We start from the raw sequence: 56,470 nt of genomic DNA on the forward strand, positions 1-56,470 counted from the left end.
GTGTGGGTGTGGGGGAGGCCGCCAGCGGTGGCAGTTCCCCCGGCGGGGTGGGGTTGATTTCTTCAGCGGTCGCGAACGGTGCGACCAGTGTCATCGCCAAGGCAGCGACTGCGACCCCCAACAGCTTCTTACGCATTTCGAGCTTCCTCCCAGGCAAACATCGTTGCCAATCGTAAACGGCGCCGCGGTCATTTCCTAACCCCGGGCGGCCAGGGCCTTCATCGACTAATACGCGGTGGCCGGCCAGAAGGTTGCAGAGCCGGCGGAGGGATTTTCCGCCCGAGCGTCAGAGCACCATCGCCGCGACCCAGCCGGCGGCCAGGAGGGGCAGGTTGAAGTGCAGGAAGGTGGGGATGACGGTGTCGCGGATGTGGTCGTGCTGGCCGTCGGCGTTGAGGCCGGCCGTGGGGCCCAGCGTCGAGTCCGACGCGGGCGAGCCGGCGTCGCCGAGGGCACCTGCGGTGCCGATGATCGAGACGGTCGCCAGCGGTGAGAAGCCCAACGCCAGGCAGAGCGGCACATAGATGGCGGCGATGATGGGCAGCGTCGAGAACGAGCTGCCGATGCCCATGGTCACGAGCAGGCCGACGAACAGCATGGCGAACGCGGCCATGCCGCGGTTGTCGCCGAAGAGCTCCGAGGTGCCCTCGACGAGCGGGCCGATCTCGCCCGTGGCCTGCATGACGGCCGCGAAGCCCTGCGCCGAGATCATGATGAAACCGATGAGCGCCATCATCTTCATGCCGCCGGTGAACACGTGCTCGGCGTCGGTGAACTTCACGGCGCCGGTGACCACGAAGATGCAGAGACCCACCAGCGCCCCAACGAGCAGCGAGTCCGCGGCCGAGTCGATCAGCGTCAGCCAGGTCTGGATGGCGAAGCATGCGACGATCGCCACCAGCGCGATGAAGACCTTCTTCCTGTCGATCACCTTCGGCGCCTCCACGTCCACGACGGCGGTCGTGTCGTAGGCCCGCGGCCTGCGGTAGGTGACGCCGACGGCGAGGGCCAGGCCGATGACCATGCCGAGCGCCGGGATCCACATGGCCTGCATGACCGGCACGTCGCTCACGTCGAGCCCGGACTTGTTGATGTTGCCGTAGAGGATGTCGTACAGGAAGATCTTGCCGAAGCCGATGGGCAGGAACATGTAGGTGGTGACCAGACCGAACGTCAGCACGCACGCCATGGCGCGGCGGTCGAGCCGCAGCCGGTTCATGACCACCAGGAGCGGGGGGATCAGCAGCGGGATGAACGCGATGTGCACGGGGATCAGGTTCTGGCTCATGATCGCCATCGCCAGCACGCCGGTGAGCATGCCCCACTTTGCCCAGGCAACCACCTTCTGCGAGGTGGACATGTCGGCGCTGTCGAGCTTGGCGATGAACCAGTTCGCGAGCAGCTGCGGCAGGCCGGAGTGCGCCACGGCCATGGCGAACGCGCCCAGCAGCGCGTAGCTCAGCGCGATCTTCGCGCCCCCGGCGAGGCCGTCCTGGAAGGCCACCATCGTCGCTTCGAGGCCCAGCCCGGCGGTCAGGCCGCCGACGAGGGCGCCGAGGAACAGCGCCAAGACCACATGGACGCGCAGTACCGACAGGATCAGCATCACGAGGACGGACAGCACGACGGCGTTCATGGGCAGCCTTCGGGGGCTAGGTGACAGGGGGCCGGGGAGAATCTTAAGTGCCAGGTGCCTCCGGCGCCGCACCGGGTCAGGCGTCGAGTTCCGCCAGCGCTGCCAGCAACTGCTGCGACGGCGCGAGGTGGCCCACCTTGTCGCCGTGGCCCAGCACGGGCTCGGGGTCGAGCGCTTCGAGGGCCGCCGTCGTGTGGCCGAGCGCCTTCAGGACCGCGACCGCCACGGGCACGGTGCCGCGGTGGCGACCGTCGGTGATCTTGATGGCGATTCCCGTGCCGTCGGGCAGGCCGAGCGCCAGGGTGCCCTCTGCGCCGGCCTTGCAGATGAGGCCGGGGACCTCACGGTGGTAGACGACCTCGTCGCGCCGGGTGCCCGACGCGAACTCGGGGTGGGCGCGGAAAGCGTCTGCCAGCCGCCGCTCGGGGCCATCCGTCGCGCCGGCGAGCTTCCCGAAGGCGCGCGCCAGCCCGGTGAGGCTGGTGGGGAAGGCGGGGGCGCCGCAACCGTCGACGACGGGGTCGCCCACCGGCGCACCGGTCTGGACCGCCAACTCCTCGCGGATGGCCACCTGGAGGGGATGGTCCGGGTTCCGGTACGTGTCGGTGGGCCAGCCGGCGCGCACGCAGGTGCGCAACATGGCCGAGTGTTTCCCGGAGCAGTTGTGGGCGATCGCCTCCGCGCCCCTGCCCTGTGCGAGCCAGGCGTCGAGGGGGACGCGGGAGGGGAAGGCGAGCGTGGTCTGCAGGTGCGCGGGGGAGAGGCCGGCGCCCTCGAGGACGCGGTGGGCGCCGTCGACATGGATGGGCTCGCCGTCATGCGAGGCGCCCGCGAGCGCGAGCTCGGAGCCTTCGACGTCGAGCCCGTGGCGCAGCATGGCCACGGCTTGGATGGGTTTGACCGCTGAGCGGGCGAGGAACGGGGTGGAGGCGTCCCCCAGCGCGAGGCGCACGCCGTCGGGGCCGGTGATGGCGACCGCCCCGTGGTGGATCGCTTCGAGGTAAGGGCCGCGCCACACCTCGGCGAGCGCGGGATCGAGACTGCTGACCATCCCGCCACCCTGCCACCGCCGCCGGAAAGACCCCAAATCCAGATTCGGGGCACCGGACCGCCCCACATCTGGATTCGGGGGGAAAACCGCCGAAGTGAAGCGCCGGTCAGGATGGGGTAGAGTGATCCAAGGTTCCTCGCGCGGCGGTAACTCGCCCAACTCCCCCAGGGTCGGAAGGCAGCAAGGGTAAGTGAGCTCTTCCGGGTGCGCGAGGGGCCCTTTTTCTTTGCCCGGTGAATGTCCGGAGGCTGCAATAGGGTGGGAATCGTGGACGACGAGTACATCGAAGAAGACGAGTACGCCCCCATCGCTGATGAGGGTCCCGGCTCCGAGCCCATGGACGGGCCCAGCCTGTTCGACGATGAGCCGGCGCCCGGTGCCATCCCTGAGCAGACGGGCCCCAGCCTCTTCGCGGAGGTGGAGCCGGACGTGGAGCCTGAGCTGCCGGCCGTGACGCACGTGCCGCCGTCGAAGCTCGACCACAGCCCGCGCATCGAGGCTCCCGCGGCACCGCTGGCGCTCTACCGCCGCTACCGTCCGGATTCGTTCGCTGACGTGATCGGCCAGGAGCACGTCACCGTCCCCCTGCAACGCGCCCTGAAGAACAACCGCGTCAACCACGCCTACCTGTTCTCCGGCCCCCGAGGCTGCGGCAAGACCACCTCGGCGCGCATCCTGGCGCGCTGCCTCAACTGCGTGGAGGGCCCCACGGACACCCCGTGCGGGATCTGCCAGTCCTGCGTGGACCTCGCCCGCGGTGGCCCCGGGTCCATCGACGTGATCGAGATCGACGCGGCCTCGCACGGTGGCGTCGACGACGCACGTGACCTGCGCGAGCGCGCCTACTTCGCGCCTGTGGCCAGCCGCTACAAGATCTACATCGTCGACGAGGCCCACATGGTCACGACGGCGGGCTTCAACGCGCTGCTCAAGCTCGTGGAGGAGCCGCCGCCGCACGCCAAGTTCATCTTCGCCACGACGGAGCCGGAGAAGGTCATCGGCACCATCCGCTCCCGCACGCACCACTACCCGTTCCGGCTGGTGCCGCCGAAGGTGCTGAGTGACTACCTGGCCAGCATCTGTGACGCCGAGGGCGTGGCGGTGGACCGCACCGCGCTCCCGCTCGTGGTGCGCGCAGGCGCTGGTTCGGTGCGCGATTCGCTGTCGGTGCTGGACCAGTTGCTCGGCGGGGCCAACGATGAGGGCGTCAGCTACTCGCAGGCCGCCGCGCTCCTGGGCTACACGCCGGATGCGCTGCTCGACGACATCATGGACGCCTTCGCCGCCGGCGATTCCGCAGGTGTCTTCCACACCATCGACAAGGTCATCGAGGTGGGCCAGGACCCCCGGCGCTTCGCCGAAGACCTGCTGCGCCGGCTCCGTGACCTGGTGATCCTGGCCGCCGTGCCGGAAGCCGCCACCAACGGCCTGCTCGAAGTGGCGGCAGATCAGGCGCAGCGCCTCGCCACGCAGGTGGCGGGGATGGGCTCGGGCGAGCTGACGCGCGCCGCAGAAGTGATCGCCACCGGCCTCACGGAAATGCGCGGCACGACGGCGCCCCGGCTCCACTTGGAGTTGATGTGCGCCCGCGTCCTCCTACCGGGTGCGGACGCCGACGAGCGCGGCCTGCACGCCCGGATGGACAGGCTCGAGCGCCGCGTCGGCATGATGGGCAGCGGCGAGGCAGCCCCCGTCGAAGACTGGCAGGACACCGGTGCGGCCCGCCCGCGGCAGCCCGAGCGGCCGCGCGCGGCTGAGCACGAGCGCCAGCGTCCGGCGCCCGCACCCGCCGAGGAGGCGGCGGTCTCTGAACAGCAGGGGCCCACGCCCGAGCAGCCCGCCCAACGTCCCGCTCCAGCTCAACGTCCCGTGGCCGAGCAGCCCGCCGCGGCCCAGCAGCGCCCGGCCCCCGAGCAGCGACCGGCTCCTGAGCAGCGGCCCGCCCCGCAGCCGGAGGCCGCCCCGGAGCCTGCCGTGCAGCAGCGGCGCCCCGCTTCCCAGGGACAACTCACCGCTGCCGAGCTGCGGCGGGTCTGGCCCAACGTGCTCGACGAGGTCAAGCGCCGCCGTCGTTTCACGTTCATGCTGCTCAGCAACCACGCCCAGGTGGTCGACATCACCGACGGTGCCCTCGTGCTCGGCTTCGATGCGCCCGGCCCCCGGGAGAACTTCGGTTCCGGCGGTAGCGCCGATGTGCTGGCGGACGCGCTCATCGAGGTGATCGGCGTCGAGCTGCGCATCCAGTCGGTGCTGGCCAGCGGCGAGCAGGACGCCCGCCCGGCGCAGCGGCCCCAGGGCGCACCCGTCGCCCCGGTGGAGCCTGATCCGCACCCGGAGCCGCAGGAGCGCGACCGCATGGAGCCGCCCCCGCCGTCGGAGCAGGTGTCGGCGGACGACGCGGTGCTCGACGCGGGCCACAACGCTGAGGAACTGCTCAGCACAGCGTTCGGCGCCGAGGTCATCTCGGTGCGGGATGCCGACGACGACTGATCCCGGCCATCCGGCAGGGCTTCTATGCTTGTAACCGACCCCCACTCAGGAGTGACACATGTTTGGTGACTTTGACATCAACGCGCTGATGCAGCAGGCGCAGAAGCTGCAGACAGACCTGCAGGCGGCGCAGGAGGAACTGGGCAACCAGTCGTTCACCGGCACCGCCGGCGGCGGGCTCGTCAGCGTCACCCTGAGCGGCAAGGGCGACATGCAGGAGGTCGAGATCCAGCCGGCCGCGGTGGATCCCGACGACATCGAGACGCTGCAGGCCCTCATCGTGGCCGCGTTCCGCTCCGCCAGGGCAGAGGTGGACGCAGCCACGGCCGCCACGCTTCCCGAACTCCCCACCATGCCCGGCATGCCGGGCTTCGGGGGCTGAGTGTACGAAGGCGCAATCCAGGAACTGATCGATGAGCTGAGCCGGCTGCCGGGCATCGGTCCGCGCAGCGCGCAGCGCATCGCGTTCCACCTCCTCGATGCACCTGAGGAGGACGTCTACGCGCTTGCCGACACGCTCCGCAGGGTCAAGCAGCTCGCCCGCTTCTGCGAGGTGTGTTTCAACGTTTCGCAGGAGGAACGCTGCCGCATCTGCCGCGATCCCCGGCGCGACCGCTCGCAGTTGTGCGTCGTGGAGGAATCCAAGGACGTGGTGGCCATCGAGCGCACCAACGAGTTCCGGGGGCTCTACCACGTGCTGGGCGGATCCATCTCGCCCATCGAGGGCCGCGGCCCGGCAGACCTCCACACCCGCGAGTTGTTCCAGCGCCTCGCCGACGGCGAGGTGCAGGAGGTCATCCTCGCCACGGATCCCGACACCCAGGGTGAGGCCACCGCGTCGTACCTGAGCCGCATGCTCAATGATTTCGGTGTCCGCGTGACCAGGCCGGCGTCCGGCCTGCCCGTCGGCGGAGACCTGGAATACGCGGACCAGGCAACGCTGAGCAGGGCGTTCGAGGGCCGCCGCATCCTCATCGAACGGCACGCACCAGCCGGGTGACGAAGGCTATGGACCTGCCCCACCCGTCGGCTTAGGCTGCTCAGTGAGCCACCGGGCTCACGATGAGAAGGGCCAACGATGACCGACACCACTCTCAAGGGCGCGCCCATCTGGGTCGAGCTCTACGCGCAGGACCTCCCCAAGGCGCAGACCTTCTACGGCAGCCTGTTCGGCTGGCGGTTCGACAACTCCGGCGAGGAGTACGGCAATTACCACATGATCATGCGCGGTGACGAGGTCGTCGGCGGCGCCATGGTGCAGCAGCCCGACATGGGCATCCCCACCTGGTGCGTCTACCTCCGCTCAGACGACATCCGCGCCATGACGGAGCGGGCCAGGCAGGCGGGCGGCGAGATCCACGTCGAGCCCATGGAGATCCCCGGGCAGGGCACGATGGCGTTCCTCAGCGACTCCACCGGGGCCGCCCTCGGCGCCTGGCAGAGCGACACCGTCGCCATCCAGGCGAAGGACAAGCCGGGCGCCCCCGTCTGGTTCGAACTCATGACCGGCAACTACGACGAGGCCCTGACGTTCTACCGCGACGTCTTCCAGTGGGACGTGCAGCCCGTGGGTGACCAGGGGATGGAGTGGCGGTACTCCACCAACGGGCAGGGCGACGACGCGGTGGCCGGCCTGTGCGACGCCTCGGAGTTCATCCCCTCCAAGGTGCCCGTGTCCTATTGGCGCGTCTATTTCTCGGTGGCGGATACCGACGAGGCGATCGGCAGGATCCAGGAACTGGGCGGGCGGCTCGTCGACGGGCCGATGGAGTCTCCCAACGGGCGGGTGGCCACCGTGGAGGACGATCAGGGCGTCCAGTTCCAGATCGTCGACTGAGCGCGGCCTTCAGCGGAACGTGAGTTCGCGGTCCGTCGAGGAGGCGCGACGGCGGGCCCGGGCCAGCCGCCGGCGTAGGCCGCCGTCGGCCAGGTAGGCGGCGACGGCGCGTTGCAGCAACAGCGGGGGAGCGGCGCCCGTCGCGTCGGCCGCGCCGACGATCTCGGCATGCCACGACGGCGGGGCCAGCAGGTAGCCGGTGCCCACTCCCCGCCCGATGACCGCCGCGAACGTGCCCAAGTGGGCCACGACGGTGGGGTCCAGGCTCCACAGCGTGGGCAGCGGCGGGCCCAGGTGGCGGCGTTCGGAGTCGAAGTCGTCCTCCACCAACACCACGCCCTCGTCGCGCGCCCAGGTGATCATGGCCTGCCGGTGGCGTGCGGACAGCGCGCCGCCGTCGGGGTACTGGTGATTGGGTGTGACGATGGCCAGGTCGATGGGGGAGCGGCGGTGGGCGCGGCTCAGTGCCTCCAGGTGCGGGCCCGCCGCGCCGACGGGCAGCGCCGCGGTGTCCACGTCCGAATGTTCCAGCAGCCGCCGCAGACCCGGGAAGCCGGGGGATTCGACGGCGACCCTCGGGCGCCTGCCCGCCCGTCGCGCCGCCACGGCGAGCAGCAACGACAGCCCGGAGCGCGCACCGGAGGTCACCGTGATGCGGTCCGCCTCCACCACCACCCCGCGCATGTGGCGCAGGTGTTCGGCCACCGCCTCGGCCAGCGCGGGGACCGGCTCGTCCGTCACTGCCCGCCGCCAAGCGCTGCGCCAGGCCGCGTCGTCGGGCCAGGCCCCGCCGTTGGAGGCCGTGAGCAAGTGGATGGGGTCACGGTTGATCGCGGCCCGTTTTCCCGCGTGTCGGGGCGACGACCCCATCCACTTGCTCGCGGTGGGGGCCGAAACCGAGCGCAGGTCCGGGTTGACGACGGTGCCGGAACGGTCGCGGGCCACGAGGTATTCCTCGGCGACGAGTTGATCGTAGGCAGCCGCGACGGTGCCGCGCGAGACGCCCAGGGCGACGGCGGCCGCGCGCGTCGACGGCACAGTCTCGCCCGGGAGCAGGGAGCCAAGGGCGACGAAGTCGCGGATTCCGGCCGCCACCTGCACGGGCAGGGGCGCGGCGCCTGGGGAGCGGTCCAGCGCAAGTTCGCGGAACGCGTCGATGTGCATGCCCGCAGCCTACCGACTGGCCCATCGTTTCCTTGGTCACCACGCACTCCACCGGTCCAGGCTGCCCCGCTGTGGACGGTGGCTGCCCGCGGCCGGCCGATGGTCCCGGTCGTCCACAACTGTTCACCCATCGGTCACCTGGACGACCGGATTCTGCCCATCTGGTCCGATGGGATAGCTGTGCCCGATCGCCTACCACCCAAGGGGTTTCGAATGAAGCGTCTACTTCCCATGCTCGGCCACACCCGCGGCAACCGCTCGCCCATCACCTGCGAACTGAAGTGCGGCAACGCCTGTTCGCACCCAGAGCCGAACACCACTGGGAACGAGTCGTTCCGCGACATCGTCTCGGCCGTGTTCTCCCGCCGTGCCGCACTGGGCGGCGCCGCAGGCATCACCGGCGCCCTCGTCGTGTCGCACGTCACCGCCGGTACCGCCGCCGCGGACAACGGCGTGCTTCCGCAGGGCGGCGGGAAGCTCCCCTTCGAGGCCATCGCCCCGGTGCCGCGCTCTGTGGACACCGTCACTGTGCCCCGCGGCTACCGCTGGGACCCGATCATCCGGTGGGGCGACCCGATCTTCGCCGACGCCCCGGATTTCGACATCGAGAACCAGACCGGCGTCGCGCAGGCCCAGCAGTTCGGCTACAACTGCGACTACCTCAACGTCATCTCTGACGGCGGCAACGACCGTTCGGGCTACCTCGTGTGCAACCACGAGTACACCAACGAAGGCATCATGTTCTCCGACGCCTTCCGCCTCGGAAACGCCAAGGAGGTCGTCGATATCGCCCTGGCCGCCCACGGATTCTCGGTGGTCGACCTGCAGCGCGACAAGCAGGGTCAGCCCTGGACGTACGTGCGAGCCGGCCGTCGCAACCGGCGCATCACCGGCTTCACGCCGTTCTCGGTCTCCGGCCCCGCCGCCGGCTCAGACTTGCTGAAGACCGCCGACGACCCCACCGGCACCCTCGTCGAGGGCACCCTCAACAACTGCGCCGGCGGCACGACCCCGTGGGGCACCGTCCTCTCCGGCGAGGAGAACTTCAACCAGTACTTCCGCGGCAACGGCTCGGCCGAGCACGCGCGCTACGGCATCGGCTCGGGCGCCACCGGCCGCGGCTGGGAGACGGTCTACCCCCGCTTCGACCTCCGCAACGAGGAGTACGCGAACGAGGGCAACCGCTTCGGCTGGATCGTCGAGATCGACCCGGAGGATCCCACCTCCACCCCGGTCAAGCACACCGCGCTGGGCCGCCTCAAGCACGAGGCCGGCACCTGCGTCATCGCGCCGTCGGGCCAGGCCGTCGTCTACTCCGGCGACGACGAGCGCCACGACTACGTCTACAAGTTCGTGTCGTCGCGCACCTTCGTCGAGGGCGACAAGCAACACAACATGCGCCTGCTCGAGGATGGCACGCTCTACGTGGCGCGCTACCACGGCAACTCGCCCGAGGCGGAGATCACCGGCGACGGCGACCTCCCGGCCGACGGCGCCTTCGACGGCTACGGCGAGTGGGTCCCGCTGGTACGCGGCTCCGAGTCGCTGGTGCCCGGTATGACCACGGAGCAGGTGCTCGTCTTCACCCGCCTCGCCGCGGACCGCGTCGGCGCCACCAAGATGGACCGGCCCGAGGACCTGGAGACCAACCCTGTTTCCGGCAAGGTCTACCTGGCGCTCACCAACAACTCGCGCCGCACCGCCGTCGACGAGGCCAACCCGCTGACCGCGAACCGCGACGGCCACATCGTCGAGATGGTCGAGGACGCCAACGACCACGCTGCCGAGAAGTTCAGCTGGAACATCCTGATGCTCTGCGGTGACCCCCGCACCTCGACCCGCACCTACTTCTCGGGCTACCCGGCCGACAAGGTGTCGCCGATCTCGTGCCCCGACAACATCGCCTTCGACTCCCTGGGCAACCTCTGGATCTCCACCGACGGTCAGCCCGGCACGTTGGGCCTCTGCGATGCCCTGCACAAGGTCACCGTCGACGGCCCGAACCGCGGCCGCGTCGAGCAGTTCCTCGCCGTGCCGTCGGCCTCCGAGACCTGCGGCCCGGTCATCCATGACCGCGACGACTCGGTCTTCGTCGCCGTGCAGCATCCGGGTGAGGACGGCAGTTGGGGCGCACACACCTCGCTGTGGCCGGACCAGCTCTCGGCCGGCGGCCCCGTCCAGGTGGGCGACAAGGTGGCGGCACCCCGCCCCTCCGTCGTCCAGGTGACCCGCACCTCGGGCAACCGTTCCGCCAAGATCAAGTAACACCCACCTGAGGGGGGCGGGCCGCTCCGGCGGCCCGCCCCTTTCGCATCCCGCTAGCGTGGGGCACGTGATCCCAGCTCCGTTCCGCGCACTGGTCGCCGGTCGCCCGGCCGACGTGCTCGGTGCGCGCCCCGTCGACGGCGACACCTGGCTGGCCCGGCTCCCCAAGCTCATCGACGAGCACCTGGCCCGCTGGGACCTCACGCCCGACGGCGACCCGTGGCACGGCGAGAACGCGCTGGTGCTGCCGGTGTTCCACGACGGGCAGCCCGCCGTCGTTAAGGTGGGCTGGCCACACCACGAGGCGGATCTCGAGCACCTGGCCCTGCGGCTCTGGGCCGGCCAGGGTGCCGTCCGGCTCATCGCTGCCAACCCGGCGGCCGACGCGCTCCTGCTGGAACGCCTCGACGCCTCCCGCCCGCTCACCTCAGCCTCCGTCCTGGAATCCTGCGAGACCATCGGCGGCCTGTTCTGCAGCCTCGACCGCGAGGGTTCGCCGCAGTTCCCGAGGATCGCGGACAAGGCCAGACGGTGGCGCGGCCAGCTGGCCGAGGCCGACCGCGCCGTTCCCCGACGCCTCGCGGAGCAGGCACTCAGCACGCTCGACGACCTCCTCGCCGCCCCCGTCCCCGGCCGGCTGGTGGACGAGGACCTCCACGACGCCAACGTGCTCGCGCCGCTGGGCCCGGCACGCGGCGACTGGCTCGCGATCGACCCCAAACCCGTCGTCGGGGAGTGGGCCTATGCCGTGGCCCCGGTGGTGTGGAACCGCCCCGAGGCGGCGGCCCGCGCGCATAACCTGCGGGCCCATGTGCGGCTGCGCGCCGACGTGGTGGCCGATGCCGCGGGGCTCGACCTCGACCGCGCCTACGCCTGGACCTTCGTCCGGTTGGTGCTCAACGCCGTCTGGGCGGCCGGATACGCGCCGGCCTCCGACGACTTCCGCGGCCGGATGATCACCCTGGCCAAAGCCTTCGCCGATCCGCCCGACTGACCCCCCGGTTTGTCCGGGGCAGGCTGTAGGTTTCTGGGGTGCCTACTCCAGTGATCTCCGCCCGTGGGCTGACGAAGCGCTACGGCAGCTTCACGGCCGTCGACGGCATAGACTTCGACATCGCGCCCGGCGAGTCGTTCGGGTTCCTCGGCCCCAACGGCGCCGGCAAGTCCACCACCATGCGCATGATCGCGGCCACGTCCACCCGCTCCGACGGCGAACTCAGCGTGCTGGGCCTCGACACCAACCGGCACGGGCCGGAGATCCGCGCTCAGTTGGGCATCGTGCCCCAAGGTGACCTCCTCGACGAGGAACTGCGCGTCATCGACAACCTCTACGTCTACGGCCGCTATTTCGGGCTGCCCCGCGCCTACGTCAGGGCACGGGCGGAGGAACTCCTCGACTTCGCGCAGCTCCGCGAGAAGCGCACCGCAAGGGTCGACGGGCTCTCCGGCGGCATGAAGCGCCGCCTCACCATCGCCCGCGGACTGATCAACAACCCCAAGGTGATGCTGCTCGACGAGCCCACCACCGGCCTGGATCCGCAGGCCCGCCACGTGCTGTGGGACCGCCTCTTCCGGCTGAAGGAGGAGGGCGTCACGCTGGTGGTGACCACGCACTTCATGGACGAGGCGGAGCAGTTGTGTGACCGGCTCGTCGTGATCGACAAGGGCAGGATCGTCGCCGAGGGTTCGCCACAGCAGCTCATCAGGCAGTACTCCACCCGCGAGGTGCTGGAGGTCCGCTTCGGTTCGGCGCGCAACCAGGCGGCCGCGGGGCAACTCGACGGGATCGGCGAGCGGCAGGAACTCCTGCCGGACAGGGTGCTGATCTACGCCGACAACGGAGAACACGCGCTGCAGTCCGTCGTCGAGCGGGGGCTGGAGCCCGTCACCTCGCTGGTGCGCAGGTCGTCGCTGGAGGACGTGTTCCTCCGCCTCACAGGCAGGAGCCTGATCGAATGAGCCTCACCACGGACAAGCCTGTGATCGACACCCGGCTCACGGCAGACCACCGCGTCGTCGCCCGCATGGGTTGGTGGGCGGTGGTGGAGCAGTGGGTGATGCACATGCGCGCCTACCTGGCCACGCTGCTGCTGACCGGGATCGGGTCACCGTTCATCTACCTCCTGGGCCTCGGCGCCGGGCTGGGGGTCCTCGTCGACGACGGCAAGGGCATCGAGGGCGTGCCGTACCTCACGTTCGTCGCGCCGGCGCTGGTGCTGGCCAGCGCGATGCAGGTGGCCTCGCAGGAGAACACCTTCGGCGTGTTCGGCGGCTTCAAGTGGAACAACCTGTTCAACGCCATGCGGTTGACCCCCATCACGCCTGGCCAGATGGCAGGCGGCTTCCAGGCTGCGGTCATGGTGCGTGTCCTGCCGATGATCGGGTTCTACCTGGTGGCGCTGCTGGTGTTCGGCATCGGCCGCTGGTGGGGCGTGCTGCTGCTGTTGCCCATCGGGCTGCTGCTCGCCGTGGCGGTGGGCTTCAGCGTGATGGCGTGGGTCTCCACGCAGAAGGACGAACGCGGCCAGTTGAGCTTCATCGAGCGGTTCATCATCGTGCCGCTCACCCTGTTCTCCGGCACCTACTTCCCGCTGGAGACGCTGCCCGGCTACCTGCAACCCATCGGCTGGGTGTCGCCGCTGTGGCACGCCGTCGAACTGGGCCGCACCGCCCTCTACGGCGCGCCCCTGACGCTGGGCATGGGCCTGATGCACGTCGGGTTCCTGACCGTCATGGCCGTCATCGGCGGGCTGCTGTCCGTGCGCCACTTCCGCAGGAGGTTGGACCAGTGAGCACAGATTCCCTCGCCCGGCAGACGCGCGTGCCGAAGGCGCTGCGCGGCATCTACCGCGGCAACACCCGCTCCGTGGTCGCCCGCGGCATGAAGGTGATCGCCCGCAACAACTACCTCGTCGTCCTGTCCGGCTTCTTCGAGCCGGTCTTCTACCTGCTGTCCATGGGCCTGGGCCTCGGCGCCCTGATCGGTGGCGTGGAGTTCTACGGCCGCGAGGTGCCCTACGCGGCCTACATCGCGCCGTCACTGATGGCGGTGTCGGCCATGAACGGCGCGCTGTACGACTCCACCACCAACGTGTTCTTCCGGATGCGCTACGGCAAGTTGTACGAGCAGATGCTGTCCACGTCGCTGGGCCCCATGGACGTGGCGCTCGGTGAGATCTTCATGGCGCTGTTCCGCGGGCTGCTCTACGCCAGCGGCTTCATGGTGGTCACCACGCTGCTCGGCCTCAACCTCTCGTGGACGGCGCTGCTGGCCATCCCCGCGGCGCTGGTCGTGGCCTGCGGTTTCGCCTCCGTGGGTCTCGCGGCGACGAGCTACATGACGTCGTTCCAGCACCTGGATCTGGTGTTCTTCGTGATGCTGCCGATGTTCCTGCTCTCGGCCACGTTCTTCCCCATCACGGTCTACCCGGAGGCGGTGCAGTGGGTGATCATGGCCCTGCCGCTCTGGCACGGGGTGGACATGATCCGCCAGTTGACGACGGGCCTGATCCAGCCCTCGATGTGGGCTCACCTCGGCTACTTCGCGGTGATGATCCTCATCGGGGTCACCGTCGCCACCAAGAGGCTCAGGGCCCTTTTCCTCCGCTGACGTCAGGGCCTCCCGGGCAGCAACTGATCGATGCGTTCGACGATGTAGGTGGGGCGGTTGTGTTCCGGCTGGGCCAGCACGTCGTCGACGGTCGACTCGCCGGTGAGCACCAGAGCCGAGGGCATGCCGCAGTCGATCGCCATCTGGATGTCCGTCATCAACCTGTCGCCGATCATCAGGGACCGGCTCAGGTCGACCTCGTCGTCGCCCAGCGCCGCCTCCACCATCAGCGCCGACGGCTTGCCCAGTGACACCTGGCACTTCACCCCCGTACACGCCTCGATGGCGGCGGTGATGGCCGCACAGTCCGGCTCGCCGCGACCCCCCGGGAACGGGCAGAACCGGTCCGGGTTGGTCTGGATGAGGATGGCCCGCTTGTGGAACCAGATGGCGTCGAAGGCGATCTGCAGCTTGCGGTAGTCGAAGCGGCGGTCGTAGGACGCCACCACGATGTCGACCTCTGCCGGGTCCTCCGTGAGGCGGAACCCGGCCTCCCGCAGCGCGCGCTGCAGCGGTTCCTCGCCGATCACGAACAGCGCCGCGCCTGGGTGGTGGTCGAGCAGCCACCGGGTGGTGGTCACCACGGTGTTGGCGATGTCCTCCAGCGGGGTGGGGAGGCCCAGCCGCTCCAGCTTCGCCTGGTACTGCTGCGGGTCCTTCGTGGGGTTGTTGGACAGGAACTTCACCACCCGTCCCGCCTCCCGCAGCTCCTCGATCACCCGTTTCGCGCCCGGCAGCAGGTCGTCGCCCAGGTAGATGGTGCCGTCGAGGTCGAAGACGTAGGCGTCGTACCACCCGGTGGGGGAGCTGAGCGTCATGGCGGGGTCCTTCTGATCGGTGTGCCTCCACAGTGCCAGCCCGGCGCTGTCCCACGCACCGGAATCACCCGGCCGTCTGCACGACGATGGGAGAAGCCCGTCCTCACCTCGCAATGACGACCCGGCCACAGTAGCGTCAGGGGCATCGACAAGCTCACGCATCGAGGCGTGGCAGCGGCAAAGGAGCAACATGGCGACGATCGCGGTTCTCGGCGCAGGCATCATGGCCAGCGCACTGGCCACCCCGCTGGCTGACAACGGCCACACGATGCGGTTGGTGGGCACGCATCTCGACCGTGAGATCATCGACTCCATCAAGAGCACCGGGGTGCATCCCAACCTCGGGCTCCCCCTTCCCGAGGGCACCACCGCCCACCAGTTCGAGGAGGCCGCCGACGCGTTCGACGGCGTCGACCTCGTGCTGAGCGGGGTCAACTCGTTCGGCGTCCACTGGGCGGGGCAGCAGCTCGCGATGCTGCTGCGGCCCGGCATGCACGTCATCGCGCTGGCCAAGGGCATGGAGGCCGACGACGAGGGCAACCTCACCATCCTGCCGCGGGTGCTGGCCGGCGAGCTACCCGAGGAACTGCGCAGCCAGGTGACCTTCTCAGCGATCGCCGGGCCGTCGATCGCCGGCGAGGTGGCCGTGCGCCGCCACACCTCCGTCGTGTTCACCGGCGACCGGCAGGAGGTCCTTGACATGTGGCGCGGCCTCTTCGCCACCGACGTCTACCACGTGTGGACCAACACCGACTTCGTCGGCGTCGAGGTCTGCGCCGCCACCAAGAACTGCTACGCGTTCGGCGCCGGCTTCATGAGCGGCATCCTCGACGCGATGGGCGACACTGCGGGAGAGCGCTACGTCAACTTCAACTACGGGGCGGCCCTGTTCGGCCAGGCCTCGATCGAGATGATCCAGTTCATGGACCTCCTCGGCGGCAGCCCCACCACGCCACTGGGCCTGCCCGGTATCGGCGACTGTTTCGTCACGTCGATGGGCGGCCGCAACGTGAAGTGCGGCCGGCTCGTCGGCAGCGGCCTCACCTTCAGCCAGGCGCGCGACCAGATGCCCGGCGTCACGCTTGAGGGCGCAGCGGCCATCGCCGTCATCGGGAAGGCCCTGGTGAAGCTCACGGACCGTGGGATCGTCGCGCCCGAGAAGTTCCCGCTGCTGCGGCACCTCTACGAGGTCGTCGGGCTGGACCGCCAGGTCAACGTCCCCTGGGATTCCTTCTTCGGCTCCAACGGCTCCGGCAACTGACCGCCCGGAACTGGGAAAGACAGGCACATCACCCGACAGGCCCGCGTTGTGCTCGCCTTTCGTCAACGGTGTGCCGCGCGTTGCCATAGCGTGGTTGGAGCATCGGTCAGTACACGACCACCTCGTAGAACGAGAGAAGGAACGAACATGGCATACGCCACCCGAGTCATCGAGGTCGCCAAGGACGCTCCTGCGTTCCCCGGCGAGAACACCCGGCGGGTCGACGCGACCCCCGCCCTCGCCCTCGGCGTCGAGGTGGTGTTCGGCCGTGACGAGTGAGACCCTCCGCGCGGCGCTGAACCGGGCCACCGACACGGTGGGCGCGGCCGTCGAGCGCGGGGCGCTCGCCCAGAGTGGTCGGCTCGTCGCCGCCCACCTCGGGGCCGGTCCGTTCCTCATCGTGGCTGACGAGAACACGTGGGCCGTGGCGGGGGAAGGGCTGACCGCCTCCCTGCGTGGGGCCGGGTGCGAGGTGGCTGAGCCGCTGGTCTTCCCCGGCCAACCGGCGCTGTACGCGTCCTACGACAACTGTCGGGAGATCCAGCGTGCGCTGACGTCCCAGGATGCGGCCACTGGTTCCCCGGGAACGCCGGGGACGCACCTGCCCATCGCGCTGGGCTCCGGCACGATCAACGACCTGGTCAAGCTGGCGGCGTTCGAACTCGGCCGCGACTACGCCGTCGTCGGCACCGCCGCCTCCATGGACGGCTACACCGGCGCAGGAGCCCCCATGACGGAGAACGGCGTCAAAGCCACCCGCAACTGCAAGGCCCCAGTCGTGGTCATCATGGACCTCGACGTGGTGGCCGCCGCGCCGCCCGCCATGACCGCCTCCGGCTACGGCGACCTCGTCGCCAAGATCCCCGGGGGCGCCGACTGGATCCTGGCGCACCACACCGGAGTGGAGCCCATCGACCGGGCCGTGTGGGACATGGTCCAGTCGGGCGTGGCGACGGCGTTGTCGCGCCCGGCGGAGTTGGCGGCCGGCAACGTCGAGGCCTTCTCCGGCCTGGTCGAGGGGCTCTGCCTCTCCGGCCTGGCCATGCAGGCCTACGACGGCACCCGACCCGCCTCCGGCGCCGAGCACTACTTCGCCCACCTGTGGGAGATCGAGGGGCTGGGCGCCCACCGCAATCCGCCACTGTCGCACGGCTTCAAGGTGGCCGTCGGTTCGCTGGCCATGTGCGCCTTCTACGAGGCCCTGCTGGCCCGCGACCTCACCGCGATCGACCTGCCCGCAGCGGCCGCCGCCCGCGCCCCGTGGAGCGAGATCGAGGCTGACATCCGCAGCCGCTTCACCGGTGCGCTGGCGGACCACGCCGCCCGCGAGACCCGTGCCAAGTACGCGGCCGGCGACGAACTCGTCGCACGCCTGCAGCCCCTGCTCGACCGATGGCCCGCCGTCGTGGACGAGTTGCGCGCCCAACTGGTCACCACCGCGGAACTCAGCACCATGCTGCGTGAGGCGGGTGCCCCGTCCCGGCCTGAGGACATCGGCGTGACGCGCGACGACGTGCGCACCATGTTCCCCAAGGCCATGTTCTACCGCTCCCGCTACACCGCCCTGGACGTGGCCTGGGAGCTCGGCATCTTCGACGACCTGGTCGCCGACGTCTTCGATTCCATCTGGAGTAAGTGACCGCTGGCGGTCCTCTCCGCCTCCTCCCCGGAGGCCCCCGCCGCTGTATTCGCGCTGGCCGACGAGGAGACCCGCGGCCTGGTCGCCTGACCGGACCCCTCCAGGGACGAGCGTATGGTGGAAGAAAGGCACCTGTGAAAGCGAGTTTGCGCCCATGACGGCACCGGCATACACGAAATCCGCAGCCGATGTAGCTGCCGAGATCCCGGTTGATCCACGCAACGGGCTGACTTCGCAGGAGGCCGCCGAACGCCTCGAAGAGTTCGGGCCCAACGAGTTGCGCGGCGCCCCAGAGGAGCCGGCCTGGCGGCGCTTCCTGCGTCAGTTCGCAGACCCGCTGGTCTACCTGTTGCTCGTCGCGATCGTCATCTCGATCTTCGCCTGGGTCGCTGAAGGGGCTTCCGGGTTGCCCATCGATGCGCTCGTCATCGCAATCATCGTGGTGGCCAACGCGGTGCTCGGCTTCGTGCAGGAGAACAAGGCCGAGAACGCCGTCGCTGCCCTGTCGGACATGACGGCCACGCACTCCACCGTGCTGCGCGACGGCAGACTCACCGATGTCCCCTCCGCGGGCATCGTCCCCGGCGACATCCTGGTGCTTTCGGAGGGCGACGCGGTGGGCGCCGACGGCAGGCTCCTCACGGCGTCGTCGCTCAAGGTGCAGGAGGCCTCGCTGACCGGCGAGTCCGAGCCCGTCGAGAAGGACGCCGGAACGCTGTCAGGAGAGGCCGCGCTGGGGGACCGCCTCAACATGGTCTTCAAGGGCACCGCCGTGTCCCGTGGCGTCGGCCGCGCCGTCGTCACCGGCACCGGAATGGACACCGAGATGGGCCGCATCGCCACGCTGCTCGACGAGACGCAGCGCGATCCGTCGCCGCTGCAACAGGAGATCGCCAAGATCTCCAAGATGCTGGGCCTGCTGGTCGTCGTGATCGCCATCGTGGTGATGGGGGCAGTGGCGCTCGTCAACGGCGTGCGCAGCCTCGACGAGGCCGTGGACATCCTCTTGATGGGAGTCTCCCTCGCCGTCGCCGCAGTGCCGGAGGGCCTGCCCGCCATCCTGTCGCTGGTGCTGGCCATCGGCGTGCAGACGATGGCGTGGCGCAACGCGGTGATGAAGGACCTCCACTCCGTCGAGACGCTCGGCTCCGTGTCGGTCATCTGCTCGGACAAGACCGGCACGCTCACGCGCAACGAGATGACGCTGCGCGAGATCGTCACCGCCTCGGGCAGGGTCAAGCTCAGCGGCACCGGCTACGCCCCTGAGGGCGGGGTCGAGATCGACGGCGGCGACGACGCCGCCGCGGAGGCCCGCCGGCTCCTGGCCTCGGGCGTGCTGGCCAACAATGCGCAGCTGACCCAGGACGACGACGGCACCTGGAGCATCCAGGGCGATCCCACGGAGGCCGCGTTCGTCGTGGCCCAGCACAAACTCGAGGGCGTCACCGAGCGCGTCGGCTGGTACGAACGCGACGCCGAGGCCCCCTTCGATTCCGAGCGCAAACTCATGTCCGTGCTGGGGCACCGCGAGGACCAGCAGCGGCTGTTCGCCAAGGGTGCCCCCGACGTCCTCCTCGAGCGCTGTGTCCAGGAACAGGTGGGACGCACCCAACGGCCGCTCACGGACGAGCGGCGCGAGGAACTCGGCCAGGCCGTCGTCGGTCTGTCCCAGCAGGGCTACCGGACGCTCGGTGTCGCCTGGCGGGAGGCGGACGACGCGGACCCGGAGGGCTTCGACGAGACCGCGGAGCACGACCTGGTGTGGGTGGGCGTCGTCGGCATCATCGACCCTCCCCGCGACGAGGCAGCCCAGGCCATCGCCGAGGCGCACCGCGCCGGCATCAAGACCGTCATGATCACCGGCGACCACCCCGTCACGGCCGCCAGGATCGCCCAGGACCTGGGCATCACGGACAACGGTTCAGGCGCGCCCAGGGCGGTCACCGGCCGCGACCTCGAGGGCCTCTCCGACGACGAACTCACCGAACTGGTGCGCCGCACCTCCGTCTACGCCCGGGTGTCGCCGGAGCACAAGCTGCGCATCGTCGACGCGCTGCAGGCGGACCGCCAGATCGTGTCGATGACCGGCGACGGCGTCAACGACGCCCCCGCCCTGAAGTCCGCCGACATCGGCATCGCGATGGGCATCACCGGCACCGAGGTGACCAAGGAGGCCGGGGAGATGATCCTCGGCGACGACAACTACGCCACCATCGTGGCGGCGGTCCGCCAGGGCCGGGTCATCTTCGACAACATCAAGAAGTTCATCCGCTACCTGCTCAGCTCCAACATGGGCGAGGTCGCCACGGTGTTCCTCGGCGTGGTGCTGGGCTCGTTCATCGGCCTGGCGGATCCCGGCAACCCCGGCGCCACCGTCGTGCCGCTGCTGGCCACCCAGATCCTGTGGATCAACCTCGTGACAGATTCCGGGCCGGCGCTGGCCATGGGGGTGGACCCGGAGATCGACGACGTGATGAACCGCAAACCCCGCGCCTACGACGACCGGATCATCGACGGGCATATGTGGGCACGCATCATCGGCACCGGCCTGGTGATGGGCATCATCAGCCTGGTCATCTACGACCTGAGCCTGCCCGGCGGCTTCCTCAGCGGGCTCGAGCACCTCGTCGGGACGGATCAGCAGCTGGAAGTCGCCCGCACCACCGTGTTCACCGCGCTGGTGATGATGCAGCTGTTCAACGCGTTGAACTCCCGCTCAGACCTGGGCAGCGCGTTCAGCCACCTGTTCACGAACGCGTGGCTGTGGGTGTCGCTGCTCGGGGCCGCGCTGGCGCAGGTCGCCGTCGTGCAGGTGCCGTTCCTGCAGCAGGCGTTCGGCACCACGTCGCTCGACCTGGCCCACTGGGTGGTCGCTGTGGGCGCAGGCGTCGCTGTGCTGGTCTACGAGGAGGTCGTCAAGGTCATCAGGCGCGCGGCAGTGCGTTGATCAACTGCTCCATCGTGTCCATCACCGCCATCGTCTCGTGCCAGGGCAGCAGTTCCGATTCGGTGCGGCCCTCGGTCACCATCGAGGCGAAGTGGGCCGCTTCGTAGGCCAGCCCCGCGTGGTCGGTGAGGGTGGGCTCGTCGCTCAGTTGCGTCTCTCCGTCGACGGTGCGCAAGGTGAACTGCTGCGGGCCGTAGAAGAAGGTGGGGATGTCGACGGTGGCCTTCGTCCCGGCGATGAAGGCCCGGGTGGGGGTGAGAGCCTTGCAGGTGGTGGTGATGAGGGCATTGGCGCCGAGGTGCGCCTCGAAGCCGTCGAAGACCGCGGAGATCTGCCGGTCGACGCCGGTGAAGGCGCGGGTGCCCAGCGACAGGGCGCGCCCCGGGGTGCCCAGCGCGAAGTGCATGAAGGACACCGGGTAGACGCCCAGGTCGAGCATCGCCCCGCCGGCGGTGGCGGGGTCGAACAACCGCGACTTCGGGTCGTCGGTGAACCACTGGCCGTGGTCCGCGAAGACCGTCTCGATCTCGCCGAGCGCGCCGTCGGCCAACAGCTGGCGGAGGACGTCCATGTGGGGGATGAACCGGGTCCACATGGCTTCCATCACGGCCACCCCGGCAGCTCGTGCGGCGTCCAGCAGTTCGCGGGCCTCGGCCCCCGTCTGGGTGAAGGCCTTCTCGACGAGCACATGCTTGCCAGCCTCGACGGCGAGCTTGGCGTTGGCCAGGTGCTCGCTGTGGGGAGTGGCGACATAGACGACGTCGATGTCCGGGTCTGCCACGAGTGCCTCGTAGCTGTCGTAGGCCCGCGGTGCTTCGAACCGGGCGGCGAACTCGTCCGCCTTCGCCTGCGTGCGGGACCCGACGGCGGCCAGCCGCTGCTGGGTGTGGCGGTGAGCGGCGTCGAAGAACCGGTCCGCGATCCACCCGGTGCCCAGCACCCCCCAGCGCAGCGGGGGAGCGGTCATCGGGTCCGGGACACGGGAAGTGGGCAGCGTGATCATGGGCCCCATTATGGCTGGGAGGTGAGGACCCCGTCGCAGATGGTGGCAACCACCTTCATGGCACGCAGGGCAGCGGCAGTGGCCTCAGGCGACCCGTGGTCCGCCAGCGGATCCGTGCGGAGGAGCACCACGTCGCCCGGACCGCCGACGCTGATGCGCCGGCCGTCGACGGACGCGGCAAGGGCCTTGCGCGCGGTCAGCGACTCCTCCGGCTGCACCGCCGGCCGGTCGTCGCCGCTGCGGTGCACCGCGGCGGCGATGCCGAGCCACGGATCCGGCGGCGACACCGGCGCGTCGGAACCCAATGCGAGAGTGGCGCCGGCATCGAGCAATGACTTCACCAGGAACGTCCGGTCCGCGCGGTCGCCCCACCAGCGCTCGGACATGTCCCGGTCGTCGACGAGGTGGTGCGGCTGCATGCTGGCCGTCAACCCCAATCGCGAGAATCGCGGCACGTCCTCGCGGCGCAGCAACTGCGCGTGCTCGATCGAGCCGGCCGCGTCCGTGGCCTCGAAGGCGTCGAGGGCCGCCTGGTTCGCCCGGTCCCCGATGGCATGCACCGCCAGTTCCAGGCCGGCCTCCCGCGCCCGGTCCAGCAGGGCTGCCAACTCGTCGCTCGCCACGTTGACCACGCCGCAGGGATGCGGGTCGTCAGCCGGCAGACCCAGGTAGGGCTCGCAGCACCATGCCGTGCGTGTGCCCAGCGACCCGTCGGTGATGATCTTCAACGGCCCCATCGTGATCAATCCGTCGCCACCGGGCAGCGCGTCGCCGGTCCGCCAGCCTGCTCCGAGGACCTCATCGAGTTGCGGGGGATAGACGCCGGCGCGCACACGCAGCCCGCGGATCCCGGCGGCCACTCGGCGGGGCCAGTGGTGGAAGGCGTCGGCGAACTCCAGGTCCACGATGCCCACCAGCCCCCGCGACGCCAGGTGCCCGACGGCGGCACCCTCTTCCTCGACGGTGGCGGCCTGCTCCGGCATCGCCGTCAGCCGGGCCAGCGTGGCGAACCACTCGTTCTCCGTCATGGGGCCTGGCCGGGCCGCGACCCCCAGGCGCTCCAGCGCAGCCGAGTTCAGCCAGCCGTTGTGCGCGTCGCCGGAGATCAGGACCACGGGTTGCGAGCCGGACACGGCGTCCAGTTCCGCGACGGTGCCCACGCGTTCCCACGCCGCGGACCTGTAGCCGAACCCCACTGCGATGCGGCCGTCGTCGCGACGCATCTCCAGGGCCTCCGCCACCCGGGCGCACACCTCCTCAGGACCGGCGGTGCCCGCGAGGCCGATCCACGTGGTGGAGCGGGCCCACTGGCCGAAATGAACATGCTTGTCCCACAGTCCGGGGATCAGCCAACAGCCCGAGGCGTCGACGACCTCCTCGCCCCGGACCGGCAGAGACGGCCCCACCTCGGTGACCACCCCGTCGCGGATCCGCACGTCGACGGCCCGCTCGCGCTCGCCGTCGAGACCGACCACCAGACCACCACTCACCAGCACAGAACCGCTCACCCGTGCACCGTCTCATCCGGCGTGCCGGGCGTCAATCGCGCAACCCTGCGGATCGTTTCTGGGCACGGCTTTCGGGCGAGCCCCTCGGCTGCTACCTTTGGCTAATCAATTAGCTGGCTAACCCATTAGCCACTGCTCTGGAGCAGGGGAAAAGGGTGTTGACAAGGTAGTCGCCAGGTCGAGAGGAGCAAGATGACGGCAGGCAACCCCGCTGAGGGGACCGTCTATTCCGGGCGTGCGCCCGTCTCGGAGGCGGATCCGCTCGAGCCGCAGACGGCCGACGACGAGCTCGGCCGCGCTCACCGCTCCGGTGGCAGATACCTCCTCAAGCGCGCCGGGTTCTACGTCGTCACGGCGTGGGTGGCCCTCACCATCAACTTCTTCGTGCCGCGCGCCATGCCCGGTGATCCCGCGCAGACGCTGGCGCTGCAGATCACCCGCCAGACCGGTACCGCGCTCAGCCCGGAGATGCTGCGCTCGATCCGCAACCTGTACGGCGATCCCAACCTGAACATCTTCGAGCAGTACTGGAACTACCTCGGCAGCGTCTTCACCCTCGACTTCGGCCTCTCGGTCTCCCGCTACCCGGTGCCGGTCCTCGAACTCATCATCGGCGCCCTGCCCTGGACGCTGTTCCTGGTGGGCATCTCGACGATCGTCGCGTGGGCCATCGGCACATCACTGGGCATCATCGTCGGCTATAAGCCCGGCTCGAAGCTCGACGCTTGGCTGACGCCCATCTCGCAGTTCTTCTCCTCGATGCCGTCGTTCTGGGTGGGGCTCATCTGCCTCTGGGTGTTCTCCCTCACGCTGGGGCTCTTCCCGTCCTCGGGTGGCTACGACCCCAATGTGCCGTTCCAGATCAACAACCTGTGGTTCCTGATCTCGGTGTTCAAGTACGCCGCGCTACCCATCCTCACCGGCGTCTTCGTCGGCTTCTCCGGCTGGCTCTTCTCGATGCGCAACATGATGGTCACCACCATCTCCGAGGATTTCGTCACGCTGGCCCGGGCCAAGGGCATCAGCGAAGCCCGCGTGATCTTCCGCTACGCCGCCCGCAACGCCATGCTCCCCAACGTCACGGGCCTCGCATCGTCGATCGGCGGGATCATCGGCGGCGTGGTGCTGACCGAGATCGTGTTCACCTATCCCGGCATGGGCTACCTGCTGTTCCAGGCCATCACGACGAAGGACTACCCACTCATGCAGGCCATCTTCCTGATGATCGTGCTCGCCGTGCTGGTGGCCAACTTCATCGCCGATTCGCTGTACGTGCTGCTCGACCCGCGGACCAGGGAGGGCTGAGATGAAGCGACTACTGCGCAACAAGAGGGTCGTCGTCGGTCTCGCCGTCCTCGCGTTCTTCATCCTGGTGGCGATCCTCGGCCCGTGGTTCGTCGAGTACGTGCTCCGGATCAATCCCCGGGCCGTGGACTACCAGGCCATCGCCGCGCCACCCGGTGCGGAGCACTGGCTGGGCACCAACAACACCGGCCAGGACGTGCTCGCTCAACTGGTGATCGGGGCTCGTGGCTCCGTGGTCGTCGGTGCGCTCTCCGGCACCATCGCCACCGTGATGGCCGTGCTGGTGGGCACGGCGTCGGGCTACATCGGCGGCAACACGGACCGCACCATCAACGCCATCATCAACGTGCTGATGACGCTGCCGGGCTTCGCGCTGCTGTTCATCATCGCCGGTTATGTGCAGAACGCCGGCTACCTGCTGATCGCGCTGGTCATCGGCCTGCTCGGCTGGCCGGGCGGTGCGCGCTCCATCCGCGCGCAGACGCTCAGCCTCCGGAGCCGCGACTTCACGTCAGCGCTGCGCACCTCGGGTGAGTCGACCTGGCGCATCATCGTCGTCGAGGTCATCCCGCACCTGGGCGGCATCATCTCCTCGATGTTCCTCGGCGCCCTCGTCGGCGGCATCTTCGCCGAGTCCTCCCTGGCTTTCCTCGGCCTCGGCGACACCTCCGGCATCACGTGGGGCACCATGATCGCGCAGGCCCAGGGCTCCGGCGCCATCCTGCGCGGGCAGTGGTGGTACTTCCTGCCGCCCGGCCTCTGCATCGCGCTGATCGGTTTCGCCACGGCCATGATCAACTTCGGCCTCGACGAGGTCACCAACCCCAAGCTCAACGCCACCCTGGCCGCCCGCACCCGCAGGTTCAACAGCCGGGTGCACGCCCGCCGCACTTCGGAGGTGACCGCATGACCACCACCCCAGCCACGCTGCTCGAGGTCGAGGACCTCGACGTCGTCTACCTCGGCCTCACCGATGGGGAGAACGTCAAGGCGTGCGCCGACATCGGCTTTACGCTGAAGCGCGGGGAGATCCTCGGCATCGCCGGTGAATCCGCCTCCGGCAAGTCAACCCTGCTCAACGCCGTCACCCGTCTGCAGCAGCCGCCCGCGGTCACGCCCAAGGGCTCGGTGCGATTCTACGACGACAAGCACCCTGCCGGCATTGACCTGGTTTCCGCGCCAGAGAAGATCCTGCGCACGTTCCGTTGGTCCGACATCTCGCTCGTGATGCAGTCAGCCATGGCCTGCCTCAACCCCGTCACCCGGCTCCAGGACCAGTTCGCCGACGCCCTGCACGCCCACGACCGCTCCCTCAGCAGGCAGCAGATCAAGGAGCGCACCGCCGAACTGCTCGGCATGGTGGGCATCGCCCCTCAGGCGATGGGCAAGTTCGCCCACGAACTCTCCGGGGGCATGCGCCAGCGCGCCCTCATCGCGCTTGCGCTGGCCTGCGACCCGGACCTGATCGTGATGGACGAGCCGACCACAGCCGTCGACGTGGTGATGCAGCGCCAGATCCTCAACCAGATCCTGCGTCTCCAGCACCGGCTCGGCTTCGCAGTCATCTTCGTCACGCACGACCTGTCCCTCCTGCTGGAGATGGCGGACCGGATCGCCATCATGTACGGCGGCCGGATCGTCGAGATCGGAGCCGCCCGCCAGATCGCGGAGGACCCACAACACCCCTACACCCAGGGCCTCCGCAACGCCTTCCCGTCCCTGACGGAACCGCGCCGCGAACGCCACGGCATCCCGGGCTCGCCCCCGGACCTGCGCAAGCTGCCCTCCGGGTGCTCCTTCCGTCCGCGCTGCGAGGAGGCCCGCGGCCTCTGCGCGGTCGAACGGCCCGAACTCGTCCCGACGGACCGGTCCGTGGTCGCCTGCCATGTGCGGGCCGCCGAATTTTCCGGCGGGATCCTCCCTGCCGCCCCCGCCCTCGAGGAGGCGTCCGCATGAGCACCGATCCCGCCGAGGTGGTGCTGGCCGCAGACCAACTGTCGATCATCTTCGCCGGCCGCGACGCGCACGGCCAGAAGGTCGACGTGCGGGCCTGCAACAAGGTCAGCCTGGAACTGCACCGGGGCGAGATCGTCGCCCTGGTGGGGGAATCCGGCTCAGGCAAGACGACACTGGCCCGCGCACTGGCCCGGATCTACACCCCCCACGAGGGTGAGATCCGGTTCCGCGGCCAGCCCGTCACGGGGCGGCTCAACCGCCGCGAGTACTACAAGAACGTGCAACTGGTCTACCAGGACCCGTTCGCCTCCCTGAACTCGCTCAAGACCATCCGCCACATCCTCGGGCGCACCATCCGCATCCACCACCGCTCGCTCAACGCGCAGGAGGTGGAGGCGAAGATCCTGGAACTCCTCGAGCTGGTGGCGCTCACCCCCGCTGCGGACTACATCGACCGCTACCCGACCTCCCTGTCCGGCGGTCAGCGTCAACGCATCTCGATCGCCCGCGCGCTCGCCGTCGAGCCGGACATCCTGCTGGCCGACGAGCCCACCTCGATGCTGGATGTCTCCATCCGTCTCGACGTGCTCAACCTCCTGGACCAGATCCGGAAGGAGCGCGGGGTCACCATCCTCTACATCACCCACGACATCGCCAGCGCGCGTTACGTCTCAGACCGGATGTGCGTCATGTACTCCGGTGAACTCGTGGAGGCGGGCCCCACCGAGGAGGTCGTGGCGTCGCCGAAGCATCCCTACACCAGGCTTCTCCTGGAATCAGCACCGGACCCCTCACGGGTGAAGAACACCGATTTCAGCGAGGAACTGCGGATCGACGAACCCGCCGATCCGTCCATCAGCATTCGTGGCTGCCGGTTCAGCCCCCGCTGCCCTCGGGTCATGCCGGTCTGCGAAGCCAAACCGCCTCTCTTCGACGTCAATGGCCAAGACGTCAAGTGCTGGCTCTACGACCAATCCAGCGACACGAACCAGAAAGTGATGTCACATGCTGAATAAGACACTGACCGGGGCGATTGTGGCGGCCCTGGCGCTCACCTTGGGCGCATGCTCCACAGACCGCGGCGAGGGGGACTCCAACGGTGGAGCCAACACCGAACCACGCATCCTGCAACAGGTGGGCTGGGGCGGCACCACCTGGAACCAGAACTTCAACCTGTTCTCCCCGACGGGCGTCACCGTGACCCCGGGTACCGCCTACATCTACGAGCCGCTCATCCGCGTCAACCGCACCTCCGCGGGCGAGATGCTGCCCTACCTGGCCGAGAGCTGGGAATTCAACGACGACGGCACCGAACTGACCTTCAAGATCCGCGACGACGTGACCTGGTCCGACGGCGAGAAGTTCACGGCCGACGACGTGAAGTTCACCTGGGACCTGGTGCTGTCGGGCGAAACCCCGGCCGCCTACCCGTTCACCGCCGTCGAGGCGCCGGATGAGACCACCGTCGTGGTGAAGTACGAGGAGCAGGCCTACCAGGACCTCATCGGGTTCGCCACCCGCCGCATCGTCCCCCAGCACGTGTGGGAGGAGCAGGACGTCCGCACGTGGACCAACCCGGAGCCCGTCGGCACCGGCCCCGCCACGGTGGCGCGGTTCTCGCCGCAGCAGATCGTCTTCGACATCCGCGACGACTGGTGGGGCGGCGAGTCCAAGGGCGTCGACCAGGTGGCGATGCACGCCGTCACCGGCGACGCACAGAAGAGCCAGATCATCTCCGGGCAGGTCGAGTTCGGCACGTTCGGCTGGGCCAACGCCCAGAAGGAGTTCGTGGAACTCGATCCAGAGCACAACTTCTACGGCTTCTACCCCGTGGGCACCTCCGACGGCCTGACGTTCAACGTGGAGCAGGCTCCCTACGACGACGTCCACGTGCGCCGCGCGCTGCGCGCCGCCGTCGACCTGGAGACCGCTGCCGAGGTGGTGGCCGTGGGCTACGGCGTCCCTGCATCCTCCGGCATCGACTCCACCGTCTACGCGGACCAGCTGGCCGACGACTCGGAGCACGTCTACGACCCCGAGTACGCCAAGGCGCAGCTCGCAGAGGGCGGCTGGAAGGTTGAGGGCGGCAAGCTCGTCAACGCTGCTGGCGAGTCCTTCGACCTGCGCTACGACGTGTACCAGCCCTACGACGAGTGGGTGCGCACCGGCACGATCATGGCCGACCAGTGGCGCGAGAACCTCGGCCTCGAGGTGGCTGTGAACCAGATGGCCGACGCCCCGTTCTCCGAGGCCAGCACCACCGGCAACTTCGGCATGCTCTCCGGCTCCCCGGTGGGCGGCTCGACGCCGTACGAGGTGTGGAACTCGCTCGGCGAGGAGACCTACTTCCCGCTCGGCGAGCAGGCGATCCTCAACTACGGCCGCTGGCAGAACGACGAATACAACGCGATCGTCAAGGAACTGGCAGGCATCGAGCCCGGCACGGATCAGGACCGCGCCAACGAACTGTCGATCCGCGCCCAGGAGATCCTGATCGACGAGGCCCCGTTCATCGCCACCGCCACCGCCGGCTGGAAGGCCGTCATCAACGGCACCAACTGGACCAACTTCCCGGTCCCCGGTGAGGACGACTACGCACCCAACGCAACCCTGCCCGCCGACGCCGTCCTGACGCTCATGAACCTCGAGCACCGCGGCAACTGACCGTCACACGCGTGGGCTGGGGCGGAGGCCGCCTCCGTCCCAGCCCGCACCCCCTCTTCCTTGGAGCCGTCTTTCATGTTCACCCATCAGGGCCAGCACTTCCTCCGTGACGGCCGTGAGCACCTCGTCGTCTCGGGTGCCTTCCACTACAGCCGCATCCATCCCGGCCACTGGGCCGACAGGTTGCGCCGGCTCCGCGCCATGGGCGCCAACGCGGTCGAGACCTACGTGCCGTGGAACTTCCACGCCCCGGCCCCGGGAGTCGTCGATTTCGACGGTGCGCGGGATCTGGGCCGGTTCCTCGACCTGGCGGCTGAGGCGGACCTGGACATCATCGTGCGCCCCGGCCCCTACGTCTGCGCCGAATGGGAGGGCGGCGGCTTTCCCGGTTGGTTGCTGCGCGACCCCGCCATCCGCCTGCGCTGCATGGACGAGCGCTACCTCACTGCGGTCGACGCATGGTTCGACACGCTGCTGCCGCACATCGTGCAGCGCCAGTACCCCGACGGCGGCCGCGTGATCATGGTGCAGGTCGAGAACGAATACGGCAGCTACGGCGACGACCGGCAGTACCTGGCGCACGTACGCGACGGCCTGCTGCGCCGCGGCGTCACGGTCCCGCTGGTCACCAGCGACGGACCCGCGCGCGTCTACACACAGGCGGGCACCGTCGACGGCGTGCTGCCCACGATCAACTTCGGCTCCCGGGCCGTCCAGTTCCACGAGTTCTCCGTCAGCGAGTTCCCGGATTCCCCGCCCATGTGCATGGAGTTCTGGAACGGGTGGTTCGACCACTGGGGCGAGCGCCACCACGTGCGGCCGGCCTCCGAGGTGGCGCAGGAACTCGACGACATGCTCAGCCGCGGCATGAGCGCCAACTTCTACATGGCCCACGGGGGCACCAACTTCGGGCTGTGGAGCGGCTGCAACTTCCACGACGGGCTGCAGCCCACCATCACCAGCTACGACTACGACGCACCCATCGCGGAGAACGGGCGGCTGACGGACAAGTTCGACGCCTACCGCGAGGTGATCGGCCGCTACGTGGAGCTGCCCGAGGTACCCGCTGACCTGGTGCGAGACCCCGCGTCGCTGCCGGAGACGGAACTGCCCGAGCGGGCGCGCGGCGTGCTGACGCTCGACGCGCTGCGCGAGTTGTCCGCCGCGGCCGTGTCCCGGGTCTCGGGGCTGCAGGCCCATGAGGGTCCGACGCCCTTCCCGCCCTCGTTCGAGGAACTCGGCCTGGAGCGCGGACTCCTCCTGTTGCGCGCCTCGTTCGACCACCCCGGCGGCGAGTTCCGCCCCGGGCTGCACACGCTGCGGCTCCACGGGCTGCGGGACCGCGCCGTCGTGTTCGTCGACGGTGTGCGCCTCGGCATCGTGGAGCGCGACGAGGGTGCCCCGCAGGCGCTGCAGGTGGATCTTGAGCACGGCACCCACACCCTCGAGGTGCTGGTGGAATCCCAGGGCCGCATCAACTTCGGCCCGCTGCTGGGCGACCGCAAGGGGCTGCTCCGCGGCGCCTGGTTCGGCACGCACTACATCATGGGCTGGGAGGCGTGGCCCCTCCCGCTCGACCTGCTCGGCGACGAGATCCTCGCCGCCGTCGCGGGAGGGCTGCCGGCTGAGGGCGCCGGGTTGCTCGTGACCCAGTTCGACGTCGCGAGCGACGGCGGGTTGGACGCCTTCCTGGACACGCGCGCACAGACGCGCGGTTTCGCGTTCGCCGGGCCCGAGATGCTCGGCCGCTACTGGCGGATCGGCCCGCAGCAGACGCTCTACGTCCCCGCTCCGCTGCTCGGCGCGGGCACCACCCCGGTCACCCTGGTGACCACCGATGGAGAGGGCGGCGGACTCAGCCTGGCCGCCGGGCCCATCCTCGATGAACTCTTGGAAATCAACGAAGGAGAATGATGGAAGACCTCAGGATCGGCGTGGTCGGCTTCGGCCTGCGCCGCTCGGTCGCCCTGCACGCGCATCGGCCGGGGGAGGGTTCGCGGATCGTCGCGGTACTGGACCCGGCGGAACGCGCCCACCGCGACGCTGCCGAGAAGGTGGGCCCGGAATGCGCCGCCTACACCTCGATGGATGAGTTCCTCGCCCATGGCCTGGACGCGGTGATGGTGGTGAGCCCGGATTACACGCACAAGGACATCACGCTGCGCACCCTCGCGGCCGGGCTGCCGACGTTCTGCGAGAAGCCGCTCGCCATCTCCATCCCGGATGCCGACGCCATCCTCACGGCCGCCCGTGACTCGGGCACCAAGCTGTACGTGGGCCACAACATGCGGCACATGCCCGTGGTGCGCCAGATGAAGGCACTGATCGACGCCGGCACCATCGGCCGGGTCCGCTCCGTGTGGTGCCGCCACTTCGTGGGCGCCGGCGGCGACTTCTACTTCAAGGACTGGCACGCGGACCGCTCGCTGGTCAACACCCTGCTTCTGCAGAAGGGGGCCCACGACCTCGACGTCATCCACTGGTTGGCAGGCGGCTACACCGCCGAGGTCTCCGGCATGGGCGACCTCATGGTCTACGGCGACATCACCGACCGGCGCGACAACTCGGACCGGCTGATGTGGGACTGGTACTCGCAGGACAACTGGCCCCCCACTGCGCAGAAGGAACTCAACCCCGTCGTCGACGTGGAGGACATCTCGCTGCTGAACCTGCGTCTCGACAACGGCGTGCTGGCCACCTACCAGCAGTGCCATTTCACCCCCGACTACTGGCGCAACTACACCGTGATCGGTGACGCGGGCCGCATCGAGAACATCGGCGACTCCGGCGGTGACCAGATCAACATCTGGACATCGCGCCGTTCGGGCGCGCGCACCCCTGACCACGTCGAGGTCATCGACCGGGGTGACGGCGGGCACGGCGGGGCAGATCCCTCGCTGGTGGCGGAGTTTCTCCGCTTCGTGCGCGACGGCGGGGCCACCGAGGTGTCCACGGTCGCGGCCCGACAGGCCGTCGCGGTCGCGTGCATGGGTGCCGAATCCATCCGTTCGGGTGGCGCGCCGATGACGGTGCCCCCGCTGGACCCTGAACTGGTCCGATACTTTGACAGATGGCAGGAGTGAGTCCCGGCAGTCTGAACGAGCCGAACGTCAAGCGTGCGCGGCTCGTCGACGTCGCGCGCGCCGCCGGTGTCTCCACCGCCACCGCCTCCTTCGTGTTGTCGGGTCGTCGCGCGGGGCGCAGCAAGCCTGCGTCCCCGGAGACGGTCGAGCGGATCGAGGCCGCCGCGTCGGAGCTCGGCTACGTCCCCAACAGGTTCGCCCAGGCGATGCGCCGGGGCTACACCAGCACCGTCGTCCTCGGCCTCGGCAGCCCGGAGGATCCGTGGGCGGCGCAGGTGGCCATCGAGGTGCAGCGCCGGGCCCTGCCGCAGGGCTTCTCCACGCTGACCCTCGTCGATGAGACCTGGTACGAGTTCCTGCAGGGCTACACCCCCGGTGTCGCCTTCCTCACGTCCGTCGACTTCCAGCAGGGCGGCCTGGCCCGCACCCTGGACCTGGTCGAGCACGGTGCCAACCTGGTGGTGTTCTCCACCGAGGCCGAGCCGGACGGGTTCGACGTGATCAGTTCCTCGGCGGTGGGGCCGACAGCGGCTGCCTACCGGCGGCTGAGGGCACGCCACGACGAGGTGCACTTCCTCTCGATCTTCGGTAGCGAAGACCGCCGCCCGGGCCCCACCCGGCTGGTGGGTTTCCGGGGGGCCGCGGCGGAGTTCGGTGACGAGCCGCTGATCCACCGGGCAGGCTTCCAGCGCGACGCCATCGCCCGCGCCTGCCGGGAGCTGTTGGAGTCGCGCCCGACGGCGGTGATCTGCACGAACGGCCTGTTCGCGGGCATCCTCCGCGGGATGGCCTTGTCGATGGGCCTGCGGGTGCCGGACGACCTCGAGATCATCTCGATCGGTGACATCCCGCACAACGAGGGCGACTATCTGGGCCCCATCAGCGTCTACGGCACTCCCGACGTCTTCACCAGGATCGGGGACATCGTCGTGCACCGGGCCGTCACGCAGCGGGAGTCGCCGTTCGAGAAGCACGTGTTCCAGTGGGAGTTCCTCCCTGGCAGCACCACGGTCGACGGCGGGTGAGATCCGGGGAGCCGTCGGCGACCAGCGCCGCGAGGCCTGCTCAGAGGGCGGCGCTAACCTCACGCGGATCAGGGTTGACCAGCACCTCGCCGCCGATCACGACGGTGGGGACGGTCTCGTCGCCGTTGTTGACGCTGCGGACGAATGCCGCCGCGTCCGGGTCCTGCCAGATGTTGATCCACGTGACCTTCTTGGCATCACTCCCGAGGCCGCCCCGGAGGCGCTGGCAGTAGATGCAGCCGGGCCGCCAGTAGGCCACGACGCGGCGCTGCTCCGGCGGCAACGCCATGACGTCGGCGTGCCGCTTGGTGCGGCCGCCGGAGAACGGGCTCATCCACCACGCGAGGAGGATCACGCACACGGCCAGCAGGGCGCTGAAGGGCGTCACCTTCCAGCCCTCGATGCTGAAGGCGAACGCCAGACCGGCGATGAGGACGATGAGCCACGTGAAACGCTGCATGGACCCAGGCTATGCGGGGCCGCGCAACGCGGCGGCGACGGCTCTGTTAGCGTCGTTCTGAGCGTCAGGGTGGCGCCTTGGTTGGGGGAGGCCATGCGTTCCTGGTTCAAGCTACTGCTCGTCGTGGTGCTCGCCGCCACACCGGCCCTCCTGGCGCCCGCCGGGCCTGCGCATGCGGAGGTCGATGTCTACACCACCGAGGGCACCCATCTCGTCAACGGGCGGGAATGGCGCACCGCTTGCGAGCCGTATTCCCGGACCACCCGGTGCCGCACGGAGATCAAGGCCACCGTGATCACCTACGCGCATCTCGACGGGGCGAAGCGCACGTTCACGCGCACGACGGGCTGGGCCTTCAACAACCTCACCTACCTCCCCGCGTCCCGGAAGCTCTGGGGCTCCAACCCGCTGGCCAACCCGGGCAACTGGACGGCCGCGGACGGCCGCGAGTGGTGGACCGAGTGCGACAACGAGCGGACCGGGCGCCGGGGGTGCCGTTCCTACGCCATGGCAACCGTCGTCACCCAGACCGCGGGGGAGCGTGCCGCCGGCGTCTACGGCTGGCAGGACCAGTGGGTCTTCAACAACATCGTCCGCTTCACCGACGACCGCCCGGTGGCAGAGGTGCCGATCGGAATCCCCACCGTCACCGCGTCGCCCGAGCCGACCCAGCCGGCGGACGAGGTCACCTTCGCCGACCGCTCCCTGACCGACTGCGTCCGCGCGCAGACGGGGCACGATCAGATCGTGCGCTCGGAGGTCGAGGCGCTGATCACCCTGGAGTGCATCACCGCCAACGGATATACCGTCCAGGACCTCGGGGGCATCGAGGTGGCCAGGAACCTCGCGGAACTCGACATCCAGGGACGGCGCTACATCGCCGGGGCCCTCTCGTTGGATCCCCTGGCCTCGCTGTCGACGTTGACGAGCCTCAACCTGTACCAGGTCCCGCTGGCCGACCTGTCCGACCTGAACGCGCTCCGCGGGCTCGAGCATCTGCTCATCGGCGGCCCCGATGCCCCGGTGACCGGCTTGAAGGCCTCCGACGTGACCGACCTCGATCGTCTTGAGACGTTCATGGCGATGAACGCGGGCCTGACCGACGCCTCGTTCGTCACGGAGCTGCCACTGCTGTCGGGGATCAATTTGGATGACAACCAGATCACCGACGTCTCCCCGTTTGCGGTTCTGGAGAACCTGACCTTCCTGTCCCTGAAGAACAACCCGGTCACCGACTGGTCGCCGCTGGACCAGAAGGTGGCAGACGGGCTTGAGCTCGTTCGTTGATCCCCCCGCACGACGATCGCCGGCACCGCCTCGAAGGGCGATGCCGGCGATTGCGTTCAGTCGGCCGGTCGGGGGAGGGTCATCACCACATCGAGCTGGGGGCGCGCCCGACGGCGACCTCAAGGTGGCGCAGCTCGTCGACCAACTCGCGCGGCAGCCGCCAACCGAAGGTGTCGAACCAGCGGCCGATGCGCGGGACCTCGTCGTGCCATTCCTGCGGACGGTAGCTGATCACGGCCTCGAGGTCCTCGTCGGAGATGTCGAGGCCCTCGACGTCGAGCGACTCCTTGGTGGGGACGAAGCCGGTGGGGGTCTCCACGGCGTCGGCCTTGCCGTCGACGCGCTCCGCGATCCACTTCAGCACGCGGGAGTTCTCGCCGAACCCGGGCCACATGAAGCGGCCGTCCTCGTCGCGGCGGAACCAGTTGACGTAGAACACCTTCGGCAGCTTGGATTCGTCGGCCTTCTTGCCGATGTTGATCCAGTGCTGCACGTAATCGGCCACGTGGTAGCCGATGAAGGGCAGCATCGCCATGGGGTCGCGGCGCAGCACGCCGACGGCGCCCTTCGCTGCGGCTGTGGTCTCCGAGGAGCAGGTGGCGCCCATGAAGACGCCGTGCTTCCAGTTGCGCGACTGCGTCACCAGCGGGATGGTGTTCTCCCGACGCCCGCCGAACACGATGGCGTCGATGGGCACCCCCTGCGGGTTGTGGTAGTCGTCGGCGAGGATGGGGCACTGCTCGATGGGGGTGCAGAAGCGGCTGTTGGGGTGTGCCGCCTTCTCGTCCTTGCGGCCGCCCTGGGGGCCGGTCGAGCCGCTCCACGGGCGGCCCTTCCAGTCCGTGAGGTTCTCGGGCTTCTCCTTGGTCATGCCCTCCCACCACACGTCGCCGTCGGCGGTGAGGCCGACGTTGGTGAAGATGGAGTTGCCCTTGGCGATGGTGCGCATGGCGTTGGGGTTGGTCTCGTAGCTGGTGCCGGGCGCCACGCCGAAGAAGCCGGTCTCCGGGTTGGTGGCGTACAGCCGGCCGTCCTCACCGAAGCGGAGCCAGGCGATGTCGTCGCCCAGGGTTTCGACCTTCCAGCCGGGGACCGTCGGCTCGAGCATGGCCAGGTTGGTCTTGCCGCAGGCCGACGGGAACGCGGCCGCGATGTGGTACTTGCGGCCCTCCGGGGAGATGAGGCGCAGGATCAACATGTGCTCGGCCATCCAGCCCTCGTCGCGCGCCATGACGGAGGCGATGCGCAGCGAGTAGCACTTCTTGCCCAGCAGGGAGTTGCCGCCGTAGCCGGAGCCGTAGGACCAGATCATCCGCTCGTCGGGGAAGTGGACGATGTACTTGGTCTCCGAGCAGGGCCACGGCACGTCCTGCTCGCCCTCCTCGAGCGGCAGGCCCACCGAGTGGAGGCAGGGGACGAAGTCGGCCTGGGTGTCCGTCATCGCCTTGAGCGGCTCAGCGCCCATCCTGGTCATGATCCGCATCGACAACGCCACGTAGGCGGAGTCGGAGACCTCGACGCCGAACTTCGGGTCGTCGGCCTCGATGTGGCCCATGCAGAACGGGATGACGTACAGGGTGCGCCCGCGCATGCAGCCGTCGTAGAGGCCCTTCATGACGCGCTTCATCTCGGCCGGGGCCATCCAGTTGTTGGTGGGGCCGGCGTTGCGCTCGTCCTCGGAGCAGATGAACGTCTGGTCCTCGACGCGGGCCACGTCGTCCGGGTCCGTGCGGGCGTAGATCGAGTTGGGTAGCTTCTCGTCGTTGAGGCGGATGACGGTGCCCGCCTCTTCGAGGACGCGGACCAGGTGGTCGTACTCCGCGTCGGAACCATCGCAGTAGTGGATGGCGTCGGGCTTGCACAGCTCGACAACTTCATCGAGCCATGCCACCAGCTTCGGGTGGGTGGGTGCCTCGCCCGTGGCGGGGAGGTCGGCTCGTGTTTTCCGGTGAACTTGGGTGGCGGTTGTCATGGGACCCCTTCGTTGCGGTGGAATCACGCATCTCCGTTGAGCGCTTCCATTTCCACCATAGCCAGACATTTTCATTCATTGCTACTTGATGGGACTTTGTCTCACGCTGCTACAGTGCTGGGGTGCGAACGGCAGTTATCCTGACGGGCGTGCTCGCGTGTGCAGCTGCACTGAGCGGGTGTTCCCCCGAACCGGCCGCGCCGTCCCCCACGGCGCCTGCGGTTGACATGACCACGCCCGGCGCCACTGAACCACCGTCCACGGCGGAGACGGAGATCGTGGCGTCGGAGTCAGCTTCGCCCAGTGAATCCGCGTCGGCCAGCGAGTCGGCCCCGCCTCCCACCGCAGAGTCGACGACGAGCCTGTCCCCGGTTGAACAGCCCCCGCAGGAGGGCGGTCCCTGGATGGAACTGGACCTGACGCTGCGCTCGGGCGCCGACATCATCAAGGCCACCGAACTCCCGGAGTCGCTGCGCGCTTTCCTCACCAGCCGCGTCGGCGTCGAGGACGAGACCGGTTGCGTCACCGAGGAGGTCATCCTCCACGGCATCCACTCCGACGGCTTCGCCTACGGCACTGAAGAGTCCAACTGTGCGGGCGGTGAAGTGGTGTGGGGCATCGCGGACAACCAGTGGCATTACATCGTCCAGTTCGCTGACCCCGTGCCCTGTGCGGACCTCGCGTACAACGGCATCCCCGCTGGGGCTCCGGGCCTGCGCTGCCTGGGCGACGACGGTTCGGCGCGGGACTTCTGATGAGGGCTGCCTGGTTCGCGGCCCCGGCCGCGGCGCTGTTGCTGTTGCCGGCGTGCGCCCCGGATTCCATGGTGTCGTCGGCCGTCTCGGCCAGGCAGTTGGCTCCCAGGTTCGGCGTCGCCGAGGACGCCGCCGCTGACGAGCTGCCGGCCGAAGTGGTGGCCGCCGAGAAGCAGGCTGACGCCGTCGCGGAGGCGGAAGAGGCCATGTCGCGGGCGGCGGTGCGCACCAGCGAGCTCACGTCGGTGCAGTCGGCTGCGGCCGGTCCGGGCTTCCAGCCCACCAACGGGTGGGAGGACCACCACATCCACAATGTCGCCTACTCGCAGCTCGACCTGCTGGAGGAGGCGTCACCGACGTTCCGCGACTACGCGGAGAACGCGATGACCTCCGCCGGTACGGACGGCTGCACCGTGCTGGGCCTCAGCGTGATGAGCAAGCACCCGGACGGCTTCATCCTCGGCACGATCAGCACGGACTGTGGTGGTGGCCAGGCGATCTGGGGAGAGGACGGCGAGACGCACCAGTGGCATCTCCTGACGGTGCTCCAGGCGACGCCGGACTGCGCGGAGCTCACCGGGTTGGAACTGCCCACCGGAGTGGGCCTCGTCTGCAACGACGATCAGGGCAAGCTCGAAACCTACTGAGGCCCTCTGCGGGCCGGGGCGGACCACCAGCCCCGGGGAACCAGAAAAGCCTGAAACCAGAGGGTTCAGGCTATTCCGATGTCCTGAGACATCACATGGTCGGGGTGACAGGATTTGAACCTGCGGCCTCGTCGTCCCGAACGACGCGCGCTACCAAGCTGCGCCACACCCCGATGGCTCTTTGAGCCAAGGAACAGATTAGCGCACGGCGGGCCCGGGTGCGAATTCACTGTTCCCCACGGGACAGCGAGCGTCAGTCCGTATCCGGCCGGGGAACCAGAGTGAGCAGCGTCACCTCTGGGCGGCATGCGAACCGGTACGGCGCGAACGGGGAGGTGCCCAATCCCGCGGACACGTGGAGGTGCGCGGTGTGGCCCGCGGAGGTGTGGGTGGACAGGCCCTTGACGCGGGCCGCGTCGAGGTCGCAGTTGGTGATCAGCGCGCCGTAGCCCGGCACGCAGACCTGGCCGCCGTGGGTGTGGCCGGCGAAGATCAGGTCCATGCCGTCCGCGGTCATGGCGTCCAGCAGCCTCAGGTACGGGGCGTGGGTCACGCCGATGTTGAGCGCCGCGCCGGGCTCCGGAGGCCCGCCGACGGCGGGGTAATCGTCGCGGCGCAGGTGGGCGTCGTCCGTGCCCCGGAAGGCCAGCCGCTGCCCCGCGACCTCGAGCACGGTGCGGCCCTGGGTGAGGTTCACCCAGCCCAGCTCCTCGAGACGGTCGGCGAGCTCCGCTGTGGGTAGCGGGCGGGGCTCCGGCTGCGCGTGGCCGTTCGACGACCCGTGTGTGAGGTACCTCAGCGGGTTGCGGAACTGTGGCGCGAAGTAGTCATTGGACCCGAAGACGAACACGCCGGGGATGCCGCGCAGGGGCTCCAGCGACGCCATCAGGGCAGGGATGGCCCTGGCTTGAGAGATGTTGTCGCCGGTGCTGACCACGAGGTCCGGCTCCAGCCCGGCCAGGGCGGCGATGAACTCCTGCTTCCCGCGCTGGGAGTCCATGAGATGGAAGTCCGACACGTGAAGCACGCGGAGCTCTCTGGAGCTCTTCGGCAGCACGTCGAGCTGCACCCGGCGCACGGTGTACAGGCTCCGCTCGACGAGGCCCCAGCCGAAGCAGGCGGCGCCCAGGCCGGCCAGCCCGCCGAGGATCTTGGTGGCGGCGCGCATCAGTCGTCGTCGTCCCCGCCCTGGCCCGGAGGGCCACCCGGCTGCTGACCGGGAGGTGTGGCCGGAGGAGCGGCGGGCGCAGCGGGGGCAGCGGGGGCCGTCGCCGCGGGCTCAGTGACCACGGGCTCCGGCGCAGGCTTCGGCGCGGGCTCCGGACCGGCTGAGACCCGCAGCGTGATGGTGGAGAACTTCACGGCCTGGTCAGAGGGCGTGATGCCGAGGAAGGCGCCCTTGCGACGGCTCGAGTACTCCCGCTGGGTGCGGGTGGTGAAGCCGGCCGCTTCGATGGTCTCCTTGGCCTCGTTGTAGCCCATGCCCTTCACATCGGGCACCGGCACCAGCTGGCCCTCGAGGATGGTCTTGGTGGGCTCGGTGAACTTCGTCTTGGGCTTGTCCGCGAGTGCCGAGGTCATAGCGGCCTTCCAGATCTGGCCCGCGTCGCCGCCACCGGATCCCTCCAGGTACGTGCCGCTGGCGGGCATGGTGCCCTTGACCGTCTGCGTGTGGGTCTTCCACCACGTGTTGGCGGTGTCGACGCCGATCATGGCGACGCCCGCCATCTCCGGGGTGTAGCCGGCGTACCAGACCGCCTTGTTCTCGTTGGTGGTACCGGTCTTGCCTGCCTCGTCGCGACCGTCGCGCAGCGCCGCCCGGCGACCGGTGCCGTTCATGGCCACGCCTTGGAGCAGGTAGTTGACGCCGTCGGCGATCTCCGGCCGGATGACCTGCTCACAGTTGGCCGAGGGCACCTCGAGCTTCTTGCCCTCCTTGGTCGTGACCGACTGCAGGATGATGGGGGTGCAGTGGATGCCGCGGTTGGCGAACGTGGCGTAGGCCTCGGCCATGGACAGCGGCGTGATGTAGGCGGTGCCCAGCGTGAACGACGGGAACGAGGCCTGTGTGCTCATGGGGTCACCGTTGGCGAGCTTCACGCCCACCTTCTCGGCCATCGTCGTGGTGTTACAGATGCCCACGGCCTGGATGAGCTGCATGAAGTACGTGTTGACCGACGACTCCGCGGCCTTGCGCATGTCGATGGTGCCGTAGCCCCTGTCGTAGTTGCTGACGGGGCGGTCTGCACGGGTCTTGAACGGGCCCTCACAGTTGGTGAAGGTCTCGCCGTCGATCTCGAGTTCCTTGGGGGCGTCGTACTTCTGGTCCGGTGTCATCCCCAGGTCCAGCGCGGCGGCCATGGTGAAGGCCTTGAACGTGGAGCCCGCCTGGAAGCCTTCGATGCCACCCATGGAGCCTTCGACGTTGATGTTCTTGAACGTCTCGCCCACGGCCTCGTCCGGTCCCATCTTGGGGCGCGACTGGGCCATCGCCACGATCAGTCCGGTGCTGGGCTGAACCAGCACCGAGGAACCCCAGACGGGGTCGAGCGGTGCGATCTGGGAGGCGACCGCCGCTTCTGCGGCCAGCTGGGCCTCCGCGTCGATCAGCGTGTGGATGGTGAGCCCCCCGCGGTTCAGCATGTTGCGGCGCTCTTCCTCCGTCTCGCCCATGCTCGGCATCTTCATCAGCGTGCGCTGCACGTAGTCACACAGGAAGGGGAACTGAGAGGCCACGCAGCCGTTGGGGAGGCGCTTGATCTTCGACGGATCGAACGTCGTCTCCTTGGCGGCGGCGGCCTCCGCCTTGGTGACGAGCTTGAGCTCGGCCATGCGGTTCAGCACGGTGTCGCGGCGGTTGATGGCGCGCTGGGTGTATTTGGTGGGGTTGGTCTGCACGGGGTTCTGGACCAGGCCGGCCAGCATCGCCGACTGTGCCAGGTCCAGGTCCTTGGCTGAGACCTGGAAGTAGTGCTGGGCCGCGGCCTCCACGCCGTAGGCGCCGTCGCCGTAGTAGGCGATGTTGAGGTAGCGCTCAAGGATCTCGTCCTTGGTGAGCTTCTCCTCGACGGCCATGGCGTAGCGCATCTCCACGATTTTGCGCTCGAGGGACACCTCGGTGGCCTTGCGGACGCCTTCCTGGTCGTTGTTCATCGACGCGGTCTCCACGCGCACGAGTTTCACGTACTGCTGGGTCAGCGTCGACGCGCCCTGGGTGTCGCCGGTCAGCGTCTTCACGGCCGCGCGGCCGAAGCCTTGGAAGTCGATCGCGCCGTGTTCGTAGAAGCGGTGGTCCTCGATGGCGATCTGCGCCTGCTGCATGAACAGCGAGATGTCCTCGAGCGGCACGTAGATGCGGTTCTCGTCGAAGAACGTGGCCAGCACCTTGCCGTCGCCCATCAGGACGCGGGATCGCTCGGACTGCGGCGGGGTCTCGAACTCGGCCGGCAACTGCTCCAGCGATTCGGCAGCCATCTTCACGCCGTTGCCGGCGAGAGCGGTCATAGGCACGGCCAGCCCTGCGAGCAGGAGGCCCGACAGGAGTGATACCGCGAAGAACATCAGGAGGGAATAGCCCTTCTGGCCCAGGGAGGCAGACTTCATACGGCGCATTCTACGTGAGGGGGTCCAAAACCCCTTTGTCAGACGTTTCAATGGCCGCTGGCATGGGCGGTAACCTGAACCCCCCTGTTGCAAACGCCATGACATGCGCTACGGTCGATGCATAGGACGAAACTGCGCAAGGGAGGGCAGCTGATGTCGCTCGCCGAGGTTAGTGAATGGACGCTCCAGGCCAAATGCCGGGACATGGCGGACGCACTCTTTCCAGAAGGTAAAGATCAGAAACGGGCTCGTTCAGTCTGCGTCGGATGCCCGGTCCGATCTGAGTGTCTCGCGGAGGCGCTCGACAACCGGATTGAATGGGGTGTCTGGGGGGGAATGACCGAACGTGAGCGTCGAGCACTGCTGAGACAGCGGCCCGACATCGACTCGTGGTTCGACGTGCTCGTCAACTACACCAACGGCACAGGCTTCACTGTCGTGCCGGTGGACCACCACTGAAGCACTGGACAGAAGCGGCGGGTGGATCAGTCCACCCGCCGCTTCCACACCCATCAGTCAGTCCCGCAGAAAACGCGCGGGCACGTCTGCCACCCGGCCCCTTTCCCACGGAAGTGCCCATCCGGCCAGGTCCAGAACCCAGTCAACGAGGTGCCCGGTGAGGCCCCAGATGAACTGGTCTCCCACCACGAACGACGGGCCCATGAACCCGCTGGGGTGGCGTCCCATCACGCGTGTCTCCGGGGCCGCCAGTTCCGAAACCCGGAAGTGGTGCACCTCAGCCACCTCGCGTGGGTCCACGACGCTGAGCTCGTCCCCACCCGGCCACGCGCCCACCACGGTGGTGACGTCGTAGCGCGATGCCGGCACCCACAGCGCCGGCAATTGTCCTAACACCGTGACCTGCGTCGGGTCGAGCCCGATCTCCTCGCGCGCCTCCCTGAGCGCGGTGTCCGCACGGTCGACGTCCGTGTCGTCGACGGCGCCCCCCGGCAGCGCGATCTGCCCGGCGTGCCGGCGCATGGTGGTGGCCCGGGTGATGAAGGTCAGCGACGGGTCGCCGTCGTCCGTGAACAGGGCCAGCACGGCTGCTGAGCGTTCGCCGCGGGGCGTGCGGTCGATCCCGATGTGGCGGGCCGCCTGGGGTTGCGCGAGCGCGCCGCGGAGACGGCCGAAGACGCGCTCGTCGCTCATGACACCCCCAGGTACCGGGCGGCCATGTCCTTCAACTGCTCGGTGGATTCGATCGGCCCGGCGTGGACCCCGGCGATCTTCCCGTCGGCGTCGATGAAGTAGGTCGACGGGATGCCGGGAATCTTGAGAGGCACCTGCAGCGTCTTGTCCTGGTCCGTCACGTGGGGGTAGAACCAGCCGACGAGGCCGGCGAACTCGATGGCCCAATCGGGGAGGGGGTCGTTGTAGTCGACTCCGAGGAAGGCGACGCCGTCGAGTTCGGCAAGGCCCTCACGGAGGAAGGGCGCCTCCTCGCGGCAGGGGCCGCACCACTGGGCCCACACGTTGATGATGGTGGGCGTGCGCTCCAGACCGGCCAGGTTGACCGCCTTGTCGCTGCCCAGGCAGGTCAGTTGGGTGTGGGGGAGCCCGCCGTCGATCTGCTCGGCGGCCGGATCCGTGTCCGGGCAGTCAGGCAGCCCGTACTCGACACGCAGCGCCGCGAGATCCGGCGGCGGCGTGGCGGGCGCGGCGGGGGTGGTGCTCTGGCCGGGCGTGCACGCGGCGAGCAACAGAGCCGCGCTGAGCGCGGCGATGGCAGACCTGATCCTCATCGTGCTGCGAGATTACCCCACGACGCCGCGGCCTCAGCCCGACGCCACCGGCGGTGCGCCGTCAGTTCCTGGGCTCCCGGATGAGCTGGGCGGCCTTGGCGGGATCCTGTTCGCCGATGTCGCGGCTGGGGCACCATTCGGCAACGGGGCAGGCCCCGCAGGCCGGGCGCCGGGCATGGCAACACCGTCGGCCGTGCCAGATCACGCGGTGACAGAGCATCACCCATTCCTCCGGAGGGAACAGGGCCCCGACGGAGCGCTCCACATCGTCCGGCTTGGTGCTGTCGACCCAGCCGAAGCGGTTGGCCAGGCGGATGAGGTGGGTGTCTGGGGTGACACCGGGCACGCCGAACGCGTTGCCCAGCACCACATTGGCGGTCTTGCGCCCCACTCCCGGCAGCGAGACGAGTTCGTCGAGTGTGCCCGGCACCTCGCCGTCGAATTCATCGACGATGCGCCGGCTCAGCCCGATGATGGCGGTGGTCTTGTTCCGGTAGAACCCGACAGGTCCGATGATGACCTCAACCTCTTCCCTGTCCGCCTCCGCGAGCGCCGTGGCGTCGGGGAAGCGTCGGAAGAGGTCTGCGGTCACCGCGTTGACCCGGCGGTCCGTCGACTGCGCCGACAACACCGTGGCGACGAGCAGCTCGAACGGGGTGCGGAAATCCAGCTCGCACCGAGCGTCGGGGTAGGCCTCGGCGAGCGTCTCGTTGATGATCGCCGGCTGGTCCACCTCAGACCTCGACGACGAGTTCGACCTCCACGGCCGAATCCAGCGGGAGCACCGCCACGCCCACCGCGCTGCGCACGTGGACGCCGGACTCGCCGAAGATGTCACCGAGCAGGTTCGAGGCGCCGTTGGCGACGGCGGGCTGCGCCGTGAAGCCGGGCTCGCTGGCCACGAAGACCACCACCTTCAGCACGCGGCGGATGTTGTCGACGCCACCGGCGATGTCGGCGGCGGCCGCAACGGCGTTGAGGGCCGCGGTGCGGGCTGCCGCAGCGGCGTCGCCGGGCGACACCGGGCCCCCCACTTTCCCGACGGCGACGAGCTCACCGTCGACGAACGGCAGTTGGCCGGAGGTCCAGATCTGGTTGCCCACCCGGGTGGCCGGTACGTAGGCAGCGACGGGAGCGGCTACCGGCGGCAGTTCGACGCCGAGTTCAGCCAAGCGCTCGGAGGCGGGCATCAGGCGTCCTGGATGGGCCGCTTGAAGTAGCCGACGAGCGTGTCCGGGTTGGGGCCGGGGGCGAGCTGGATCAGTTCCCAGCCATCCGAGCCGAAGTTGTTGAGCAGCTGCTGAGCGACATGCGACAGGACGGGCGCGACGAAGTATTCCCACTTGATCATGGGAGACAAGGTACTACGGCCGGCCGAACGACTTCTCGAGGTCTGCGTCGCGGAATTGGGGGAGGTCGTCGGAGCGGATCACGACGTCGGTGTCCTTCGTGCGGGAGGCGACGGCGTCGACCACCGCGTCGAGCGTCATACGGGCCTCGGAGATGGTGGCCTCCGGCATCTTGACGTCCCGGAACTTGCCACGGCCCAGCGTGAACAGCACGGCGGCCACGAGCAGCGAGAACAGGACGCTGACCAGAAAACCCAGCGTGATCGCGGGGAACGGCCCCATGGAGGTGAGTGCGTTGAGAAGCAGACCGACGCCCAGTGCGATCAGGATGACGAGCATCCAGATGGCGTGCAGGGCGAAGACGGCGGCACCGGCGAAGAACCCGGCGCCCACGCCTGCGGCTTTGGCGGCGGGCTTGATCTCGGCCGAGGCGAGCTCGGACGTCTTCGAGACGAACTCGGAGAGCGAGTCCTTGATGTCGACCAACGGGTGGCGGGGCTCAGCGGGCATTGGATGCTCCTTTCGCAGCTAACAGCCTAGTACCGCATAGATCACAGTGGGATGGCCAAGCCGCTATCCGGTAATTCGACGGGGCCGGTCAGTTCCTCGTGGCTGACCCAGGCGCGCCAGCACAGCAGTTGGTAGGGCAGCCGCAGGTTCTCGCCGGGGCGTACCGCTCCGTCGAACAGGTCGATGACCTGGCCGATGAGGGTGTCGAGCTGGCTCTGGTCGAGGTTGCCGGCCAGCGGCTGCCTGCGCACCATGGCGATGAGGTCTTCGCGGCTGACGGCCTGCCAGATCCGGAACGCGCGGCGCTCCACCTCCGGGAAGTACTTGGAGCGGCCCAGCACGTCGAGGCTCTGGTGGCCGTAGTCGCCCTTCATGGCCATGGGGTCATAGCGGCGCAACAGCGCGGCGAGCCGCCGCACCCAGGGCACCGAGTCGTCGCGCACCAGGTAGGAGGCGCTGACGCATCCGCCGCTGCGCAGCACACGGGCGAGTTGGGGGAGGGCCTGGTCGAGGTTGTAGCGGTGCAGGCTCTGGTGCGCGAAGACCACTTCGAACTGCAGCGGATCCGTGGGCACCGCCTCCGGCCGCGCCAGCAGCGGCGTGACCCGCGTGAGCTCGGCGAGCCGCGCGTGGACGGCGGGGTTGTCGGTCAGCGCGAACAGGGTGTGCCCGGCGGCCGAGAGCCGGCGCGTGAGGTGCGTGTCACCGGCCAGGACCAGCCCGCGCACGTCCTGCCACACGGAGAGCCAGGTGAGGGCCTCGTCGGGCAGGGTGATGCTCATGCCGTCCTTCCGCGTAGCTGATGTGGTGGGGCCAGCCTAGCTGGCTGATTGTGCGTCACGACGGAGGACGCCGCGCCGGGGAAGGTTATCCACAACGGGGCACATCCGTCGAAAATCGGGCTGCCCGTTGACCACAGTGGTGGGCATGGACCCCTACGTTCTGCTCTGCTCCCGGGACCCGGCCGTCATCGAGGCGGTGGAGGTCTCCGCGGCCGCTTTCGAGGTGCCGTTGCGTGTGGCCCACCATCCTGATGAGGTGCGGGTGGCCTGGCCGGAGGCGGCGCTGCGGCTGGTCTCCACGGAGGTCGCCACGCGTTGGACGGGCGTCGCGCCCGGGCAGGCCTACCTCGTCGGTGCCTCGCCGCCGGAGTTGGCGCGGTGTTCCGCCTCCCTCGCATTGCCGGTGCTGCCACTGCCTGACCACGGCGGTCACCTGGCGGAGGCCATCTCGACGGCGGTGCGCGCGGACGCGGTGCGGGCCACGGTCGTGGCGCTGGTGGGCGCCTCCGGCGGCCTGGGCGTGAGCACGCTGGCGGCCTCGTTGGCGCTGGTGGCGGCGGCACAGCGGATGCGCGCGGCGTGCGTGGACCTGGCGCAGGCGGGCGGAGGGCTGGACCTCCTCGTCGGAGCGGAGACCGTCGACGGCGTGCGGTGGCCTGACCTGAGTCATGCGCGGGGCGAATTGGGGGATCTCATGGGCGGGTTGCCCATGGCCGAGGGGGCGGCGTTCCTGGCGCAGGGGCGGGAGTCGTCCTCCGCGCCACCGGCGGCAGCGGTGGCGGCCGCCGTCGGCTCGCTGGCCCGCTCCGCAGACCTCGTGGTCATCGATGCCGGCCGTGAGGCGCCGCCGGTGGAGCCGGACCGGACGCTGCTCGTCGTCGGCGCGGACGTGAGGTCCGTCGCCTCCGCGCGGATGCTGGTCGAGGGCCGGTCCGTGCAGCCCGGTGCGGTGGTGGTCCGGCGTGGGCCCGGCCGGTCCATCCCCGCAGAGGTCGTCTCGCGCGCGCTGGGCCTGCCCTGCCTGGCGGCCATCACCCACGAGAAGGCGGTGATCCGGTTGGCGGAGCTGGGGCTGTCGCCTGTCAGCGCGGCTGCGCGCCGGTACCGCAGGCAGGTCGCGGCGCTGCTGGCGGAGGTGCGCGGTGGCTGAGGTCCAACTCGATGTGCTCCAGAGCCGCCTGGCCGGGCTGGGCCGCACCCACACCCCGGTGGACGTGGCGGCGGCGCTGCGCGGGATGGGCGTCATCGTGACCGACGCGGTGGTGCACGACGTGCTCGCCCAGCTGCGGCGCAACAGCGTCGGGGCCGGCCCGCTCGACGACCTGCTGGCCGAGCCGGGGGTCTCTGACGTCGTGGTGAACGGGCCCCGTGAGGTGTTCGTGGACCGCGGCCGGGGGTTGGAACGCGCGGAGGTGCGTTTCGTGGATGACGAGCAGGTGCGCAGGCTCGCCATCCGGCTGGCGGCCGCCGCCGGGCGACGCCTGGATGACTCGTCGCCCTTTGTCGACGGGCGTCTGCCGGGCGGGGTGCGGCTGCATGCGGTGCTCGCGCCGGTGGCGGCGCCGGGCACCTGCCTGTCGCTGCGGGTGCCGGCCCGCCGGAGCTTCTCGGTGGCAGACCTCGTGGCGGACGGCTCGTTGCCGCCGGAGGGTGAGCGCCTGCTGCGGGCCGTGGTGGCTGCACGGTTGCCCTTCCTGATCTCCGGCGGCACCGGCACGGGAAAAACCACGCTGCTCTCGGCCCTCCTGGCCTTGGTGCCCGGCCATGAGCGTCTGGTGGTGGTGGAGGATGCGCGGGAACTGGTGCCGGACCATCCGCACTGTGTGCGCCTCGAGGGCCGGCCGGCGAACGCTGAGGGGACAGGCGCCATCACGCTCACCACTCTGGTGCGGCAGGCGCTGCGGATGCGCCCGGACCGCGTCGTGCTGGGAGAGGTGCGTGGTGCCGAACTGACTGACCTGCTGACCGCGCTGAACACCGGGCATGAAGGGGGTTGCGGCACGGTGCACGCCAATTCGGTGCAGGACGTGCCCGCCCGCCTGGAAGCCCTCGCGGCCCTGGGCGGGCTGGGCCGCGAGGCGTGCCATGCCCAGGTGGCCGCTGCCCTCCAACTGGTGGTCCATCTCCGGCGGAGCCGGTCAGGCGCCCGGGCGGTGGACCAGATAGGGCTGTTCCGGCGGGGCTCCGACGGCCTGGTCGAGATCGCGCCGGCGGCGTCCTTCGTCGGGGGACGGGTGCGCTACGAGGGGGAGGCCGGCGCCGAACTGACCAGGCTGGTGGGGTGGTGACCGGCGCTGCGCTGGTGGCCGCCCTCTCCGCGGCGGTGCTGGTCGGGCCCGCGCCCGGGCTGCGGCGCCTGGCGCCGCGCCGCCGACGGCTGCCCACCCGGGTGTCGCCGTGGGTGGTGCTCGGGCTGCTCGCAGCGGTCGGGGCAGCCGGTGCGCTGGGTCTCCGGGCGGTCGGCTGGATGGCGGTGGGGGCCATCGCGTTCGGCACTGCCGGCTGGTTGGTGGTGAGCGCGCGCCGTCGACGCAGCGCGTCCAGGCGGGCGGGCGAGTGCGCCGCGGCGGCCCGGGTGCTGAGTTCCCTGCTGCGGTCCGGTCAGATTCCCACCGTGGCGCTCGCCGAGGCGGCGCGTGACTCGCCCGTCCTCGCCCCCGCGGCTGCGGCCGCCGCCTTGGGTTCGGATGTGGGGGCGGAGCTCGAACGGGTCGCCTCCGTCCCCGGTCAGGGCGGGATGCGGTCCGTCGCGTCGGCGTGGCGGGTGAGCGAGAGGAGTGGGGCCCCGGTGGCGGACGTGCTGTCGTCGGTGTCAGAGAACCTGCGGCGCCAGCGGCAACTGCAGGCCGTGATCGACGCCGAACTGGCGGCCGCGCGAGCGAGTGGCCACATCATGGCGGCGCTGCCCTTCCTCGCTGTCGGCCTCGGCTTCGCAGCCGGTGCAGACCCGCTGCGCTTCCTGTTCGGCGGTGTCATCGGCCAGGTGTTGGTGCTCGCCGCGGTGACACTGACCGCCGCCGGGGTGCTGTGGATCGACAAGCTCGCGCAGGGAAGGAGTGCGGTCAGGTGAACCAGTTGCTGACGGCGGCCCTGGCCGCGTTCCTGGCCGTGGTGGTGGCGATGCCCGCGCCGGCTGCGGCGCTGGAGCGGCTCCGGGCACGGCCCGAACGGAGGGTCCCGGCGTGGCTGGAGGGCAGGGAGGGGGCCCTGCCGCTGCGGCAACGGGCGCTCCTGGGCGTGGCCGTCGGCGCACTCCTGATGCTGGTCCTCGACGGGGTGCCCGGAGTGGCGGGAGGGTTGGTCGTCGGTCTCGGGTCGGTGGTGTTGCTGGGGTACCGTGCGCCACGGCCGGACACGGGTGAGTTGGCGGCGGAGCTACCGGACGCCCTGGGTTTCCTCAGCGTCTGTCTGGAAGCGGGCCAGCCCATGTCCGCCGCAGTGGAGGCGGTGGCGGCCGTGTCGCCGCCCGCCACGCAGAAGCTGTTGCGGGAGGTGGCGGGGCAGATGGCGCTCGGCAGGGCTGGGCCTGAGGCGTGGGCCCGGCTGCGGCAGCACCCGGTCTGGGGGCAGCCGGCGGCGGGCATCGCCCGGGCCGAGCGGTCCGGCGCGTCGCTCGCCGGCGTGCTCAGGGTGCACGCCGAGGATGCCCGGCAGGACTTCCGGGATCGGTCGCTGAAGGCCGCCCGGACGGTGGGGGTGAGGTCGGTCGTTCCACTGATGGCGTGCTTCCTGCCCGCCTTCATCCTGGTCGGGGTGGTGCCCATCGTCGCCGGGCTGATCCAGAATTTCTTCTCGGGTTGAATCGACACGGCGGTCGATTCAGAAATTGTGGGTGGTGGCTGGCACAGTTGAGGAGTGACGTTTTCCTGGGTGCTGGGCCGCGACGAGGTGACCGCTGTTTCACAGCGCGAAGCCGCCGCCGGCGTGCCCACCGCGTGGCCCAGTTGGCTGCCGGCTAAGGCCGCAGAACAGATCTCCGCAGCGGGCATCGCCGCGCCCTGGCGGCACCAGGTGGAATTCGCAGACGCCCTGTTCCACGGCGAGCACAGCATCGTGTGCACGCCCACCGGCTCCGGCAAATCGCTCGGCTACCTCATGCCCATCATCACCGGCGCCGTACATGGGGAGGTGGGCGTCACCGTGGATTCGATGCGCGCCCGGCTCACCGGCCCCAGGCACACGGCGCTGTACATCTCGCCCACCAAGGCGTTGGCGCACGACCAGGCCCGGGCGGCGGCGGCACTCGGGCCGAAGACGTGGCGCATCACCCCGCTCGACGGTGACTCGGACGAGGCCGAGCGGCGCTTCGCCAGAGACCATGCCAGCTTCATCCTGACCAACCCGGACATGCTGCACTTCTCCATGCTGCCCAACCACCAGCGGTGGTCGAGGTTCCTGGGGTCGCTGCGCTACATCGTCGTCGACGAGGCCCATCGTTACCAGGGCATCTTCGGGGCGCACGTGGCGCAGGTGCTGCGCAGGTTGCGGCGGATCGCGGCCCAGTACGGGGCAGACCCCGTCGTCGCGCTGTCGTCGGCCACGGCGCCCAACGCCCGGGAGTTCGCGGAGACCCTCATCGGGGCCGGCCCGGTGAAGGTGGTCGACGAGGACGCATCACCGTCGGGCCGCCGCACGGTGGCGCTGTGGCGGCCGGAGAAGTCGCTGCGCGACGACACAGCCCGCCTGCTGGCGGGGCTGACGGACGAGGGCAGGCAGGTGATCGCGTTCGTCCCGTCCAGACAGGGTGCCGAACTGGTCTCCCTGGCTGCGCAGGAGGTGGCGCGCGAGCCCACCAGGGTCGCCTCGTACCGCGGCGGCTACCTGGCCTACGACCGGCGCGAGCTCGAGGCGGCGCTGCACAGCGGCGAGCTTCGGGGGTTGGCCTCCACCAACGCGCTGGAGCTCGGCGTCGACGTGGCGGGCATGGACGCGGTGCTGGTCTCCGGCTATCCGGGCAAGCTCGCGTCGTTCTGGCAGCAGGCCGGCCGCGCGGGGCGCCGCGGCCAGGACGCGCTCGTGGTGTTGCTGGCACGGGAGAACCCGCTGGACGTCTACCTCCTCGAGCATCCGGAACTGATCTTCGACGCCCCCGTCGAGCGGGCGGTGCTGCACCCCGAGAACCCGCGGGTGCTCGGGCCCCACCTCGCCGCAGCCGCCCAGGAACTGCCGCTGTCAGCAGACGACGAGCGCTGGTTCGGCCCCACCACCTCCGCATTGGCGGACGCGCTGGCGCAGCAGGGGGTGTTGCGCAACCGCGCCGGCCGCTGCTTTTGGACGAGGCCGGACCGGGCCGTGGACTTCATCGACCTGCGCGCCATCGGGGAGCGCCCCGTCGACATCATCGAGCGCGACACCGGCCGGGTGGTCGGCGTGGTCGACATGGCGGCCGCGGACCGCACCGTCCATCCCGGCGCGGTGTACCTCCACCAGGGCGAGACGTTCCTCGTCGACGAACTGGACCGTGAGGAGCACCAGGCGTTCGTCGTCCAGGGCAGGCCGAGGTACTACACGCAGCCGCAGTCGTCGTTCGACATCGAGATCCTCCGCGAGGTGGACCGCAAGCGGTTGGGTGTCACGGAGGTCTGCCGGGGTGACGTGCGGCTGGATTCCCAGGTGATGGCCTACCTCCGTCGCGACGAGGTGACCCATGAGGTGTGGGATACCACCGCCCTGGAGATGCCGCTGCACCGGATGACCACGCAGGCGGTGTGGTGGACGGTGCCGGCGCACCTCGCCGGCCGCCTGGGCTGGGCTGAACTCCAGATGGGGGCGGCCGCCCACGCCATGGAGCACACCGCCATCGGGCTCCTGCCGGCGTTCGCGCCCTGCGACCGGTGGGACATCGGCGGCGTCAGCACCGCCCTGCACCCGGACACCGGCCTCTGCACGATCTTCGTGCACGACGGAATGACGGGCGGCTCCGGCTTCGCGTACCGGGGCTACGAGGTCATCGAGGAGTGGCTGGCAGCCACCTTCGAGCGCCTCACCCGGTGCGGCTGCGCCGAGGGCTGCCCTGCCTGCGTGGTGTCGCCCAAGTGTGGCAACGCCAACCAGGTGCTGAACAAGCCGGATGCGGCCGAGCTGCTCGGGCTGCTGCTCGACGCGGAGTCTAGGGCGATCACCCGTTGTCCACAGCCCGCGGTGTTGTCCGCCTGATCCATCCACACACGCGGGTTCACGCGGTGATTCAGGGTGCCCTTTTCCGATCAATGGGGGTGAGACCGGCCGAAAGGCGGCCGACCTCGGGAAAGGAACCTCCATGTCCAACCTCGTGCTCCACCCCCAGCGCACGGCGCAGCTGCGCCGCCTCACCGAGCGGGGCCTGACCACCGTCGAGTACGCCATCGGCCTGCTCGCCGCCGCCACCGTCGCCATCCTCTTGGTCCGGGTCTTCTCCGACAACGCGTTCTTCCAGGTGCTCTTCGACTGGGTCACTGGCGTCTTCGGCAAGGTCCTGCAGGGCGACTTCAACATCTCCGATCTGCTCAAGGTCGGAGGGTGATCCGAGGAGGGAGGACCCGGCGGGGTGAACAGGGGATGGTCGCCGTCGAGCTCTGCGTCGGGTTGCTGCTCGCCGTGGTCCTCACCGTCGGCCTGGTCGGGGCCTCCCTCCTCGGAGTGGCCCAGGCAACGGCCGCCGAGGCCAGCGCCCAGCTGGCCCGGCAGGCCGCCCGGGGTGACGACGAAGCCTTCGCCGAAGCCAGGGCCCGGGTGCCGAAAGGCGCACGCATAGAGGTAGCCAGGGAGCACCTCGGGGTCCAGGCCAGCGTGACGCTGTCGGTGCCCGTTCTGAAGCTGGGCGTCGTCGACGTCTCCGCCCGGGCCTGGGCCGCCTACGAACCGGGGATCGGGCCGTGAGCCGACGCACCGAGCGCGGTTCGGCAGGGGTGCTACTGACGATGGGGATGAGCCTGGCACTCCTGGCGTCGTTCACCGTGGCTGGGGTCCTGATCGCGTGGTTCTCGGCGGCCCGGCACGCCGAACAGGCGGCCGAGCTCGCCGCCCTCGCAGCGGTGTCCGCGTCGGTCCAGGGCGCTGACCCCTGCTCCGCGGCGGGCGAGGCCGCGGTCCGCAACGGGGTCTCGGTCGCGGAGTGCGCAGTGCGGGGCGGGGGCCGGCACGTCGTCGTCGAGATCGCGGTCCGGGCCCCCTTGGAGCCGGCCCTGCCCGGAGCGCCACGGACCTTCCTGCGCAGTGCCACGGCCGGAACGTGACCGATTTCAGCACCGCCTCCGGGGTGCCAATAGGCTGACGGTATGACTTATGTTGCAGCGGAAGACCGTTATGACTCCATGCCGTACCGGCGGCTCGGCACCTCCGGCCTGAAACTGCCCGCGATCTCGCTGGGCCTGTGGCACAACTTCGGAGACGACAAGCCGCTCCAGACCCAGCGCGACATCCTGCGCCGCGCCTTCGACCGTGGCGTGACGCACTTCGACCTCGCGAACAACTACGGCCCGCCCTACGGCTCCTCGGAGACGAACTTCGGCCGGCACTTCGCCGAGGACTTCAAGCGGTACCGCAGCGAACTGGTCATCTCATCGAAGGCCGGCTGGGACATGTGGCCCGGTCCCTATGGCTTCGGCGGCTCGCGCAAGTACCTCGTCGCGTCCTGCGACGACTCGCTGGCGCGCATGGGTCTCGATTACGTCGACATCTTCTACCACCACCGTCCTGACCCGGACACCCCTGTCGAGGAGACCATGCAGGCCCTGGACTTCATCGTCCGCTCAGGCCGGGCACTGTACGCCGGCATCTCCTCGTACTCGGCGGAGCTGACGGCCAAGGCCCAGCAGATCGCGCGCGAACTCGGTACGCCGCTGGTCATCCATCAGCCGTCGTACTCCATCCTCAACCGCTGGGTTGAGGACGGCGAGCCCAGCCTCCTGCAGTCCGCGGCCGCCAACGGCATGGGTGTCATCGCCTTCTCGCCGCTGGCGCAGGGGATGCTCACCGACCGCTACCTCGACGGCATCCCGGCTGATTCCCGCGCCGCCGCCGGGAAGTCGCTCGACGAGGGGCTGCTGAACGAGAAGAACCTCGAACACCTCCGCGCGCTGAACGCGATCGCCGAGGGCCGCGGCCAGTCGTTGGCCCAGATGGCCATTGCCTGGGTGCTCCGCGACCAGGGCGAAGCGTCCGTCACCTCCGCGTTGCTGGGCGCCTCGTCGGTGCGCCAGCTCGACGCGAATCTCGACGCCCTCACCAACCTGGCCTTCACCGAGGACGAGCTCTCGGCGATCGACGGGCACTCCGGAGTGGGAGGCATCAACCTCTGGCAGGGAGCCACAGACTCCGTCTGACGGAACAAGGCAGTGCGAGTCTCCGCAGAGTGCAGAAGCGCCCGCGGCAGGGATCCGTCCCCGTCGCGGGCGCTCCAGTTCAGGCCTACGGCACCTGCGGGATGTCCACCGGCTGGTTGAAGTCGGAGTACTCCGTGATGACCGTCGCCTCCATGATCGTCATTTCCTGCTTCACCAGGCGCAGTTGGTCATCGAGCCACCAGGTGGTGGCGATCCCTTCCGCCCCGGGCGCGGCAGAGGGCACCAGGGCCCCCAGATCCAGCACCACGGTGAACTTCCGCTCCGCCTTGTCCACGAGTTCGATGGATTCGACGAGGCCACGGAGGGTCTCGGCATCGAGGGTGGGCTTGGTGCCCTCAGCCGAGTCGGGGATCTGCTGTTCCTGCCAGGCCCCGCCGTCGGTCCGGGTATAGGCGGTGGTGCCCTCGGTGACGGACTCCACCTTCTTCCCGGCGGCCTCCAGCACCGTGTAGGTGCGGGGATTGGCCGGGTCCGTGCTGTCGACGTAGGTGACGGTCTCGGAACCGGGGACCGACGTCGAGGTGGTCATCTTCATCGTCGTGATCGACTCCTGCACCGGGCGGTACAGGTCGAGGAAGGCCTCCGTGTCCACGGGGCCCTCGTCCCAGGGGAGCTCGCCGGAGGACCCCTCGGGGGTCGACTCCTCCTCGCTGGGTTCGGCGGTGGCCGATTCCTCCTCCGTCGGCGTCGCCTCGGCGGAGGTCTCCGTGGCAGGGCTCTCCGAACCGCCCGCTCCGGTCTCTTCGGCCGTTGCGGGTGAGCTGGCCGGGGCCTGCGTCTGGGGGGTCTCCGCGGTTCCGCTGCAGGCGCTGACCCCCAATGCGGCCGCCGCCAGGGCGGCGATCAGTACGTTCTTCTTCAGTGCCATGCGCCCATGGTCGCAACCGGGAGGGTCAGGTCGACAGGCCTCGTCGATGGCGATTCAGCCGACGCCGCCCTGCCTAAGATGTCGCCATGGCCATCGACACCGCCGCGCTCCGCGACCAGCTCACCGCCGCCCGCTACACCTCTGATGCGGTGGTCGACCGGATCGGGGAGGACGGCCAGGCAGGGCTGGGGCGCAACTGCACCGTGCCGGCCGACGTGGCGCTCGGCGACGCCGCAGACCCGCAGGCCGCGCTGATCAGGCTCTTCATCCTCCAACAGGCGGTGCCGCGTGAGGTGGTGGCCGCCGCGGTCGGCGTGGACGCCCTGCTGGAGGAGGGTTTCGTGCGGATGGACGGGGATTCGGTCCGCGCCGTCGTGGACATCCGCCCCTACGGCTCGCCGGATGACGGAGCGTCCGGATGGGTGGTGGCCGACCCGACCCCGGGCCTGGACCACGGGATGTCGCCCATCCGCCCTGACTACGTGCTGGGAGTGTCGCCCGCGTCCACCACGCTCGCGCAGCTGACCATGCGCACGCCTGTGGACACGGCGTTGGACCTCGGCACCGGCTGTGGGGTGCAGTCGCTGCATCTCAGCCGGCACGCCGGCCGGGTGGTCGCCACGGACGTCAACGAGCGCGCCCTCGAACTGGCGAGGGTGACCGCAGGGCTGGGCGGTGTCGAGGTGGACTACCGCAACGGATCCCTCTACGAGCCGGTGGCGGGGGAGCGGTTCGACCTCATCGTGTCGAACCCGCCGTTCGTCATGAGCCCGCCCACCGACGAGGCCGACACCCTCACCTACCGGGAGGCGAACTTCGAGGGCGACTCCCTCGTCGAGACCCTCATCCGCGGTGCCGCGGACCACCTCACCCCCGGGGGGTCGCTGCAACTGCTGACCAACTGGG

General features: G+C 69.5%; 53 protein-coding genes, 1 tRNA gene and 1 other RNA gene (1 of these 55 cut by a window edge). 36 read left to right on the top strand and 19 right to left on the bottom strand.

What is annotated here, in order from left to right:
- Positions 1-286: 286 nt before the first annotated feature.
- Both C3E87_RS11305 and C3E87_RS11310 read right to left on the bottom strand, forming a co-directional pair.
- Positions 287-1,636 (bottom strand): Na+/H+ antiporter family protein, encoded by a 1,350-nt coding sequence (locus C3E87_RS11305; RefSeq protein ID WP_076062905.1) that lies wholly within the window; start codon positions 1,634-1,636, stop codon positions 287-289.
- 76 nt (positions 1,637-1,712) lie between these two features.
- On the bottom strand, positions 1,713-2,687 hold the full coding sequence (locus C3E87_RS11310; protein ID WP_076062907.1) for an asparaginase: 975 nt from the start codon (positions 2,685-2,687) through the stop codon (positions 1,713-1,715).
- A gap of 127 nt (positions 2,688-2,814) precedes the next feature.
- Here C3E87_RS11310 and ffs point away from each other — a divergent pair.
- The 5 genes from ffs to C3E87_RS11335 all read left to right on the top strand — a co-directional run bounded on the left by ffs (position 2,815) and on the right by C3E87_RS11335 (position 7,014).
- Positions 2,815-2,911, top strand: an RNA gene (gene ffs, locus C3E87_RS11315) — signal recognition particle sRNA small type.
- A gap of 13 nt (positions 2,912-2,924) precedes the next feature.
- Complete coding sequence (locus C3E87_RS11320) at positions 2,925-5,177, top strand: DNA polymerase III subunit gamma and tau (RefSeq protein ID WP_369819271.1); 2,253 nt, start codon at positions 2,925-2,927, stop codon at positions 5,175-5,177.
- Positions 5,178-5,235: 58 nt separating this feature from the next.
- Positions 5,236-5,559: a YbaB/EbfC family nucleoid-associated protein gene (locus C3E87_RS11325; RefSeq protein ID WP_076062911.1), complete on the top strand. Its 324-nt coding sequence runs from the start codon at positions 5,236-5,238 to the stop codon at positions 5,557-5,559.
- On the top strand, positions 5,560-6,177 hold the full coding sequence (gene recR / locus C3E87_RS11330; RefSeq protein ID WP_076062914.1) for a recombination mediator RecR: 618 nt from the start codon (positions 5,560-5,562) through the stop codon (positions 6,175-6,177).
- Between the two features lie 78 nt (positions 6,178-6,255).
- Positions 6,256-7,014, top strand: a complete 759-nt coding sequence (locus C3E87_RS11335) for a VOC family protein (RefSeq protein WP_076062916.1) — start codon at positions 6,256-6,258, stop codon at positions 7,012-7,014.
- A 9-nt stretch (positions 7,015-7,023) separates the two neighbouring features.
- Here the strand turns inward: C3E87_RS11335 and C3E87_RS11340 are convergent, their stop codons facing one another.
- Complete coding sequence (locus C3E87_RS11340) at positions 7,024-8,178, bottom strand: PLP-dependent aminotransferase family protein (protein ID WP_076062919.1); 1,155 nt, start codon at positions 8,176-8,178, stop codon at positions 7,024-7,026.
- A gap of 213 nt (positions 8,179-8,391) precedes the next feature.
- Here C3E87_RS11340 and C3E87_RS11345 point away from each other — a divergent pair, with 213 nt between their 5' ends.
- From C3E87_RS11345 to C3E87_RS11365, 5 genes are all read left to right on the top strand, one after another.
- Positions 8,392-10,443 carry a PhoX family phosphatase gene (locus tag C3E87_RS11345; protein WP_083665610.1) on the top strand — a complete coding sequence of 684 codons (2,052 nt, stop codon included), beginning with the start codon at positions 8,392-8,394 and terminating at the stop codon, positions 10,441-10,443.
- A 67-nt stretch (positions 10,444-10,510) separates the two neighbouring features.
- Positions 10,511-11,437, top strand: coding sequence for an aminoglycoside phosphotransferase family protein (locus tag C3E87_RS11350; RefSeq protein WP_198928300.1), 927 nt, complete (start codon positions 10,511-10,513; stop codon positions 11,435-11,437).
- 38 nt (positions 11,438-11,475) lie between these two features.
- Positions 11,476-12,402, top strand: a complete 927-nt coding sequence (locus C3E87_RS11355) for an ABC transporter ATP-binding protein (protein WP_076062922.1) — start codon at positions 11,476-11,478, stop codon at positions 12,400-12,402.
- On the top strand, positions 12,399-13,235 hold the full coding sequence (locus C3E87_RS11360; RefSeq protein ID WP_076062924.1) for an ABC transporter permease: 837 nt from the start codon (positions 12,399-12,401) through the stop codon (positions 13,233-13,235). The genes C3E87_RS11355 and C3E87_RS11360 overlap by 4 nt, the downstream gene beginning before the upstream one ends.
- Complete coding sequence (locus C3E87_RS11365; RefSeq protein ID WP_076062927.1) at positions 13,232-14,053, top strand: ABC transporter permease; 822 nt, start codon at positions 13,232-13,234, stop codon at positions 14,051-14,053. Before C3E87_RS11360 ends, C3E87_RS11365 begins: the two co-directional genes overlap by 4 nt.
- Before the next feature lie 2 nt (positions 14,054-14,055).
- Here C3E87_RS11365 and C3E87_RS11370 read toward each other — a convergent pair whose 3' ends face one another.
- A complete protein-coding gene (locus C3E87_RS11370) occupies positions 14,056-14,871 on the bottom strand; it encodes an HAD-IIA family hydrolase (RefSeq protein ID WP_076062930.1) in 816 nt (271 codons plus the stop codon).
- Positions 14,872-15,061: 190 nt separating this feature from the next.
- On the opposite strand from C3E87_RS11370, the gene C3E87_RS11375 reads away from it, so the two are divergent.
- The 4 genes from C3E87_RS11375 to C3E87_RS11385 all read left to right on the top strand — a co-directional run bounded on the left by C3E87_RS11375 (position 15,062) and on the right by C3E87_RS11385 (position 20,718).
- Positions 15,062-16,132 (top strand): glycerol-3-phosphate dehydrogenase, encoded by a 1,071-nt coding sequence (locus tag C3E87_RS11375; protein WP_076062933.1) that lies wholly within the window; start codon positions 15,062-15,064, stop codon positions 16,130-16,132.
- A 147-nt stretch (positions 16,133-16,279) separates the two neighbouring features.
- Entirely contained in the window at positions 16,280-16,411 is a 132-nt protein-coding gene (locus tag C3E87_RS14690) for a hypothetical protein (protein ID WP_255362924.1), read from the top strand.
- Positions 16,401-17,771, top strand: a complete 1,371-nt coding sequence (locus tag C3E87_RS11380) for a sn-glycerol-1-phosphate dehydrogenase (protein WP_076062936.1) — start codon at positions 16,401-16,403, stop codon at positions 17,769-17,771. Before C3E87_RS14690 ends, C3E87_RS11380 begins: the two co-directional genes overlap by 11 nt.
- 154 nt (positions 17,772-17,925) lie before the next feature.
- Entirely contained in the window at positions 17,926-20,718 is a 2,793-nt protein-coding gene (locus C3E87_RS11385) for a cation-translocating P-type ATPase (RefSeq protein ID WP_076062938.1), read from the top strand.
- Here the strand turns inward: C3E87_RS11385 and C3E87_RS11390 are convergent.
- Together C3E87_RS11390 and C3E87_RS11395 are read right to left on the bottom strand one after the other, a co-directional pair.
- Positions 20,696-21,721, bottom strand: coding sequence for a Gfo/Idh/MocA family protein (locus C3E87_RS11390; protein ID WP_198928301.1), 1,026 nt, complete (start codon positions 21,719-21,721; stop codon positions 20,696-20,698). The two genes, C3E87_RS11385 and C3E87_RS11390, sit on opposite strands and share 23 nt — an antisense overlap.
- Before the next feature lie 8 nt (positions 21,722-21,729).
- Positions 21,730-23,229, bottom strand: coding sequence for an amidohydrolase (locus C3E87_RS11395; RefSeq protein WP_076062945.1), 1,500 nt, complete (start codon positions 23,227-23,229; stop codon positions 21,730-21,732).
- Between the two features lie 192 nt (positions 23,230-23,421).
- Between C3E87_RS11395 and C3E87_RS11400 the strand changes: the two genes are divergently transcribed.
- The 8 genes from C3E87_RS11400 to C3E87_RS11435 all read left to right on the top strand — a co-directional run bounded on the left by C3E87_RS11400 (position 23,422) and on the right by C3E87_RS11435 (position 33,262).
- Entirely contained in the window at positions 23,422-24,534 is a 1,113-nt protein-coding gene (locus C3E87_RS11400) for an ABC transporter permease (RefSeq protein WP_083665612.1), read from the top strand.
- A 1-nt stretch (position 24,535) separates the two neighbouring features.
- On the top strand, positions 24,536-25,444 hold the full coding sequence (locus tag C3E87_RS11405; protein ID WP_076062948.1) for an ABC transporter permease: 909 nt from the start codon (positions 24,536-24,538) through the stop codon (positions 25,442-25,444).
- Positions 25,441-26,490, top strand: coding sequence for an ABC transporter ATP-binding protein (locus C3E87_RS11410; protein WP_076062950.1), 1,050 nt, complete (start codon positions 25,441-25,443; stop codon positions 26,488-26,490). Before C3E87_RS11405 ends, C3E87_RS11410 begins: the two co-directional genes overlap by 4 nt.
- Entirely contained in the window at positions 26,487-27,506 is a 1,020-nt protein-coding gene (locus tag C3E87_RS11415; RefSeq protein WP_076062952.1) for an ABC transporter ATP-binding protein, read from the top strand. The genes C3E87_RS11410 and C3E87_RS11415 overlap by 4 nt, the downstream gene beginning before the upstream one ends.
- On the top strand, positions 27,496-29,154 hold the full coding sequence (locus C3E87_RS11420) for an ABC transporter substrate-binding protein (RefSeq protein WP_083665613.1): 1,659 nt from the start codon (positions 27,496-27,498) through the stop codon (positions 29,152-29,154). The genes C3E87_RS11415 and C3E87_RS11420 overlap by 11 nt, the downstream gene beginning before the upstream one ends.
- A 75-nt stretch (positions 29,155-29,229) precedes the next feature.
- Positions 29,230-31,068 (top strand): beta-galactosidase family protein, encoded by a 1,839-nt coding sequence (locus C3E87_RS11425; RefSeq protein WP_076062959.1) that lies wholly within the window; start codon positions 29,230-29,232, stop codon positions 31,066-31,068.
- On the top strand, positions 31,065-32,237 hold the full coding sequence (locus C3E87_RS11430) for a Gfo/Idh/MocA family protein (RefSeq protein WP_238974201.1): 1,173 nt from the start codon (positions 31,065-31,067) through the stop codon (positions 32,235-32,237). Before C3E87_RS11425 ends, C3E87_RS11430 begins: the two co-directional genes overlap by 4 nt.
- Complete coding sequence (locus C3E87_RS11435) at positions 32,225-33,262, top strand: LacI family DNA-binding transcriptional regulator (RefSeq protein WP_076062965.1); 1,038 nt, start codon at positions 32,225-32,227, stop codon at positions 33,260-33,262. The genes C3E87_RS11430 and C3E87_RS11435 overlap by 13 nt, the downstream gene beginning before the upstream one ends.
- A 40-nt stretch (positions 33,263-33,302) precedes the next feature.
- Here C3E87_RS11435 and C3E87_RS11440 read toward each other — a convergent pair whose 3' ends face one another.
- A complete protein-coding gene (locus C3E87_RS11440) occupies positions 33,303-33,722 on the bottom strand; it encodes a glutaredoxin domain-containing protein (protein ID WP_076062969.1) in 420 nt (139 codons plus the stop codon).
- A 93-nt stretch (positions 33,723-33,815) separates the two neighbouring features.
- Here C3E87_RS11440 and C3E87_RS11445 point away from each other — a divergent pair, with 93 nt between their 5' ends.
- Positions 33,816-35,009 (top strand): leucine-rich repeat domain-containing protein, encoded by a 1,194-nt coding sequence (locus C3E87_RS11445; RefSeq protein WP_076062971.1) that lies wholly within the window; start codon positions 33,816-33,818, stop codon positions 35,007-35,009.
- Positions 35,010-35,091: 82 nt separating this feature from the next.
- Here the strand turns inward: C3E87_RS11445 and C3E87_RS11450 are convergent, their stop codons facing one another.
- On the bottom strand, positions 35,092-36,981 hold the full coding sequence (locus tag C3E87_RS11450) for a phosphoenolpyruvate carboxykinase (GTP) (RefSeq protein ID WP_076062974.1): 1,890 nt from the start codon (positions 36,979-36,981) through the stop codon (positions 35,092-35,094).
- A 122-nt stretch (positions 36,982-37,103) separates the two neighbouring features.
- Here C3E87_RS11450 and C3E87_RS11455 point away from each other — a divergent pair, with 122 nt between their 5' ends.
- Positions 37,104-37,736 carry a hypothetical protein gene (locus tag C3E87_RS11455; RefSeq protein WP_143571013.1) on the top strand — a complete coding sequence of 211 codons (633 nt, stop codon included), beginning with the start codon at positions 37,104-37,106 and terminating at the stop codon, positions 37,734-37,736.
- Complete coding sequence (locus C3E87_RS11460; protein WP_076062979.1) at positions 37,736-38,383, top strand: hypothetical protein; 648 nt, start codon at positions 37,736-37,738, stop codon at positions 38,381-38,383. The genes C3E87_RS11455 and C3E87_RS11460 overlap by 1 nt, the downstream gene beginning before the upstream one ends.
- 96 nt (positions 38,384-38,479) lie before the next feature.
- On the opposite strand, the gene C3E87_RS11465 is transcribed toward C3E87_RS11460, so the two are convergent.
- The 3 genes from C3E87_RS11465 to C3E87_RS11475 all read right to left on the bottom strand — a co-directional run bounded on the left by C3E87_RS11465 (position 38,480) and on the right by C3E87_RS11475 (position 41,986).
- Positions 38,480-38,556, bottom strand: a tRNA-Pro gene (locus tag C3E87_RS11465).
- An 80-nt stretch (positions 38,557-38,636) separates the two neighbouring features.
- Entirely contained in the window at positions 38,637-39,551 is a 915-nt protein-coding gene (locus C3E87_RS11470; protein WP_076062982.1) for a metallophosphoesterase, read from the bottom strand.
- Positions 39,551-41,986 carry a transglycosylase domain-containing protein gene (locus C3E87_RS11475; protein WP_076062984.1) on the bottom strand — a complete coding sequence of 812 codons (2,436 nt, stop codon included), beginning with the start codon at positions 41,984-41,986 and terminating at the stop codon, positions 39,551-39,553. The genes C3E87_RS11470 and C3E87_RS11475 overlap by 1 nt, the downstream gene beginning before the upstream one ends.
- 153 nt (positions 41,987-42,139) lie before the next feature.
- On the opposite strand from C3E87_RS11475, the gene C3E87_RS11480 reads away from it, so the two are divergent.
- A complete protein-coding gene (locus C3E87_RS11480) occupies positions 42,140-42,445 on the top strand; it encodes a WhiB family transcriptional regulator (RefSeq protein ID WP_076062986.1) in 306 nt (101 codons plus the stop codon).
- Positions 42,446-42,502: 57 nt separating this feature from the next.
- On the opposite strand, the gene C3E87_RS11485 is transcribed toward C3E87_RS11480, so the two are convergent.
- From C3E87_RS11485 to C3E87_RS11515, 7 genes are all read right to left on the bottom strand, one after another.
- On the bottom strand, positions 42,503-43,138 hold the full coding sequence (locus tag C3E87_RS11485) for a CoA pyrophosphatase (RefSeq protein ID WP_083665614.1): 636 nt from the start codon (positions 43,136-43,138) through the stop codon (positions 42,503-42,505).
- The gene (locus C3E87_RS11490; RefSeq protein WP_083665615.1) at positions 43,135-43,731 is read right to left on the bottom strand and encodes a TlpA disulfide reductase family protein; all 597 of its coding nucleotides are present in this window, start codon (positions 43,729-43,731) and stop codon (positions 43,135-43,137) included. Before C3E87_RS11490 ends, C3E87_RS11485 begins: the two co-directional genes overlap by 4 nt.
- A 61-nt stretch (positions 43,732-43,792) precedes the next feature.
- A complete protein-coding gene (gene nth / locus C3E87_RS11495; RefSeq protein ID WP_198928304.1) occupies positions 43,793-44,446 on the bottom strand; it encodes an endonuclease III in 654 nt (217 codons plus the stop codon).
- Positions 44,447-44,465: 19 nt separating this feature from the next.
- A complete protein-coding gene (locus tag C3E87_RS11500) occupies positions 44,466-44,921 on the bottom strand; it encodes a RidA family protein (RefSeq protein ID WP_076062990.1) in 456 nt (151 codons plus the stop codon).
- Positions 44,921-45,082 carry a hypothetical protein gene (locus C3E87_RS11505; protein ID WP_198928302.1) on the bottom strand — a complete coding sequence of 54 codons (162 nt, stop codon included), beginning with the start codon at positions 45,080-45,082 and terminating at the stop codon, positions 44,921-44,923. The genes C3E87_RS11500 and C3E87_RS11505 overlap by 1 nt, the downstream gene beginning before the upstream one ends.
- Positions 45,083-45,095: 13 nt before the next feature.
- Positions 45,096-45,590, bottom strand: a complete 495-nt coding sequence (locus tag C3E87_RS11510) for a phage holin family protein (protein WP_076062993.1) — start codon at positions 45,588-45,590, stop codon at positions 45,096-45,098.
- Positions 45,591-45,631: 41 nt separating this feature from the next.
- Positions 45,632-46,372 (bottom strand): class I SAM-dependent methyltransferase, encoded by a 741-nt coding sequence (locus C3E87_RS11515; protein WP_076062996.1) that lies wholly within the window; start codon positions 46,370-46,372, stop codon positions 45,632-45,634.
- 145 nt (positions 46,373-46,517) lie between these two features.
- On the opposite strand from C3E87_RS11515, the gene ssd reads away from it, so the two are divergent.
- From ssd to mgrA, 9 genes are all read left to right on the top strand, one after another.
- Positions 46,518-47,522, top strand: a complete 1,005-nt coding sequence (ssd, locus tag C3E87_RS11520) for a septum site-determining protein Ssd (RefSeq protein WP_076062998.1) — start codon at positions 46,518-46,520, stop codon at positions 47,520-47,522.
- Positions 47,515-48,660, top strand: a complete 1,146-nt coding sequence (locus C3E87_RS11525; RefSeq protein ID WP_076063000.1) for a TadA family conjugal transfer-associated ATPase — start codon at positions 47,515-47,517, stop codon at positions 48,658-48,660. Before ssd ends, C3E87_RS11525 begins: the two co-directional genes overlap by 8 nt.
- Positions 48,654-49,442, top strand: coding sequence for a type II secretion system F family protein (locus C3E87_RS11530; protein ID WP_076063002.1), 789 nt, complete (start codon positions 48,654-48,656; stop codon positions 49,440-49,442). Before C3E87_RS11525 ends, C3E87_RS11530 begins: the two co-directional genes overlap by 7 nt.
- Positions 49,439-50,173: a type II secretion system F family protein gene (locus C3E87_RS11535; protein WP_076063004.1), complete on the top strand. Its 735-nt coding sequence runs from the start codon at positions 49,439-49,441 to the stop codon at positions 50,171-50,173. Before C3E87_RS11530 ends, C3E87_RS11535 begins: the two co-directional genes overlap by 4 nt.
- Positions 50,174-50,227: 54 nt before the next feature.
- Entirely contained in the window at positions 50,228-52,528 is a 2,301-nt protein-coding gene (locus C3E87_RS11540) for a DEAD/DEAH box helicase (protein ID WP_076063006.1), read from the top strand.
- 103 nt (positions 52,529-52,631) lie between these two features.
- Entirely contained in the window at positions 52,632-52,874 is a 243-nt protein-coding gene (locus tag C3E87_RS11545; protein WP_076063008.1) for a DUF4244 domain-containing protein, read from the top strand.
- A 35-nt stretch (positions 52,875-52,909) separates the two neighbouring features.
- Complete coding sequence (locus tag C3E87_RS11550) at positions 52,910-53,230, top strand: TadE family type IV pilus minor pilin (RefSeq protein WP_076063010.1); 321 nt, start codon at positions 52,910-52,912, stop codon at positions 53,228-53,230.
- A complete protein-coding gene (locus C3E87_RS11555) occupies positions 53,227-53,586 on the top strand; it encodes an Rv3654c family TadE-like protein (RefSeq protein WP_143571014.1) in 360 nt (119 codons plus the stop codon). Before C3E87_RS11550 ends, C3E87_RS11555 begins: the two co-directional genes overlap by 4 nt.
- 42 nt (positions 53,587-53,628) lie before the next feature.
- Positions 53,629-54,675 carry an L-glyceraldehyde 3-phosphate reductase gene (gene mgrA, locus C3E87_RS11560; protein WP_076063013.1) on the top strand — a complete coding sequence of 349 codons (1,047 nt, stop codon included), beginning with the start codon at positions 53,629-53,631 and terminating at the stop codon, positions 54,673-54,675.
- Between the two features lie 85 nt (positions 54,676-54,760).
- Here mgrA and C3E87_RS11565 read toward each other — a convergent pair whose 3' ends face one another.
- Complete coding sequence (locus C3E87_RS11565) at positions 54,761-55,564, bottom strand: hypothetical protein (protein WP_076063015.1); 804 nt, start codon at positions 55,562-55,564, stop codon at positions 54,761-54,763.
- Positions 55,565-55,650: 86 nt separating this feature from the next.
- Here C3E87_RS11565 and C3E87_RS11570 point away from each other — a divergent pair, with 86 nt between their 5' ends.
- A protein-coding gene (locus tag C3E87_RS11570) for a methyltransferase (RefSeq protein ID WP_076063017.1) crosses the window boundary here: on the top strand, positions 55,651-56,470 show its 5' portion. The gene runs 668 nt beyond the window's last position; only the first 820 of its 1,488 coding nucleotides appear in the window; it begins with the start codon at positions 55,651-55,653; its stop codon lies beyond the right edge, outside the window.

Source organism: Tessaracoccus sp. ZS01 (genome assembly GCF_022342445.1).
Classification (GTDB): domain Bacteria; phylum Actinomycetota; class Actinomycetes; order Propionibacteriales; family Propionibacteriaceae; genus Arachnia.

Bases quoted from the DNA above. Each gene is read 5' to 3' on its own strand.
- C3E87_RS11420 (WP_083665613.1), top strand. From the start codon at position 27,496: ATGCTGAATAAGACACTGACCGGGGCGATTGTGGCGGCCCTGGCGCTC.
- C3E87_RS11415 (WP_076062952.1), top strand. From the start codon at position 26,487: ATGAGCACCGATCCCGCCGAGGTGGTGCTGGCCGCAGACCAACTGTCG.
- C3E87_RS11485 (WP_083665614.1), bottom strand. From the start codon at position 43,138: ATGAGCGACGAGCGCGTCTTCGGCCGTCTCCGCGGCGCGCTCGCGCAA.
- C3E87_RS11500 (WP_076062990.1), bottom strand. From the start codon at position 44,921: ATGCCCGCCTCCGAGCGCTTGGCTGAACTCGGCGTCGAACTGCCGCCG.
- C3E87_RS11410 (WP_076062950.1), top strand. From the start codon at position 25,441: ATGACCACCACCCCAGCCACGCTGCTCGAGGTCGAGGACCTCGACGTC.
- C3E87_RS11345 (WP_083665610.1), top strand. From the start codon at position 8,392: ATGAAGCGTCTACTTCCCATGCTCGGCCACACCCGCGGCAACCGCTCG.
- C3E87_RS11325 (WP_076062911.1), top strand. From the start codon at position 5,236: ATGTTTGGTGACTTTGACATCAACGCGCTGATGCAGCAGGCGCAGAAG.
- C3E87_RS11515 (WP_076062996.1), bottom strand. From the start codon at position 46,372: ATGAGCATCACCCTGCCCGACGAGGCCCTCACCTGGCTCTCCGTGTGG.
- C3E87_RS11335 (WP_076062916.1), top strand. From the start codon at position 6,256: ATGACCGACACCACTCTCAAGGGCGCGCCCATCTGGGTCGAGCTCTAC.
- C3E87_RS11390 (WP_198928301.1), bottom strand. From the start codon at position 21,721: ATGATCACGCTGCCCACTTCCCGTGTCCCGGACCCGATGACCGCTCCC.
- C3E87_RS11340 (WP_076062919.1), bottom strand. From the start codon at position 8,178: ATGCACATCGACGCGTTCCGCGAACTTGCGCTGGACCGCTCCCCAGGC.
- C3E87_RS11550 (WP_076063010.1), top strand. From the start codon at position 52,910: ATGGTCGCCGTCGAGCTCTGCGTCGGGTTGCTGCTCGCCGTGGTCCTC.
- C3E87_RS11470 (WP_076062982.1), bottom strand. From the start codon at position 39,551: ATGCGCGCCGCCACCAAGATCCTCGGCGGGCTGGCCGGCCTGGGCGCC.
- C3E87_RS11475 (WP_076062984.1), bottom strand. From the start codon at position 41,986: ATGAAGTCTGCCTCCCTGGGCCAGAAGGGCTATTCCCTCCTGATGTTC.
- mgrA (WP_076063013.1), top strand. From the start codon at position 53,629: ATGACTTATGTTGCAGCGGAAGACCGTTATGACTCCATGCCGTACCGG.
- C3E87_RS11405 (WP_076062948.1), top strand. From the start codon at position 24,536: ATGAAGCGACTACTGCGCAACAAGAGGGTCGTCGTCGGTCTCGCCGTC.
- C3E87_RS11460 (WP_076062979.1), top strand. From the start codon at position 37,736: ATGAGGGCTGCCTGGTTCGCGGCCCCGGCCGCGGCGCTGTTGCTGTTG.
- ssd (WP_076062998.1), top strand. From the start codon at position 46,518: ATGGACCCCTACGTTCTGCTCTGCTCCCGGGACCCGGCCGTCATCGAG.
- C3E87_RS11385 (WP_076062938.1), top strand. From the start codon at position 17,926: ATGACGGCACCGGCATACACGAAATCCGCAGCCGATGTAGCTGCCGAG.
- C3E87_RS11310 (WP_076062907.1), bottom strand. From the start codon at position 2,687: ATGGTCAGCAGTCTCGATCCCGCGCTCGCCGAGGTGTGGCGCGGCCCT.
- C3E87_RS14690 (WP_255362924.1), top strand. From the start codon at position 16,280: ATGGCATACGCCACCCGAGTCATCGAGGTCGCCAAGGACGCTCCTGCG.
- C3E87_RS11400 (WP_083665612.1), top strand. From the start codon at position 23,422: ATGACGGCAGGCAACCCCGCTGAGGGGACCGTCTATTCCGGGCGTGCG.
- C3E87_RS11430 (WP_238974201.1), top strand. From the start codon at position 31,065: ATGATGGAAGACCTCAGGATCGGCGTGGTCGGCTTCGGCCTGCGCCGC.
- C3E87_RS11375 (WP_076062933.1), top strand. From the start codon at position 15,062: ATGGCGACGATCGCGGTTCTCGGCGCAGGCATCATGGCCAGCGCACTG.
- C3E87_RS11510 (WP_076062993.1), bottom strand. From the start codon at position 45,590: ATGCCCGCTGAGCCCCGCCACCCGTTGGTCGACATCAAGGACTCGCTC.
- C3E87_RS11505 (WP_198928302.1), bottom strand. From the start codon at position 45,082: ATGATCAAGTGGGAATACTTCGTCGCGCCCGTCCTGTCGCATGTCGCT.
- C3E87_RS11480 (WP_076062986.1), top strand. From the start codon at position 42,140: ATGTCGCTCGCCGAGGTTAGTGAATGGACGCTCCAGGCCAAATGCCGG.
- C3E87_RS11440 (WP_076062969.1), bottom strand. From the start codon at position 33,722: ATGCAGCGTTTCACGTGGCTCATCGTCCTCATCGCCGGTCTGGCGTTC.
- C3E87_RS11360 (WP_076062924.1), top strand. From the start codon at position 12,399: ATGAGCCTCACCACGGACAAGCCTGTGATCGACACCCGGCTCACGGCA.
- C3E87_RS11320 (WP_369819271.1), top strand. From the start codon at position 2,925: ATGTCCGGAGGCTGCAATAGGGTGGGAATCGTGGACGACGAGTACATC.
- C3E87_RS11435 (WP_076062965.1), top strand. From the start codon at position 32,225: ATGGCAGGAGTGAGTCCCGGCAGTCTGAACGAGCCGAACGTCAAGCGT.
- C3E87_RS11545 (WP_076063008.1), top strand. From the start codon at position 52,632: ATGTCCAACCTCGTGCTCCACCCCCAGCGCACGGCGCAGCTGCGCCGC.
- C3E87_RS11425 (WP_076062959.1), top strand. From the start codon at position 29,230: ATGTTCACCCATCAGGGCCAGCACTTCCTCCGTGACGGCCGTGAGCAC.
- C3E87_RS11490 (WP_083665615.1), bottom strand. From the start codon at position 43,731: ATGAGGATCAGGTCTGCCATCGCCGCGCTCAGCGCGGCTCTGTTGCTC.
- C3E87_RS11370 (WP_076062930.1), bottom strand. From the start codon at position 14,871: ATGACGCTCAGCTCCCCCACCGGGTGGTACGACGCCTACGTCTTCGAC.
- C3E87_RS11565 (WP_076063015.1), bottom strand. From the start codon at position 55,564: ATGGCACTGAAGAAGAACGTACTGATCGCCGCCCTGGCGGCGGCCGCA.
- C3E87_RS11445 (WP_076062971.1), top strand. From the start codon at position 33,816: ATGCGTTCCTGGTTCAAGCTACTGCTCGTCGTGGTGCTCGCCGCCACA.
- C3E87_RS11305 (WP_076062905.1), bottom strand. From the start codon at position 1,636: ATGAACGCCGTCGTGCTGTCCGTCCTCGTGATGCTGATCCTGTCGGTA.
- C3E87_RS11450 (WP_076062974.1), bottom strand. From the start codon at position 36,981: ATGACAACCGCCACCCAAGTTCACCGGAAAACACGAGCCGACCTCCCC.